We start from the raw sequence: 56405 nt of genomic DNA, 5'->3' as shown, positions 1-56405 counted from the left end.
TGTTCGGCAGCTGTCGAGAGCTCGATGTGAACGACAACCCGGCGGTCCTTCCGTGCGCGGCGCGGTGGTGGCGTGACGGACCCGGGCGTGGAGACCGGTGCCGTCCTCGTCGTGGTGTACGGGACCGTGCGGGCCGGTGTTCAATCGCCCGGGTCAGCATCTGCCCAAGTCCGTTCCCGCAGGTCACAGCAGTACCGGAGGGGCGCCTCAGCCCCGGCGGGCGCGTCCTGCGAACCGCGGCCGGGGCATCCGCGGACACCGCCGCCTCACCGCACCGGCAGGGTCACCGTCACGTCGAGACCCTCGCCGGGCGCCGTGCGCACGGCGACGCTGCCCCCGTGGGCCGTCACCACGCCCTGCACGATGGCCATGCCGAGCCCGCTGCCCGCGCCGCCGCCCGCCCGGAAGAAGCGGTCGAAGACCCGTGTCGCGTCCGCCTCGGCGAGCCCCGGACCCTTGTCCGCGACACACAGCCGTACGACACCGTCCGAGCGATCCAGCGCGATCCGCACCGGCACGTCGGCGGGTGTGTGGGTGCGGACGTTGCCCACGAGGTTGCCCAGCACCTGGCGCAGCCCGGACTCGTCGGCCTGGACGAGCAGGGTGCCGTCGGCGTCCACGGTCACCGGACGGCCGGGCTGCTGGGCGCGCAGGTCCTCGGCGGCGTCCCGCACCAGCCGGCTCAGGTCGACGCTCCGGAAGCGCAGTTCCGGCCGCTGGTCGAGCCGGGCCAGCGTGAGGAGTTCGTCGACGAGGCGGCTCATCCGGTCGGCCTCGCCGTTCATCCGGTCCCAGGCGCGTCTGCGCTCGACGGGGTCGGTGAGCATCCCCTTGTCGTACAGCTGGAGGTATCCGCGTATCGCCGCCAGCGGGGTGCGCAGTTCGTGCGAGGCGTCGCCGACGAAGCGGCGCAGCTGGGCGGTGCTGCGTTCGCGGGTCCGGTGCGCCGACTCGACCTGCTGGAGCATGGAGTTGAGGGCGAGCCGTAGCTGCTCGACCTCCTGGGTCGGACGGTGGCTGGAGGGCACCCGCCGGGTGAGGTCGCCGTCCGCGATGGCCGACGAGGTCTCCACCATGGCCTCCAGCGGCAGCATCCTGCGGCGCACACTGAACATGGTGAGGCAGGCGAGGAGGGCCAACAGCAGGGTGCCGACGGTCAGATCGAGCTTGAGTGCCTTCGCGATGCCCTTGTGCAGCCCGTCGGTCGAGGTGGCGAACAGGACGTACGTGCCGTCGGCGAGACGGGCCCCGGTCGCCCGGTAGTCGGCGCCGTGGACGGAGATGTCGTGCGGGTCGCCGTCGCGGGCGAGCGCTCCGGGTTCGTCCACGGCGGCGGCGAACGCGCGCTGCGTGCCGGTGGGTTCGAAGCCGGCCACCTCGACGGCCCGGCCCCGCCGGTCGACGGCGGCGAAGAGCGAGTCCGGTGTGGGCGAGTCGTCCACGGCGGGCCCGATCCGGTCCCGGACGAAGGCCAGGGCGGTCAGCGAGTCGATCTGGCTCATGGTGAGTCGGGAAACGCCCAGCGAGTCGCGGGTCTTGGCGAGCTGGGCGTCCACCTGGTCGAGCAGGTAGTGCCGCATGCCCATCAGGCTCACGGCGGTCGCCGTCACGATGCCGAGGGCGAGGAGCGCGACGTTCGCGAGGGTGAGCTGGCCGCGGAGCGAGTGGACGCCGTGCCGGCAGCGCGGGCGGGGGAGCGAGGGCAGGGCGGGCGGCCTCATGCGAGTCCGTATCCGACGCCCCGCCGGGTCTGGATCACCGGCGGCCCCAGCGGTTCGAGCTTGCGCCGCAGATAGCTGATGTACGTCTCCACGACGGTGGACTCGGCCGGGTGCTCGTACTGCCAGACGTGGCGCAGGAGTTGCTCCTTGGGCACGATCCGCCCCCCGTTGCGGACGAGGAAGCGCAGCAGGGCGTACTCCGTTGGGGTGAGTTCGACGGTGGTGCCCGCGCGGTGCACGCGGTACGTCGTCTCGTCCAGCTCCAGATCGCCGTACCGCAGGGGCGGGCGCTGCGGCAGGACGTCGTCGGGCCGCGTCCGGCGCAGGACGGCGGTGATGCGGGCGACGACCTCGTCGATGTTGAACGGCTTGGTGATGTAGTCGTCGCCGAACCCGAGCGCGCCGACGATCTCGGCGGGCGCGTCCCGCGCGGTGAGGAACACGATGGCCAGTCCGGGGCGGCGCGACCGCAGTTCACGGCCGAGGGCCCGGCCGTCGCCGTCCGGCAGCATGATGTCGAGCAGGGCCGCGTCGGGGCGGGTGCGCTCGGCGAGTTCGAGGGCCTCGCGGACGGTCCCGGCGGCCATCACCTCGAACCGGTGGTAGCGCAGCGCGATCGTGAGGACGTCGGCGATGCTCGGCTCGTCCTCGACGACGAGGACCGTGGATCCCTCGTGTGCGCTCATGCCCCCAGTATCGGCGGGGCCGCCGACAGCGGGGGCGGTTCCCCCTTTGGAGTTCCTTGAGAGTCATGGGCGCGTCGTGTCCCCGGGCGCGCGGCGCCGTCGATCCTGGTGCGCAGGACCTGGGGGACCGATCGATCGACCGACCGGATAAGGAGCGTTGAGCGTGGCGGCATTGGCACGTTGGTGCTATCGGCATCGGCTGGTGGTCCTGTTGCTGTGGGTGGGCGCACTGTTCGGTCTGGGCTTCGCGGCGACCACCGCGGGCACGGACTACGCGAACGTGTTCTCCCTCCCGAACACGGACTCCAAGCGCGCGTACGACCAGATGGAGAAGGCCTTCCCGGAGAGCGCGGGGGACACCGACACGGTGGTGTGGAAGGTCGACGAGGGGACGGTCAGGGACGCGTCCGTCCGTTCCCGGATCCAGCCCGCGCTGGACGAGATCGCCGGCATGAAGGGCGTCGGCGCGGTCGCGGGACCGTACGAGGGGGAGCGGGGCGCGGCGCAGATCAGCAGGGACGGCCACATCGCGTACGCCCAGGTCACCTTCACCGAGCAGGCGAACGCCGTACCCAAGGAACTCGTCCAGGACGTCCTCGACACCGCCCGGGACGCGGGACGGGACGGTCTGCGGGTCGAGTTGGGCGGTCAGGCGATCCAGCGGGTGCAGGAACCGCCCACCGGGCTCGCCGAGATGGTCGGCATCCTGGCCGCGGCGCTGGTCCTCTTCCTCGCGTTCGGCTCGCTCTTCGCGATGCTGCTGCCCATCGGCATCGCCGTCTTCGGTGTCGGTACGGGCCTGTTCTCCACGCAGTTGCTCAGCCACAGCACCGACATCCCGGACCTGGCACCGCTGTTGGCCACCCTGATCGGCCTCGGCGTGGGCATCGACTACGCGCTGTTCATCGTCACCCGGCACCGGCGGGGCATCCTGCGCGGCATGGAGCCGGAGGAGTCGGCGGTCGTCGCCCTCAACACCTCCGGCCGGGCGGTGCTGTTCGCGGGCGGCACGGTGTGCATCGCGCTCGCCGGCATGCTCGTGACGAACCTGCGCTTCCTGGACGGCGTGGTCATCGGGACGTCCCTCACCGTCGTGTTCAGCGTCCTCGCGGCCACCACGCTGCTGCCGGCGCTGCTGGGCCTGCTCGGCGTACGGGTGCTCAGCCGCCGCCAGCGGCGCCGGCTCGCCGAGCGGGGCCCCGAGCCGGAGCGGACGAGCGGCGCCGCGGCCCGCTGGTCCTCGACCGTGCAGCGCCGCCCCAGGACGATCGCCGCCGTCGCCGTGGCCGTCATGGCGATCCTCGCGATCCCCGTCCTGTCGCTGCGGCTCGGCGCCACCGACCAGGGCAACGACGACGCCACGACCACCACCAGGAAGGCCTACGACCTGCTCGCCGAGGGCTTCGGTCCCGGCTTCAACGGGCCGCTTCAGGTGGTGGTGACCGCGGGTGACACGGACGCCCTGGTGAAGGGCATCGACGGTACGTCCGGCGTGGCCCGGGTCGCCGCGCTGCCGCCCGCGCACGGTGTGACCGTCATCCAGGTCGTGCCGACGACGTCACCGCAGTCGCAGCGGACCGACGAGCTCATCGACACCCTGCGGGACCGGGTGATCCCGGACGCGGGCGCGACGGCGCACGTCGGCGGTGTGACCGCCGTGTCGAAGGACTTCGCCACGATCACCGGTGACCGGCTGCCGTACTTCGTCGCCACGATCATCGGCCTCGGCTTCCTGCTCCTGCTGGTCGCCTTCCGCTCACTGGTGGTCCCGCTGACGGCCGCGCTGATGAACCTGATCGCGGCCGCCGCGTCCTTCGGCGTCCTCACCGCGGTCTTCCAGTGGGGCTGGGGCCTGGAGCTCCTCGGCCTCGGCAAGGAGGGCCCGATCAACGCCTTCCTGCCCGTCATCATGCTCTCGCTCCTCTTCGGACTCTCCATGGACTACCAGGTGTTCCTGGTGAGCCGCATGCACGAGGAGTGGGTGCACACCAAGGACAACGCGCGGGCGGTGCGGGTCGGCCTGGCGGAGACCAGCCGGGTCATCAACTCGGCCGCGCTGATCATGGTCTGTGTCTTCCTGGCCTTTGTCCTGAGCGGCGACTCGGGAGCCGCGATGGCGGGTGTCGGGCTCGCCGCCGCCGTCGCGCTGGACGCCTTCATCCTGCGTACGGCGCTGGTGCCGGCCGCGATGCACCTGCTCGGCGACTCCAACTGGTGGCTCCCCGCGGGGCTGGAGAAGCGGCTGCCGCACCTGGCGGTCGAACCGGCCGAGGCGCCGCCCGCCGAGGAGCCGGCCCCCGCCGGGGGCGGCGCGAACGTCGTCCACGGTCTGGTCCGCGACGCGGGGGGAGTGCCGGTCGACGGCGCGGTCCTCACCCTGCTGTCCAAGGGCGGCCGTCAGCTCGACCGCGTGACCTCGCTGGCCGACGGCTCGTACATCGTCTCGGTCCCCTCGCCCGGCACGTATCTGCTCTCGGCGACCGCCCGTTCGTACGGGGCGCGGGCCCGGCACGTCGTGGTGGCCGACGAGCCGCTGGTGCACGACATCGAGCTGACGGCGGGGGAGGTGGACGCCGACGCGGTCAACTGAGGCCGCGGTCACCCGCGAACCGCGTGGGTAAGGGGTTCCCGTCATGGACGGGCGCCCCTTACGCCGTTCCCCGGCAGCCTTCGCGGCGCACCCTCCGACGGCCCCTCAGGTCTCCTTCTGGCCCTGCTTCTTCGCCGGGTCGGGCAGCGCCTTCGTCATCCCCGGCAGGAAGTCCGTGAACAGCTCGTGCACCTCGTGGACGAGGGGACGCAGCAGCCGGAACCGGGCCAGTGAGACACCGCGTGCGGTCAGCCGCGCACCGCGCTCGGCGAGCCGGTAACTGCGCTCGCGGCCCTCCGTACGGTCGAAGACCCAGTACAGGACGAGCCCCATCTGGGAGAGCCACATCAGCTCGGGGAGGATCTCGCGCAGTTCCTCGGGCACCTTCGTCTTCGCCCCGGCCAGCACCTCCTTGTGGACGCTGATGGCCTCCGCCCGCGCGTGCTCCGACTCGGGCGAGAAGGGGCTGAGCGGGCTGTCCGGGTCCGCTGCGTTCTTGAAGAACTGCACCGCGAACTCGTGGAACGGCGTGGCGATGTCCAGCCACACCTTCAGCACGCCGCCCAGCCGGGCCTCCAGGTCGGTCTCGCGGTCCAGCACCTCGCGGACGGCCGCCTGGTGCTCGCCCGCGATCCGGTCGTAGAAGCCCTGGATCAGGTGTTCCTTGCCGGCGAAGTAGTAGTACGCGTTCCCGACCGAGACCCCGGCCTCCTGGGCGATGGCCCGCATGGTCGTCTTGTCGTAGCCCCGCTCCTGGAACAGCCGCATCGCCGTCTCCAGGATCAGGGCGCGGGTCTGCTCGCTCTTGCCGGGGCTCCTGCCCGCGTCCTTGCCCGCCGGGGCAGGAGAGGCGGAGGGGGACTCGCCGGGAATGGGACTGTCTGTCGGTGCTGGCACGGGACGAGCCTAACGAGTGGGAGCGGGGGAACATCCGCCGCTGTCGCAGGGCGGCGCGTACGTCCAGCCCGCCGAGGGGTCGTAGCTCCATCCGTCGCCCCAGTGATAGGCCCCGCCGCCCCACCGCTCGGACCGCTGGGCCTCGCGCCACTTGGCGGCGGCGAGGACGGCGCCCCGGGCGAACTTCGCGCCGGTGGGAGTGCTCAGCCGGTGGGCCAGCGGCCGGTACTCCCGCAGCGCCCACAGGGTGACGATCCAGGCGGGCGCTCCCTGGTAGACCTGGCCGGCGTCCCCCACGACGGTGATCTCGCTCAGGGTGGAGCGGTGGTCGAGCCGGGGGAAGCGCCGCCGGGCCTCCTCCGAGGCGACCGGCACGAGCCGGAGGGGGACCAGCTGCGCCTGCCGGGCGAGCCAGTCCTTCAGGAAGGCGCACAGCGAGCAGCGCGGGTCGTAGAGGACGGTGAGCCCGCGGACCGGGACGCGCGCGGCGTCCCGGTCCGGGCCGGCCTGGGTGCCGGTCACCGCTGTCACACCCCGGCCGCGGGCGCGGCCCAGTCCGTCGGCCGCACCGGCGGGACCTGCTCCCGCTCCATGACACCCCGGCGGCGGATCCTGTTGAGCACGTACACGTTGCCCAGGTGCATGACGCCGAGCACCAGCAGGACGACGCCCAGCTTGGTCGAGAGGGCCTCGAAGATCTCGCGGGCGTTGGAGATCTCGTCGCTCTGGTGCAGATAGAGCGCGACGAAGCCCAGGTTGACCAGGTAGAAGCCCACCACCAGCAGGTGGTTGACGGCGTCGGCGAGCTTCTCGTTCCCGTGCAGGACGTCCGACAGGAAGATCCGCCCGTTCGTGCTCAGCGTGCGGGCCACCCAGACCGTGAGCGCGATGCTGACGAGCAGATAGATGACGTACGCGACGACTGTGAGATCCATATCCCCACCCCTTCTTGAACGCGTTCAAAACGCTGTCAGGGATGAATGTAGACCTGCTTTTGAACATGTTCAAGTCGGATCCGGGCGGACTTCCGCGCCGGAGCCGGGACGCGGACCACCGGCCCGACTCTCAGGACCTGCGCGCCAGTTCCGGGCGCTTGGCGTAGTCCGTCAGGCCGATGACGTTGCCCCAGGGGTCGGCGAACTCGACGGTCCAGCCGGTGGCGACGGAGAAGGGCTCGTCGAGCGGCGTGATGCCCGCGGCCGCCAGGGCGCGGGCCGAGGACCGGGCGTCCCGCACCTCCAGCCACACCCGCGGCGACGCCCACGCGGGCGGCCGGTGACTCAGCTCGTCGTCCAGGCGCAGCAGCACCCCCGGTGTCTCCTTGCCGACCTTCAGCAGGGCGATCCCGGCCTCGTCGAGCCGGAAGGCCACCGGGAAGCCGGCCCGCTCGTAGAAGCCGACCGCCTCGCCGAGGTTCCCGACGACCAGCAGCACGTTGTCGAGCCCGAGCAGCTCGTATGACACGTCATCTGACATGCCATCAGATTAGGCAGGGGCGGGGGCGGTCGCCGCGGGCCGGACCGCGGGCCGAACATGTGATCACCCGTTGAGGCGATACGCGCCGCCGGGCGAGGCGGGACGGCGGCCGAGGGGTGACGCCCGGTCCGATGCCGGGCCGCTTCCCGCACGTGAGGGACGAGCACCGGCCGTACGGGAACCATCCGGGCCCGGGCGGCATCCTGACGAGGGGCCGGAGCCCGTGGGGCGAACCCACTTCTCCGCCCCGGGCCTCCTCCTGCAAGATGGCCTGACCGATCTTCGCCCCTCGCACCCCAGTCCCGCGCCGTCCCGTGCGGGCACACCAGGAGTCAGCGCCTTGACCGACCAGCCGCAGCAGCCGCCGCAGCCCCCGAACCAGCCGCCCGGCTACGGCTACCCGAACGCCGGAGCGACCCCGCCCGGCGGCACCGGCCCCTACGGCGCCGGGCAGCCCGGCCCGTACGCCCAGCAGGGCCCGTACGACAACGCGGGCCAGTACGGATACCCCGGGCCCGGCGGCTACGCGGGACCGGGTGGTTACCCGGGGCCGGGCGGCTACCCGGGCGGTCCGGTCCCGCCCGGCACCTACACCGGCGACCCGAACGCCCCGTACGGCTACGACCCCTACGGGCGCCCGTACTCCGAGAAGTCGAAGATCGTCGCCGGCGTCCTCCAGCTCACCCTGGGCAGCCTCGGCATCGGACGCTTCTACATGGGCAACGTCGGCATCGGCATAGCCCAGCTCTTCACCTGCGGCGGCCTGGGAATCTGGGCCCTGATCGACGGCATCATGCTGCTCGTCGGCAACAGCGCCACCGACTCCGACGGCCGGGTCCTGCGTGGCTGACCCCGTCGCGGCGCGCAGGGTCGCGCCGCGGCACCCGGCGGCGGCACCTCTCACGGTGCTCGCCGCCGGGACGGCCGGGGCCGGCTATCTGTACGTCACCGATCCGCACGAGCCGGGCCATCTGCTGCCCACGTGCCCGTTCCGGTATCTCACCGGCCTGCTCTGCCCCGCCTGCGGCGGCACCCGCATGGTCTACGACCTGATGCACGGTCACTTCGCCGCCGCCTGGGACGACAACAGGATGCTGCTCCTCGCCGCGCCGTTCGCCCTCGCCCTGCTGGCGCGCTGGATGGTGCACGGCCTGCGCGGACGCCGCTGGCGTCCCGAACTGAAGCCGCGCACCCAGGCGTTGGTGCTCCTGACGGCGGTGGCCTGGGCGGTGCTCCGCAACGTCTTCTAGCCGGGGCGCGGTCCCCTCGCCCCGGCGGGCGGTGACGCCGCGCTGGGGACCATCCCTGGGGCGGGTGTCACGAGCGAGCGGAACATGATCACGGAATGGGCAAGATTGATCATTTTCTCTCCCATTAAACGCATGAATCTCCGTACGCTCCGACGGCACAGGGGGGACGACGTGCACGCCGTCCATGGGCGGTCTCCGCCATGGGAACCCTCCTGCGCGCTCACCGGAGCGAGCCGCTCCGGCCGCCTTACGTCATCCAGGAGCAGTACTCATGACCGTCCCCACCCCCGACGCGCCCTACGGCTACGACCCGCAGGGCCGTCCCTACTCCGACAAGTCCAAGGTGATCGCCGGAGTTCTCCAGCTGTTCCTGGGCGGATTGGGCGCGGGCCGCTTCTACGTCGGCTCCACCGGTGTCGCCATCGCCCAGCTCTTCACCTGCGGCGGCCTCGGCATCTGGGCCCTGATCGACGCGATCCTGTTCTTCACGAGCAACGACCGCACCGACAAGCAGGGCCGCGTCCTGCGCGGCTGACGGCATGCGGAAGGGCCCCGCTCCCGAGAGGGGAGCGGGGCCCTTCCGCCATGCGTGGAGCGGTCAGAAGCGACGCGTGATCAGCGCGCGCTTGACCTCCTGGATCGCCTTCGTGACCTCGATGCCTCGGGGGCAGGCGTCCGTGCAGTTGAACGTCGTGCGGCAACGCCACACGCCGTCCTTGTCGTTGAGGATCTCCAGCCGCTGCTCGCCGGCCTCGTCACGCGAGTCGAAGATGAAGCGGTGGGCGTTCACGATGGCGGCCGGACCGAAGTACTGGCCGTCGTTCCAGAACACCGGGCAGGACGACGTGCACGCCGCGCACAGGATGCACTTGGTGGTGTCGTCGAACCGCTCGCGGTCCTCGGCCGACTGCAGACGCTCACGCGTCGGCTCGTTGGTGTCCTTCGTGATGAGGAACGGCATGACGTCGCGGTACGCCTGGAAGAACGGGTCCATGTCGACCACGAGGTCCTTCAGCACCGTCAGGCCCTTGATGGCCTCGACCGTGATCGGCTTCTCGGGGTTCAGGTCCTTGATCAGCGTCTTGCAGGCCAGGCGGTTCTTGCCGTTGATCCGCATGGCGTCCGAGCCGCAGATGCCGTGCGCGCAGGACCGGCGGAACGTGAGCGTGCCGTCCTGGTCCCACTTGATCTTGTGCAGCGCGTCGAGGACACGCTCCTTGGGGTCGATCTCCAGCTGGAAGTCTTCCCAGACCGCCTCCGCCGAGATCTCCGGGTTGTAGCGGCGGATGCGGAACGTGGCGGTGATGTACGGCGAGTCGCCGAAACCGGCCTCGGGCGCACCGGCGGCGTCCGCCTTGTCCAGGGTGGGAGTAGCCATCAGTACTTACGCTCCATCGGCTGGTAGCGGGTCTGGACGACCGGCTTGTAGTCGAGTCGGATGGACTCGGTGCCGTCGGCGCCGACCTCGCGGTACGCCATGGTGTGGCGCATGAAGTTGACGTCGTCGCGGCTCGGGTAGTCCTCGCGGTAGTGACCGCCGCGGGACTCCTTGCGGGCGAGCGCGGACACGGCCATGACCTCGGCCAGGTCGAGCAGGTTGCCCAGCTCGATGGCTTCGAGGAGGTCGGTGTTGAAGCGCCGGCCCTTGTCCTGGATCGAGACGTTCAGGTAGCGCTCGCGCAGCTCCGCGATCTTCTCGACCGCCGTCTTGATCGTCTGCTCGGTGCGGAACACCATCACGTTGGCGTCCATGCACTCCTGGAGCTCCAGGCGGATCGCGGCGACCCGCTCGGTGCCCGTGGAGTTGCGCAGGCGCTCGACCTGGGCCACGACCTTCGAGGCCGGGGCCTCCGGCAGCTCGATGTGGGCGTCGACCTTCGCCGAGTACTCCGCGGCGGCGATACCGGCCCGCTTGCCGAACACGTTGATGTCCAGCAGCGAGTTCGTGCCGAGGCGGTTGGCGCCGTGCACGGAGACGCAGGCGACCTCGCCGGCCGCGTACAGACCCGGGACGACCGTGGTGTTGTCCGAGAGGACCTCACCCTGGACGTTCGTCGGGATGCCGCCCATGGCGTAGTGCGCGGTGGGCTGGATCGGGATCGGGTCCGTGTAGGGCTCGATGCCGAGGTAGGTGCGCGCGAACTCGGTGATGTCGGGCAGCTTGGCGTCGAGCTGCTCCGGCGGGAGGTGCGTGAGGTCGAGGTAGACGTGGTCGCCCTCGGGACCGCAGCCGCGGCCCTCACGGATCTCCGTGTAGATGGAGCGGGACACGACGTCACGGGACGCGAGGTCCTTCATGACCGGCGCGTACTTCTCCATGAAGCGCTCGCCGTCCTTGTTGCGGAGGATGCCGCCCTCACCGCGGGCGCCCTCCGTCAGCAGGATGCCCATGCGCCAGATGCCGGTCGGGTGGAACTGGAAGAACTCCATGTCCTCCAGCGGCAGCCCGCGACGGTAGACGGCGGCCTGGCCGTCACCGGTCAGCGTGTGCGCGTTGGAGGTCACCTTGAAGAACTTGCCGGTGCCGCCGGAGGCGTAGATCACGGCCTTCGCCTGGAAGACGTGGATCTCGCCGGTCGCGAGCTCGTAGGCGACGACGCCCGCCGAGTGCTTGACGCCGTCGATCTCGACGATCAGCTGGTCGAGGACGTAGAACTCGTTGAAGAACTCCACGCCCTCCTTGACGCAGTTCTGGTACAGCGTCTGGAGGATCATGTGCCCGGTGCGGTCCGCGGCGTAGCAGGACCGGCGGACCGGGGCCTCGCCGTGGTTGCGGGAGTGACCGCCGAAGCGGCGCTGGTCGATCGTCCCGTCGGGCGTCCGGTTGAACGGCAGGCCCATCTTCTCCAGGTCGAGGACCGAGTCGATGGCCTCCTTCGCCAGGATCTCGGCGGCGTCCTGGTCGACCAGGTAGTCACCGCCCTTGACCGTGTCGAAGGTGTGCCACTCCCAGTTGTCCTCTTCCACGTTGGCGAGCGCGGCGGCCATGCCGCCCTGCGCGGCGCCTGTGTGGGAGCGGGTGGGGTAGAGCTTCGTCAGCACGGCGGTGCGGCTGCGCTTCGTCGACTCGATGGCGGCGCGCATGCCGGCGCCGCCGGCGCCGACGATGACGGTGTCGTACTTGTGGATCTTCATGAGTGGTTGCCTCAGCCCCGTGCCTAGCGGATGTTCGGGTCGAAGGTGAAGATCACCAGCGTGCCCAGCAGGATCGTGAACACCGTGGCGGTGTAGAGCAGGCCCTTCAGCCACAGGCGCGTGTTGGCGCGCTCCGCGTAGTCGTTGATGACGGTACGCAGGCCGTTGGCGCCGTGCAGCATGGCGAGCCACAGCATGGCCAGGTCCCAGACCTGCCACCAGGGGTTCGCCCACCGGCCGGCCACGAAGGCGAAGCCGATCTTGGAGACGCCGCCGTCCAGGACGAGCTGGATGAGCAGGTGGCCGATGACCAGGACGACCAGGACGATGCCGGACAGGCGCATGAAGAGCCAGCCGTACATCTCGAAGTTGCCACGGGTGGACTTCGGGGTCTTCTTGGTGCGCTTGCGGGGGGCCTCGATGAACGGGGCCGGGTTGTCGACGCTGTACGCCGAGAACTCTCCGGCACCCTCGACGGGGCCGATGCCGGAAGCGGCGGTGTCAGTAGTGGACATCTGCGTCAGCTCCCGAAGACTTCGCGGAATGCGTGCCCGAGCACGGGGTAGAGCGCCCCGGCCATCAGCACGACCCAGATACCGACGACGGACCAGAGCATCTGCTTCTGGTAGCGCGGTCCCTTCGACCAGAAGTCGACGGCGATGACGCGCAGGCCGTTCAGCGCGTGGAAGAGGATGGCGGCCACGAGGCCGTACTCCAGCAGCGCGACGATCGGGGTCTTGTACGTGGACACGACCTTGTCGTAGTCCTCGGGGGAGACACGGACGAGAGCAGTGTCCAGGACGTGTACGAACAGGAAGAAGAAGATGAGGACGCCGGTGACTCGATGAGCCACCCAGGACCACATTCCTTCCCGGCCGCGGTACAGCGTTCCAGCCGGCACGGAAGAACCCTCCGGGAGCGGGGATTGGGGCCGCGCCGGCTTCTCTGTCGGACGGGCCCGGCCGGGTACGGTCCACCGGCCCCGGCCATCGTAGCGACGTGTTGTCGGAACGCTTACAGCGGCCCTATCAATGTGATCAAACTGGCAATCAATCAGCCACGTTCGGGCTATTGCGGGCGCCCGGGGTCGGCGTGGCCCGGCCGTGCGCCGTCTGGGGCGGCGAACTGGAGGGTGAGGCGGGAGAGCCGGCCGCGGGCCAGTCGCCGCAGCTCCTCGGCGGTGGTGACCCGCTCCTCCTCGGGGTCGTTCGTCAGCCGTGACCGGATGCCCGCGAGCACCTGGTCGAGCGCCTCGCCCGGGGCGCAGCCGTCCAGGCAGATGACGAACACATGTCCGAATCGGCTCTCGTAGGCGGCGTGCGCGGCGCTCAGCGCCGTGTGGGCCGCGGAGTACGCGCCGTCCGGGAGCAGCGTCAGCGACTCGCCGGCCAGGGCTTCCGCCAGGTCGGCCGGGGTCAGGTCGTACGCCGCCTCGTCGGACGCGGCGAGCAGCGCGGCGAGATCCGGGTACGGCCGGTGGGCGGCGAGCCGGTGTGCCCAGCGCAGGCTGCGGCAGCAGGTGAGCAGGGCCCGGGTGACCGCTTCGGCCGGCGCGGAGTTGAACCCGTCGAGGCGGGCCGGGGACGGCGCCGCGCTCTTCTGTTCGGGCAGGGCGACCTGGCCGGGGAGGTGTGGGAGACGGTGCGACGTCAGCGTGGATCCTCGGCGGTGGATGGAGAGAGGCGACGTCCCGTGAGCGTGACGTGCGCGCGATACGTGTGTTTCGGCAGGGGGAGGAGTGAAACCTGTAGTGCTCACGCTATCGAGGTGTGGCAAGAGCTGTCCGACGGATGCCCGAATTTCACCCGGACGGGAGAGTTTCGGAGCGGCCGGTGGACGGTACCGGTGGTGGCCGGGGCACAGTTCGCGGTGGAGTGGAGAGGTGGACGCCCCGATGGAGGAGTACACCTGGGCGGAGGAGTGGATCTCTCGGGGGAGGGGCCCGGCTGACGAAACGAGGATGGCGGCGTGACGGGTGGCAGGCGGCGTGCGCCGCGGCGGCAGGCATGGTGGCAGGGCCGTGCCCCGATCGTTGCGGGCGGTCTCGCGGTCGCCGGTGTCGTCGCGGTGGCCGTGCTGGTCTGGCCGGGCGGCGGCAGTGGGGAGCCGGCCGGGTCGGGGGACGCCTCCAAGGCCGCGACGGCCGGCGTGTCGCCCAGCGCCAGCCCTTCGCCGAGCAGGAGCTACCCCCTCTCGAAGGCTCCTCGCACCATTCCCGCGGTACGGGAGCACACGGCGGCCCACGGCCCGGGCTGGCGTCCTGCCTCCGGTGGCCGGGTCGTCGTGGACGACGCCGGTCTCGCCGACGAGGGCAAGCTGCTCGCGGGGGAGCTCAAGCTGACGTACGCGGGGCGGGACGACCCCCGGGACGGCGACGTCGAGCTGGGCCTGAACGACGGCGCCGCGGGCCCCGAGTCCTACACCCTGACCGTCAGGAACCACCGGGTCACGATCAAGGGCCCCGCCGAGGCAGGCGTCTTCTACGGCACGCGCACCCTCAAGCAGGAGGTGCACGGCGGCGGCACCGCTCCGGAGGGCGTGGTGAACGACCGGCCGGCGAAGCCGCAGCGCGGGTTCATGCTCGACATCGCCCGCAAGCACTTCACGGCGGGCTGGATCGAGGACCGGGTGCGCGAGCTCGGCGACCTGAAGTTCAACCAGCTCGGCCTGCACTTCTCCGACGACCAGGGCTTCCGTATCCAGTCCGACACGCACCCCGAGATCGTGTCGAAGGAACACCTGAGCAAGGCCGAGGTCCGCCGGATCATCGCCCTGGCCGCGAGCCGGCACATCACCGTCGTCCCCGAGATCGACTCGCCCGGACACCTCGGCGCGGTCATCGCCGCGCACCCCGACCTCCAACTGCGCAACGTGTCCGGGGCCGCCACGCGCGGCGCCGTCGACATCTCCAAGCCGGCCGCGGCGGACATCGTCGACGACCTGCTCAACGAGTACGCGGACCTCTTTCCCGGCGCCTACTGGCACCTCGGCGGCGACGAGTACCAGGCCCTGACGGTGTCGAACCCGGCCGCCTCCTTCCCGCAGCTCGCCACCGCCGCGCGGAACAAGTACGGCGCGGGCGCGAGCGTCGCCGACCTCGCGACGGGCTGGCTGAACGACCGCGCCGCCGTGGTCCAGGGGCACGACCGGACGGCGCGCGCCTGGAACGACGGCTTCTTCCGCGGCGGCACTGTCCAGGCGGACGGCGACCTCCAGGTGGCGTACTGGACCGGCAAGGAGATCGGGGCCCGGCCCCCCGTCGAGTACCTGGCCGCCGGCCGCAAGGCCGTCAACTACAACGACGAGTTCCTCTACTACGTCCTCGGCGAGCCCCAGACCTTCGTCTACCCGACCGGACAGCGCATTTACGAGCAGTGGACGCCGCTCGTCCTGCGCGGCACGGCGGCGGTCCCCGCGAAGTACGACTCGCAGATCCTCGGCGGATCCTTCGCCGTCTGGTGCGACCTCGCGAACTCGCAGACCCAGGACCGGATCGCGGCCGGCATCCGCATGCCGCTGCGCGCCACGGTCCAGAAGCTGTGGGACCCGGGCAGGCCCGAGCTGTCGTGGACGGAGTTCTCGGCGCTCGCGAAGCGGCTGGGCTGAGCGGCCGGCCCCCCGGCCCGGCAGGGACGCGCGCGACGGCCGGTGACGGGGGTGCGGCCCGCCGAAAGCGCTGATCGGGCGGGCCGGCGGCACTTCGCCGGCGGATCGCAACGGGCTGGACGCCCAGGTCTGCAGAACCGTATCTTCCGGATACGTATTCGTGTGCCGGGCGTGACCCTGGGGAGGGGCGCGCCCGGCTTGTCGTGTCGGCACCGCGCTGTGCCGTGCACCTGGGGGGTTCTCATGACCATGCCGCCGTCGCACGCCGTGCCACAGGGGCCCGTCTCACCGATGCCCGCGCCGCGGCCGCTCCCGCCGCTGCCGCCTCTCCCGCCCCCGAACGGCCCGGCGGTGCTGCGCTCACCGGTCGGCCTCGGCAGAGCGGCCGTCGCGCTGCTCGCTCTGGTGATCGCCGCCGACCTCTTCGCGGTCTGGGCGGACTGGACGATGTACGACGTGTCCGGGGCCCTGGCGGGCGGCGACTTCGGCGACAACGTCCAGCAGCGGGCCACGGACGCGGACACGCTGGTCAACAGGTCCGGGTACGCCCAGTCGGCCGCGATGGTGGGCTCCGTCATCGTCTTCCTGATCTGGTTCCTGCGGGTCCGGGTCAACGCCGAGGTGTTCAACCCGTTCGGGCACGGCAAGTCCCGGACGTGGGCCGGCTGGGGATGGTTCGTCCCCGTGGCGAACCTGTGGTTCCCCCGCCGGGTGACGCTGGACATCTGGGACGCGAGCGTCCCTGCCGGGTCCCGCCGCGGCCACGCCCTCGTCAACCTCTGGTGGACCTTCTGGGTCCTCCTCCTGCTGACGGACCGGTTGTCCGGCAGCGCGTACAGCAAGGCCGGCACCGCCGACGAGATCCACGACGCCGCCGCGCAGGTCATGTTCAGCGACGTCGTCGACATCGTGGCCGCCGCCCTCGCGATCCTCGTCGTGCTGAGACTGACCCGCATGCAGCACCTCAAGGCGCTCCAGGGTCCCGCCGCGTACGCCGGCTGACGCGCGTCCGACGGGCACCGGTTCGTCCCTTTCTCTGGTCAACCCCGGCACCCCTGTGGTGTATTCGGCCCCAGCCGCCGAACCGAGACACCCGGGGGGAACCGGTATGGGGTATTGGGGCTATTTCGTCGTGGGCAGAAGCGAGCGGCCGCTCGCCCGGACCGAGGCGCTGGCCGGGGTGCCGGGCCTGCTGTCCCGGACGGCGGCGCCCGGCGGCTGGCAGGTCTGGGAGTACCCGGGCGCGAGACCGGGGATCGGGAGCATGCGGGTGCTCGCCCGCGAGACCGGCGCGCCCGCGCTCTTCGGGTACGTGATGGACGGCGCCTGCGTGGCGGTCGAGGCGGCGGCGCCGTCCGGCGACGCGTGGAGCACCTGCCTGGTCCGGAACGTCATGGCCGGCCATCTCGCCGGCGGCGACGGCGGACTGGGTGTCGACGACTACTTCCTGGAGCCCGCCGACGCGGCCGGACGGGCGGTCGCCTGGGCCGCCGAGGCGGGGCACGCGGTGACCGCCGGAGCCCTGCTCGCCGTCCTGGAGGCGGAGCCGGGGACCGGGCCGGACGGGCGGGTGACGGAGCCGGCGGAGATGGCCGAAAATCTGTTCTTCCAGCTCCTCGACCGGCTCGGTGTGGTGCCACTGTGACACTCCTGGACCGTTGCACGCAGTAAGGGGAAGTGCGGGCTCCGTAAAGCGAGGGCGCCCTGTTGAGGCATTTCGAGGGAGTCGTGATGAGTCTGGTGGAACTGATCGCTCAGGCCGACGAGAGAAGTCTGGCAGCGAGTGGTCTGGCTTGTTTGGATCGGTGCGTCCCGCTGCTCGGCGGTGACGACGATGTCCTGCGCCCCCTGTGGGCGTGCCTCGCGGAGGCGGACGCCTGGGGGGAGTGGGGCACGCGTCTGGAGCAGGCGCGCGCCAAGCTGGACGCGGGGGTGCCCGAGCCGCCCGTCACCGACGAGGACCACGCGGCCGTCCTCACCCGCCTGATGCTCGACGCCGTTCCCGCACAGCCCACGGAGGAGGAGCTTCGCGCCTGGGCGGACGCCTGCTCGCTGACGGCGCTGCGGGCGCATCGCCGTCTCGACCACGCGGACGACACCACATCCTGGCCGACGGTGCGCGAGGAGGGCCGCACCGAGGGGCTGTCCCCGCTCGTCGCCGCCGAACTGCGCCGTCAGACCGCGGTCCTGGAACTCCTCGCCGAACACGGCACGGGCGGACTGCGGTTCGTGCTGGACACGTCGGTCGAGGCCCGGCGCGTCCTGCGGGCGGTGGTCTCGCGCAGGGCACGGGGACGCGCGTAGGACGCCCGGCGGCGGGCGGGGGGCCCCGCACCGCCGGGCGGGGAGGAGAACCCCCGATTCGCGGTTCCGCGCCCGGGCCGGCGGTCCCGGAATCGCGCCGCCCGGACAGGCGCGGGTCCGGGGCCGCCGGGCCCGCGCGCCTCGCCACGGCCTCGGCGGGCGGGCGCCAAACCTGTGCGCCTGGGGGGTTCCTGTGACTGTCCTGGGGTGGAGATGGCGGTCCTGGGACGGTGTCGCGAACCCTCGCCGATCCGGGTGACGAATCCGGCCGCCGCCACGCTCTACCGAATGTGAACGCTACTCGGACAACCAGGCCTTCAGCTGCGACGAAGCCCGTTCGCTGGGCGGCCGACTCGGTCGCGACCATGCGGGAGGGCGCCCGACTGCGCCTCGACTACTCCGCGCAGAGTCTGTGGCGGGTCGACCGCATGATCGAGGAGATACACCGGGAGGGGGCGCCGTACGCCGCCGTCGAGAGCGTGCTGCGCGGGTTCGGCGCGTACGCCGGTGAGGTCGTCGCCCGCCGCACGGGCGCCGAGTGGTGGGAGACCGGCGGCGAGCACTGGCTGCGCACCCCCGACGGCCGCCTCTGGGACCCGATCGACGAGGCCCGCCGCGCCTACGCGGGCGACGGCTCGCTGCGCCTGCTGTGCCGGGAGGCCACGCGGTAGCCGACGGCCCGGCGCACCCGCCGCCGGGGGAGGAGCCCGGCAGCTGACGTGCTGTGACATTTCCGTGGGGACCGGCGCTGATGACCATGAGGGTGCCGGTGCGGTCGGCCGTGTCGGCAGAGCACACTCGGGCGAACTCGGCGTGAACGAGGACAGTGTTGGGCCAGGGAGGGGAACCCCGCCGCGCGCGGCCGTACGACGGAGAACTGGGCGTGGCCGTCGCGCGGGCGCAGGAGGGGGACGAGGCCGCCTTCGCCGTCGCGTACCGGATGGTGCAGCCCGGACTGCTCGGATACCTGCGCGGGATCGTCGGGGACGACGCGGAGGACGTGGCGTCCGAGGCCTGGCTGGAGATCGCCCGGGACCTGGGGCGGTTCCGCGGTGACGGCGCAGGGTTCCGCGGCTGGACCGCGACCATCGCCCGGCACCGGGCGCTGGACCATCTGCGGCGGCTGAAGGCGCGGCCCCGGGGCACGCCCATCGAGCAGGACGTGCTGGAACTGCCCGGCGCGAACAGCACTCCTGACGAGGCATTGGAGACGCTGTCCACGGAGTACGCGCTGGAACTCGTCGCGGGGCTGCCGCGCGACCAGGCCGAGGCGGTGCTGCTGCGGGTCGTCGTCGGCCTCGACGGACCGGCCGCGGCGCGGGTGCTCGGCAAACGGCCGGGCGCGGTGCGCACCTCGGCCCACCGCGGTCTGAAGCGGCTCGCGCGCCTGCTCGCGGAAGAGGGTGTGAGGGACGAGACGCCCCCGGCACCGGGGGATTCGGGATGAACCTCGGAGCGGCGGGCTGAGAGGGAACCGGCATGGGACCGGACGGAGTGCCTGGGGAACCCGGGGAAGCTGTGGACCCCGAGGGGCCCGGCAGGAGTGAACGGCACGGTGACGGCGGATCCCCCGGCCACCGGGGCGCCGGCGCGGCGGGCGGCGGAGGCGGCCGTGGTGCCGCCCTCGGCGTACGGGCCGCCGCCGGGTCGCTGCTCGCCGCGGTCATGCGCGGTCGATCGGACGACGGCGAGGCCGAGGCGCATGCCGTCGCGGCCTTCCGTGCCGCCCGCGACGGCGGCGCGCACACGGCACCCACCCGCCGGCGGGACGACTGGCGCCACCGGGGGAGTGCGGGCGCGGCCGGGAGCGGGGGAGACGGCGGACGGCCGAGGGACGGGGTGGCCGCGGCGGAGACGGCGGACGCGGCGGACTTCGGGGTGCCGGCCACCGAACCGGTCGCGGCACAGGCGGCGGTGGCGACGACGGAGGGAACCGGAGCGGCGGAGGCGGCCGGGGTTCAGCGGCGGGCCGGGCGCACGGATTGAGCCATGGGCGGGCCGGGCGGAGCCGGTGCATGTGCCGAGGGGTGGTGCCGATGGCAACGGCCGGAGCCGCCACCCCCCACAGGAGAGGCCCCGACCGTCGCGCGGCACGGGCCGCGCGGCGGCCCGTACTCAGTACAGCGCCGCGACTGCGTTTTGTGTCACACCTCGCTCTGTCACCAGGTAGTTGCACGTTGTACGAACATGGACGGGGAGCTGTTTCAGGCCGTAACGTTCCATTCGCGCCGGGTGCGGAGGACCGACGGAACCGTGACCACGAGGACCGGAGACCACGGGCCGCGTGGGACCTGTGACCAGAACCACGGGGAACCCGGGACCGCAACCATTCATCGAGGAACCACGACGGCGAGGAACCGGTCCGCGAGAGCGGCACCGGACGGGGCGCAAAGAGGGGCGCGGGGGTGCTGGGGGACGACGCGGAGCTGACCGCCGCGGTGCGTGCTGCGCAGGACGGGGACGAGACCGCGTTCCGGACTGTGTACCGCGCCGTGCACCCACGGCTGCTCGGCTACGTACGGACGCTGGTCGGGGAGCCGGACGCGGAGGACGTCACGTCCGAGGCCTGGCTCCAGATAGCCCGTGACCTGGAGCGGTTCAGCGGGGACGCGGACCGGTTCCGCGGCTGGGCGGCGCGCATAGCCCGCAACCGGGCCCTGGACCACATACGCATGCGCGGACGCCGTCCCGCGTCGGCCGGCGACGAGACCGAACTGACCGGCCGCCCCGCCGAGTCCGACACGGCGAACGAGGCCATCGAGTCGCTGGCCACCGACAGCACGCTCTCGCTCATCGCCCAGCTCCCCCAGGACCAGGCGGAAGCCGTCGTCCTGCGGGTCGTGGTGGGCCTCGACGCCAAGACCGCGGCCGAGACGCTGGGCAAGCGCCCGGGCGCCGTCCGCACGGCGGCGCACCGCGGTCTGAAGCGGCTCGCGGAGCTGATCGGCGCGGATGCGGAATCGTCCGGCGCGCTCGACGCCGTTCCCCAGCAAAGAGGATCGCGCACCCGCGCGGTGACGTCCGCCGGTGTGACGCATACGCGTTCGCGGACGCAGAAGGACATGTGATGGCCGACGAGCAGTACAGGTGGCTGGACGCCGACGCCGCGGAGCGTCTGCTGCGCGCAGAGCCGCTGGAAGCCGTCGACGCGGGCGCGCGCGAGCAGGCTGAGCGGCTGGCCGGGGTGCTCGACGCGCTGATCGCCGAACCCGCACCGAACTGCGACGAACTCCCCGGCGAGGCAGCCGCGTTGGCCGCCTTCCGCAAGGTGCGCGAGAGTGGTGAGGGGGCCGCCGCGCCGCTCGGCCGCCGCGATCTCACGTGCTCCGGAGCCCATGCGGCCGACGCCGGCCTCGTCCGGATCGGGCGCGCGGCCGCGCGCGGACGGCGTACGCGATGGGGGCGGCCCACCCGGATCGGGCTCGCCGCCGTGCTGGCCGCCACGATGGTCGGAGGGGTCGCCGTCGCGGCCACAACCGGAGCGCTGCCGACGCCGTTCACCCGCAGGCACCCGGACCCCGCCGCCTCGGTCACGGCGATCCGGACTCCCGACCGGCCGCTCGGATCACCGGGGCCCACCGTCTCCGGAGGCGTCGGTTCCGTGATGCCGACACCCGGCGGCCCCTCGGACGGGCCGTCCGGCGACTCCCCGACGACCGCGCGGCCGGACACCGGCGACGCGTCCGGTCGTTCCGGCGACGACGCCACCGAGAGCACCGCCCCCACCCCCGCGTGGCTGAACCGCGCGCGGACGTACTGCCGTGACGTCCTCGACGGCAAGGACCTCGACGGGGGACGCCGGCAGCTCCTGGAGCACGCGGCGGGCGGCGGCCAGCGGATCAAGCTGTACTGCGCGGGGCTGCTCGGCCGCCGGGCCGGCTCCGGTGACGGCAAGAGCACCGGGGACGACGGCAAGCAGGGTTCCGGCCAGGGCGGCCGCGACGACCGCGGGGATCAGGGCGACCAGGGCGGTGACGACGACGGCCACCACATAGGGCGCGGCAACGACCCCCGGGGAAACGGCGGTGTCGTGGCCCCCGTGCTGCCCGCGCACCCCGGTCCGGTGCCCCGGCTGCCGGTCCGGCCGGCGAAGTCACCGGCCCCCCGGCCTGCGCCGACGCCGCAGCCCGCCACATCTCCCTGAGCCGCGGAGCCCGTCCCGCGTGCCGACCGGAGCACCTCCGCGGAGTCCGGCGTCCGTCCGACCGGGCGGTACGTCGCTGACCTGCAGTTTCGTTTTTCCTTGAACTTTTTCTCCGGCCGGGTGTGACGTTTTCGGCCGCCGTGACGCAGTAATGGGTGAGCCGACTGGTCATCGGCCGTCGCACGGAGCCGGGGTTCCCCCCGTACCCACGGCTCCGTGCACCTGGCGCGGGCGGGACACGTTCCCCCGGTCCCGCCCGCGCCCCATACGTTTCCCCGCCCCACCCCCGCAGCGCTCCGTCACCAGTAGACGACGACCTTGTCGCCCGTCCGGACCTGCGCGAACAGGGCCGACACCTTGCTCTCGTCACGGACGTTGACGCAGCCGTGCGAGGCGCCGTAGTAGCCGCGCGCTGCGAAGTCCGAGGAGTAGTGCACGGCCTGGCCGCCGCTGAAGAACATCGCGTACGGCATGGACGTGTGGTAGAGCGTCGACACGTGGTGGCGTGACTTGAAGTAGACGGTGAACACGCCCTCGCGGGTCGGCGTGTACTGCGAGCCGAACCGCACCTCCATCTCCGAGACGGTCCTGCCGTCGACCATCCAGCGCAGGGTGCGGCTGGTCTTGCTGACGCACAGCACCCGGCCCGTCAGACAGCGCGGATCGGGCTTCGCGGCCGGCTGCCCGCCGTACGGATACAGCTCCCAGTCGGCCGGATCGTGCGTCATCCCCTTCAGCCGCTGCCAGGTGACGGCGTCCAGCTGCCCGGTGCTCGGCAGCCCCCGCTTGGTCTGGAACCCCTTCACCGCCGCGACCGTACGGGCGTCGTACGTTCCCGTCGGCGGGGTGATCAGCCAGGCGACCTGGTGCAGCCGGGCCTGCGCCGAGCGGATGTCGTCACCGCGGTCGCCGCTCGACCAGAGGACCTTGGCGGGGACTCCCTTCGGGGCGGCGGGTGTGCCGGCCCTGCCCTTGGCCCCGGTCGTCGGCTTGTCGTCGTCACCCTTCCCGGGGGCGAGCGAACCGTCGATCCGTACGGGCGCCGTGGTCTTCCCCGACGCGTCCACGCCCTGCGCCGTGCAGCCGCTCAGCGCGGCCAGCGCCACGAGCGCGGCCAGCGATCTCTTCATCCCTGCGGTACGCATCCGGACCCCTGTTCCACCCGTCCTGTCCTGCACATCAGGCCCCCTCTCGCCCAGCGCCCCCTGAGATGCTCCCCGCGGGCGACCGGCCACGAACCAGGCGGCATGGGGGCAGCGAACACGAGAACCCCCCGCCCCCACGGACGCACATGCGGTCCAAGGCGTTCCGACCTGGGCGATTCCTCCCTATGGGTGAGCAGGAGCGGACTCCGCGACTCCCGGCCGCGGCGCAACCGTGAGACAGGGCGGTGGGGTGTCGTGGGCGCGTGCGACACTCGCTGTCATGCTTGGTGTCATCGATCTCCCCACCTATCTGGCGGGGCTTGTGCTGATTGTCCTGTTGCCGGGACCGAACTCGCTGTACGTGCTGTCGGTCGCCGCCCGGAAGGGTGTCCGCACCGGGTACAAGGCCGCAGCGGGTGTGTGGTGCGGGGACACCGTGCTGATGACGCTGTCGGCGGCGGGTGTCGCGTCGCTGCTGCAGGCGAACGAGCTGCTGTTCGGGATCGTGAAGTACGCGGGCGCCGGCTATCTGACCTGGCTGGCGTTCGGGATGCTGCGGGCCGCGTGGGCGATGTGGCAGGCCCGTCGGGAGCCCGCCGTGCAGAGCGCGGAGACCGAACCGGTGGCCGGGGAGCGGCCGTTCCGGCGAGCGGTCGTGATCAGCCTCTTCAACCCGAAGGCGATCCTCTTCTTCGTCGCCTTCTTCGTGCAGTTCGTCGACCCCGGCTACGCCTATCCGGCGCTCTCCTTCGTCGTGCTCGGCGCCTTCGCCCAGCTCGCGAGCTTCCTCTACCTGACCGCGCTGATCTTCAGCGGTACACGGCTCGCGGCGGCCTTCCGTCGCCGCAGGCGCCTCTCCGCCGGAGCCACCACCGCGGCCGGCGCCCTCTTCCTCGGCTTCGCCGTCAAGCTCACGCTCGCCAGCGCCTGAGGCCCGGCGTTCAGCCGGAGGTCAGGCCCACCGCTGCCGCGTACTCCGGCAGGGTCTTCGTCGTGCTGCCGGCCCAGCCGACGTAGCCGTCGGGGCGGACGAGGAAGACACCGGTGCCGTACCTCTCGTACGCGTCGACGCGTGCCGTACGGACCCCCGCGGGCGCCTGCGGTTCCTCGTCGGTGCCGACCGCCAGCAGTGTCCAGTGCGGTCCCCTGAACACGTCGAAGAGGCGGACGCCGCCTACCGTCGCGTCGGGGGCGCGGTCACCGGCGCGCAGCGCGTCGTCGGGCAGCTCCCCGCGGGTCTCCACTGCGAGGGAGGAGCCCCGGTAGCCCAGGCCGAGCTGACGGGTCGCCGCCCCGCGCCGGGTCTCGCCGCGGTGCACCCGGGTCGACAGGCCGAGCATCTCGGCGGCGACGGGCCGCCGTTCCGCCTCGTAGGTGTCGAGGAGGGCGGCCGGTGCCGTGCCGCCCAGTACCGCGCCCAGCTTCCAGCCGAGGTTGTAGGCGTCCTGGACGCTGGTGTTGAGCCCCTGCCCGCCGGCCGGCGAGTGGACGTGGGCCGCGTCCCCGGCGAGGAAGACCCGGCCCGCACGGAAGCGGTCGGCGAGTGCGGCGCGCGGCCGGAAGTCCGAGGCCCAGCGCACCTCGGTCACGTCCTCGGGTGCGAGGTGGGAGCGCGCGGCGACGGTCCATCGGACTCCGTCGAGGGAGAGGTCGACGTCCGTGCCCTCCGGGAACTGCGCCACGACCTGGAAGTCCTCCGTACCGGCGAGCGGGCAGATCGCCAGGAAGCCGCCGGTGTCCGCGCTCGGCGGGAAGACGTGCCAGTTGTCGCGGTCGAGGCCGCTGATCCGGACGTCCGCGACGAGCATGGGGTGCGGGTCGACGGTCTCCCCGGTCATCGCGATCCCGAGCGCGCGCCGTACGACGGAGCGGCCCCCGTCCGCGGCCACGACGTATCGGGCGCGGACCGGCGCCCCGGAGGTGAACTCCACGGTCACGCCCGGACCGGCCTCCTCGACCCCGACGACCTCGCGGCCGAAGGCGACCCGCCCGCCGAGCTCCTCCAGGCGCGCGAAGAGGATCTCCTGCGTACGCCACTGCGGCACCATCCACGGTGTCGAGTACGGCGAGTCGTCCGTCGTGTCGGCGGGGTCGAACATCCGGTGCTCGCCGGTGCGCCGGCCGTCCTGCCAGATCATCCCCACCGGGTACTCGCCGCCCGCCGCGCGGATCGCGTCGAGCACGCCGAGGTCGTCGAAGACCTCCATGGTGCGCGGCTGGATGCCCTTGCCGCGTGAACCGGGGAACAGCGAGCCGGCCCGCTCGACGACGAGGGCGTCCACCCCGCGCCGGGCAAGATCCGCGCCGAGCGCGAGACCGGTCGGGCCCGCGCCGATGACGAGTACGTCCACGGTGTCCATCTCCACCATCTCCTTAACGCCGTTAAGTTCCATGCTCCGGAGCATGACCTTAACGGCGTTAAACTGTCAAGCGTGGCCACTCAGAGAACCGGGAAGACCCAGCGCACCCCCAAGCTGGACCAGAGGCAGGTCGTGGAGACAGCGCTGCGGCTGCTCAACACGACGGGCCTCGACGGCCTGACCCTGCGGGCGATCGCCAAGGAGCTGGACGTGCAGGCGCCCGCGCTCTACTGGCACTTCAAGAACAAGCAGGAACTGCTCGACGAGATGGCCACGGAGATGTACCGCCGGATGGTCGCGGACGTGGGGGAGGGCCCGGAGGGCGGCTGGCGGGAGCGGCTGCTCGCCGCCAACCGCGGACTGCGCGCGGCCCTGCTGAGCTACCGCGACGGCGCGAAGGTCTTCAGCGGATCACGGTTCAACGGCACGGTGCACGCGGTCGAGATGGAGCGCACCCTGGGGCTGTTCACCGACGCGGGCTTCACCCTCGACCAGGCGGTCCGCGCGACCACCACCGCCTACCTCTACACGCTGGGCTACGTCACCGAGGAGCAGGGCGTCCAGCCCGTACCGGGTGAGCGGCGCGAGGGCTACGACGTGGAGGAACGCGCCCGCCGCATGGCCGAGTTCCCTCTGTCGGCGGCGGCGGGCGCGGAGATCTTCGAGAACTACGAACGGCACTTCGAGGAGGGCCTGCGGCTCGTCGTGGCGGGCATCGACGCGCTCTACGGGATCGCCTGAGCCCGGGGTGGCGCCGGCGGGCAGGCCGACGCCGGCCCGCCCGCTACATCCGTGGTTTCGCCAGGGCGGAGCGCAGCTTCGGGGTGAGCCGGTTCTCGACGAAGCGGTTCAGCAGCCAGGCCAGGAGCAGCATCGTGGTGACCGTGGCCAGGAAGGTGGCGTAGGACGGCAGGTGCAGGGTGCGGTGGTAGGCCTCGATGGCGACCCAGCCCAGGTGCTCGTGCACGAGGTAGAACGGGTACGTCAGCGCGCCCGCGACCGTCAGCCAGCGCCAGTTGGCCCAGTTCAGCCAGCCGAGCGCGATCGCGGCCACGGCGACATAGCCGAAGGTGACCACGAAGATGATGCCGAGGGCCGAACGGTCCGAGAAGAACTGCGGGTTCGGGGCGTGCCAGAGCCGCTGCACGGCGTAGTGCTGGCCGATCAGCCAGCTCACCCCGACGATGCCCCAGGCGTACGCGTCGCGGCGGTCGCGGTGGACGAGGTAGAGGCCGACGCCGCCGATGAAGTACGGGGCGTACTCCGGCATCAGGACCATGTTGAGGAGCGGTTCGTTCACGCCCTGCGCGACGGCCGCCGCCAGGGTCCAGCCCGCGCAGAACAGGATCACGCGCTGCCGGTTCGCCCCGGGCAGGACGATGCACAGCGCGAAGAGGGCGTAGAAGCGGACCTCCGCCCACAGCGTCCAGCAGACGCCGAGGACCCGGTCGACGCCCAGCGGCTGCTGGAGCATCGTCAGGTTGAGCAGCGCGTCGCTCGGTGAGACCGCCTTGTACGCGACGGCGGGCAGGGCGAACACCGCGGTCACGATGATGATGGCCGCCCAGTAGGCGGGTAGCAGCCGGGAGGCGCGGGAGGCGAAGAAGGACCGCAGGGGGCGCCCCCAGCCGCTCATGCAGATGACGAAGCCGCTGATCACGAAGAAGACCTGCACGCCGAGGCAGCCGTAGGCGAACAGCTGGTGCAGGGTGGGGAACTGGTGCTTCGGCGAGGTGCCCCAGGCCTGCGTGACCTCGCCGTCCCGGCCGCCGTAGTGATAGCACGCCACCATCAGGGCCGCGATCAGCCTCAGCCCGTCCAGGGCGCGCAGCCGGTTCTCCCGGCGGGCCGCGGGCTTGGGCGCGGGAGACGTCTCGGCAGGAGGCAGCACCGTGCGGACCGCGGTGCCGGTTGACGTCCCGCGGGCCTCCTCGGGCGTGTCGATCACAAGGTTCCCCTCGATGGGACTCAGCTGGCCCACAGCACGTTAGTCCGATAGTCGGGGATGCTTGCGCCGTGGCGAGGCCGGTTCGTCGTCCCGCCCACAGGCGTTCATCTGTGCGATACCCCGGCGTTGACAACTCTTCCGAATCGTCACAAATCATCCCCCTCGCGCAAGGGTGACGCCGAACACGTGTCGGGGGGCGGAGTGGTGACCCGGAGCGCGGAAAAGGGGAGCGGGGCCCGGTCGCGTCCGACCGCTCCCTCGCTCCCCGCTCCTGCTCCGCCGGCCCGCGACGCCTTCCCGGGCACTGCCGGCCCGCCACGGGCCTCCGCGACGGCGTCGCGCTCCCTGGTGCCGGGCGCGTGCTCCCGAGGCCCAGCGGCCCGCCTCAGCGTCCTACGGCCCGCTTCAGCGAGCGCGCCCGCCGTGCCACCCGGCGGACCGTCGCGTTGCGCGGGATGAACGCGAGCTGCGCCGGGACCGCGCCCGGCAGGGCCAGCGACGTGAGGCGCTTGCGCTTGAAGTAGCGCCAGGTGTGCTGGTCCAGATGCCGTGTCAGGTAACTCTCGGCCGCCGGACGCAGATCGGGGTAGATCTTGGGCTGCATGGCGAAGCCCACGGCCCGCAGGAGCCTCGTCAGGTCCGCGACGTCCATGCCGGGGCGCTGCCCCGTCACGGCCTCCCGGTCCGACAGTTCGGGCAGCAGCGCGTCGACGATCGTCACGGGAACCCGGTTGCTGTTCTCGTACGGGGTGAGCCGGTCCAGCAGCGAGCCGGTGCCCACCCGGGCGACCGGCAGGCCGTACAGCGCGGACGCCGTGAGCAGCGCCGTCGAGAAGCAGCCGACGACGAGGGCGGGCCGCATGCGCTGGTAGAGGACCTCGGCGAGGACCGGGGTGTCGACCACCGTGAGGTCCGCCCCGAGCCGCTCCGCCTCGCGCTCCAAGAGGCGCGACCAGCGGGCCGGCGCCGTCGGGTGCGGCTTGAACACCACGCGGGTGTGGCCGAGGGCGATCGCGCCCTTCAGCATCTGTACGTGGAGGTCCTCCTCCTCCTCGGCGGTGAGGATGCCGAGCGCGGAGAGGTACTGGCCGAGCAGCAGCGCCGGTTCGTCCAGCGCGGGCAGCTCGTCGCCGGTGTCCACGAGCTGGGCGAGCACCTTCACGAACGCGTCCGTGGGCACGATCTCCGGCTCGACGCCGAACTCGGTGAGCAGCAGCGGTGTGAGGCCCGGGACCAGATCCAGGTGGAGCAGCCGGGTCACCCGGGTGCCGACCAGCGGGTCGATCTTGTTGCGGGTGGGTCCGTAGCTCATCAGACCGTCGGCGTAGACGGTGACGGGCGCCCCCATGAAGATCTGGGAGATGCCCAGCGCGGGGTTGACCTGGATCGACTCCACGGCCAGCTCGACGTCGTCGTCGCCGAGGTTCCAGGCGAGCCGCAGGTGCCGTTCCCACAGGGGTACGTCGTCCGGGCGCGGGGCCCAGCCGCCGGGGTGGAACGGGGAGATGGTCTCGTTCCAGGAGATGACGTCGTCGAAGCGGCCGCGCAGCTGCTCGAAGCCGGGCATCTCGTCCACGCCGGGTGTCGTCTCGGGTGTCGCCGCGTTGTTCGAGACGAGCAGGATGCGCCGGTCGGCGGGCCCGAAGCCGTCGGTGTCGAGGGCCGCGGCGAGCGTGGCCGTTCCGTACAGCGTGGACGCCATGAAGATCTGGGTGGTCACGCGGCCACCCCCGCGGCGGGCGCGGGCCGCCGGCGCAGCCGGCGCAGTCGCGTGGCGCGCTGGACGTCCATGGAGTCGAGAGCCTCGTCGAGCACGTCCTGAGGCATACGCCGCAGCGCGACGGCACTCATGGACTTCAATTTCCGGGCCACCGCTGGCTCGAACCTTTCGATGGATCCCAGGTGATGGGAAATGATCGCGCAATAGGTGCGCACGGCTTTCGGCAGGAGTTTGTCGGCGTCGCGGTCCTCGGCGGTTTCGGCCACCACTTGGTCGAACGCGCGAATGAAATCGAGTTGGCGGACATCACCGATCTGGGTGAGGGAGGAGGCGACACCACGCCGGTAGAACACGCCCAACAGCCCGACGGTGGCGAAGGATTCGGCCTCCCGGTGCAGCTTCCAGATCCACGGCCGGTCCTCGGCCGTGCGCAGCCCGTCGGTGAAGTGGAGCAGTCCGCGGTCCACGAGCCGGCGGTGGTAGATGCCCGCCCAGGCGTAGGCGTAGTCGACGGAGGTGGACCGGTCGGCGGGGAGGATGGCGTCGCGCGGGTTCAGGACGACTCCGCGGCGGCCGTGCGGGACACGGTGGACCGTACGGGCCCGCGCCGTGCACTGGACATGGTCCGTCCGCACGAAGTCGCAGCCCAGGTCCTCGATGGAGGACAGGAGTTGTTCGTAGTAACCGGGGGCGATCCAGTCGTCCCCGTCGAGGAACGTGAGGTACTCGCCCCGCGCTCTGTCGATCCCTGTGTTGCGCGCGGTGGCCAGTCCTCCGTTCTTCTCGTGTCTGACATACACCGCGCCCGGGAGCTCGCGCTCCGCGCGCGCGAGAATGTCCGGTGTCTCGTCGCGCGAGCAGTCGTCGACGAGAATGAATTCGAAGTCCTGTCGTGCGTTCGCACGCAGGCTCTTCAGAGTGTCTGGCGCGTATTGCTGCACGTTGTAGAACGGCACGATGACGGAGAGCTTGACCACCCCTGTGACGTTAGGGGGCGGTCCGGCATTCGTCTTGACCGTTGGTGAGATACGAGGTGAACGACGCGTGGCGGAACCGTGAACCACGTCGTTTTCCGGGTCGTTCGCGGGCTGATTCGCCATTCGTCGGTGTGCTGTTAACCGTTTGTTGCATTCTGGTTGGGCCGCTCCTCGAAATGGCTTCCTAACGTCTAGGACGTGCCAGCAAGTACCACGAAGTCCCTGCGGGTGGCCGTCCTCGCGGATTCCGACACCCGGTGGAAATGGGGTTCGCTCACCGCGACCCGCATCGCCCCGGCCGAGTCGGACGTCCGCCTCGACGGATTCCTCCTGCGCGGCCGTGCCACCCCGACCGCCCGCCAGCTCGAAGAAGTCGGCGTCCGCGCGGACTCCCTCCGCGAGGTCACCGCCGTCGAGTTCCTGCGGGAGCTGGGCAAGGAGGACCACACCTACGACGTGGTCGTCCTCGCCCTCGTCGGCGGTGCCGTCCAGGCGGTGCTGCACGGCCTGGCCCGCGCGTGGCACGGACGGACGAAGCGGCCGGCGGTCGTCACCGGCTACGTCGGCGTCGTCTACGAGAAGCTCGCCGACGGACTGCTGCTGCGGCACGGCGCCGACCTGGTCCTCGCCAACTCCCGCCAGGACGCGGACCGTTTCCGGGACGTGTACGAGGGTGTCGGCGCCGACGCCGGGTCGGTGACCGAGGTCGCGCTGCCCTTCCTCGGCGGGGCCGACTACGCGGAGAACGACCCGTACACGGTCGTCTTCGCCGCCCAGCCCTCCGTACCGGAGAACCGCAGGGACCGTACGTACCTGCTCGACCGGCTGATCGGGCACGCACGGCTCCACCCGGACCGCGAGGTCCTGCTCAAGCTGCGCTCCAAGCCGGGCGAACACACCACCCACATCGAGGAACTGCCCTACCAGAAGCTGGTGCAGAAGGCGGACCCGCCGGCCAACTTCCGCCTGGTGTACGGGCACATGGGCGAGGTCCTCGACCGCACCGACCTGCTGGTCACCATCAGCTCGACGGCCGCCCTGGAGTCCCTGCACCGCCGTATCCCCACCGTCGTCCTCAGCGACCTCGGGGTGCGCGAGGCGCTCGGCAACCACCACTTCGTGGGATCCGGCTGCCTCGCCTCCTGGGACCAGCTCGACGAGGGGCACCGCCCGGTGCCCGACGCCACCTGGGTCGCCCGGCAGGGCGTCGCGGCCGAGGGCTCGTACGAGACCGCCTTCGACGCCGCCCGGACGCGCATCACCGAGCTGGTGGAGGCGGACAAGCTGCCGCCGCTCGCCCCCTACTACACGCCCGTCACCGCGCCCGGCTACCTGCCCGGCATCCTCGCCCGCCACCACCTCGGCCCGGACGGCAGCCCGCTGCCCGGCGCCCCCGCGGCGGACCGGGAGCCCAGCCCCGTACGGCAGATCGTGCGCCGGGCCGCCCGCGGCGCCTACCGCCACGGCGTCCAGCGCGTCGCCCCGGTGATCCGGCGGATGGGCGACCTGTGACCGCCCCGGAACCGGGCGGCGCCCGGCGCCCCGCCCCTCACGCCTCTCTCGCCTCCCCCGTCAAGGAGAACAGCGCATGACCAACTCGGAAGCGGGCCGGCCCGCGCCGGTGCGCCGCGTGCTCGCGGTGATCCCCGCGCGCGGCGGCTCCAAGGGCGTGCCCGCGAAGAACCTCCTCCCCGTCGGCGGTGTCCCGCTGGTGGCCCGCGCGGTGCGCGAGTGCCGCTCCGCCCGCCTCGTGACGGACGTCGTGGTCTCCACCGACGACCAGGCCATCGCCGCCGCCGCCCGGCAGGCCGGCGCCGAGGTCGTGCTGCGGCCCGCCGCCATCGCCGGCGACACCGCCACCTCCGAGGCCGCCGTCCTGCACGCCATGGACGCCCACGAGGCGCTGCACGGCTCCCCGGTCGACGTGGTGCTGCTCGTCCAGTGCACCAGCCCGTTCATCATCCGCGAGGACGTGGACGGTGTCGTCGACGCGATCCTCGCGGGCGGCGCCGACACCGCCCTGACCGTGGCGCCCTTCCACGGCTTCGTGTGGCGGGACGCCGACGACGAGCCCGCGGCCCCGGTGACCGCCGACAGCGGCCGCACGGCGGTCGGGGGCGGCGCGGACACCCTCGTCGCCGACACGGTCACCAGCGGCGGCTACGGCATCAACCACGACAAGTCCTTCCGGCCGCGCCGCCAGGACCGTCCCCAGGACCTGCTGGAGACCGGTGCCGTCTACGCCATGGAGGCCACCGGCTTCCGCGTGGCCAGGCACCGCTTCTTCGGCCGCACCGAACTCGTGCGCACCGACCCGGCCCGCGTGCTGGAGATCGACGACCCGCACGACCTCGCCCGCGCCCGGGCCCTCGCGCCGCTCTTCGACGCGAACCGGCCCGGTTCGCTCCCGACCGCCGCCGACATCGACGCGGTGGTCCTCGACTTCGACGGCACCCAGACCGACGACAGGGTGCTGATCGACTCCGACGGACGGGAGTTCGTCTCCGTGCACCGCGGGGACGGACTCGGTATCGCGGCCCTCCGCAAGAGCGGGCTGACGATGCTGATCCTGTCCACGGAACAGAACCCGGTCGTCGCCGCCCGGGCCCGGAAGCTCAAGATCCCGGTCCTGCACGGCATCGACCGGAAAGACCTCGCACTGAAGCAGTGGTGCGAGGAGCAGGGCATCGCGCCCGAGCGCGTGCTCTATGTCGGCAACGACGTCAACGACCTCCCCTGCTTCGCCCTCGTGGGCTGGCCGGTGGCGGTCGCGAGCGCCCACGACGTCGTGCGCGGCGCCGCACGCGCGGTCACCACCGTCCCTGGTGGCGACGGCGCGATCCGAGAGATCGCCAGCTGGATCCTCGGCCCTTCTCTCGACTCCCTCGACAAGTAAGGAACGTTTCACCATGAGCAACTCCCGTCTGCGCAACTTCGGTTCGAAGACCGCCGGCCCGGGCCACCCCGTCTACGTCGTGGGTGAGATCGGCATCAACCACAACGGTGAGCTGGAGAACGCCTTCAAGCTCATCGACGCGGCCGCCGAGGCCGGCTGCGACGCCGTCAAGTTCCAGAAGCGCACCCCGGAGATCTGCACCCCGCGCGACCAGTGGGACATCGAGCGCGACACCCCCTGGGGCCGCATGACCTACATCGACTACCGCCACCGCGTGGAGTTCGGTGAGGACGAGTACCGCCAGATCGACGAGTACGCCAAGAGCAAGAACATCGACTGGTTCGCCTCCCCGTGGGACACCGAGGCCGTCGCCTTCCTGGAGAAGTTCGACGTCCCGGCCCACAAGGTCGCCTCCGCCTCGCTGACCGACGACGAGCTGCTCCGCGCCCTGCGCGGCACCGGCCGCACGGTCATCCTCTCCACCGGCATGTCGACGCCGAAGCAGATCCGTCACGCGGTCGAGGTCCTCGGCAGCGACAACATCCTGATGTGCCACGCCACGTCGACCTACCCGGCGCAGGCCGAGGAGCTCAACCTCCGGGTCATCAACACCCTCCAGGCCGAGTTCCCGAACGTCCCGATCGGCTACTCCGGTCACGAGACGGGCCTGCAGACCACGCTCGCCGCGGTCGCCCTCGGCGCCACCTTCGTCGAGCGTCACATCACCCTCGACCGCGCGATGTGGGGCTCCGACCAGGCCGCCTCCGTCGAGCCGCAGGGCCTCACCCGCCTCGTCCGCGACATCCGCACCATCGAGGCCTCCCTCGGTGACGGAGTCAAGAAGGTCTACGAGTCGGAGCTCGGCCCGATGAAGAAGCTGCGCCGTGTCCCGGGCGTCGTCGCCGAGGCCGAGATCGCCGCGGCCGCGGGCGAGCCCGTCTCGGTCTGAACGCCCTGAACTCCTTACGACGGGACGGTCGTACGACGATGAGCCCCCGCGCCGGATCCATCGGCTCCCACACTCTCGCCTTCGTCGAGAGCCCGGTACAGCTCCTGAACGTGCTGGAGTGGGCCCACACCCAGGCCCACGACGCCGCGGCGCCCGGCGCGGGGTTCACCCTCGTCGTCCTCTCTCCCAACGACCCGATGACCCGCGGTCAGCTCCGCCGGATGGCGGAGCTGGCCCGCGACGAGGGTCACACGGTCCGCTGGGAGGAGGCGCGCGGCGGCACCACGGCGCCCTTCCACACCATCGGGGGACTGGCGCCCATGCTGCGCCGGGCCCGGCGGATCGTCATGGGAGACCCGTTCTCCCGGTATGTGCAGCTGCTGCTGACCATCACCAGGGCACAGGACCTGGTCGTGGTCGACGACGGCACGGCGACGATGGAGTTCGTCGCCCAACTCGCGGGCGGGGAAAGGCTGGTGCGCTGGCACCGGCGCGGTGGCCGGCCCGGACCGCGGGACGTGCTCTTCGCCCCCGTGTCCGGAGCGGCCCGCCGGAAGCTCACGCCGAACGGCCGGCGCAGTGTCGAGGTCTTCTCCTCGATGCCGATCACCTCCGTACCGGACGGCGTGCGGATCACCGCCAACGACTTCTCCTGGACCCGGTCCCGGTTCGGGCCGCCGCGCATCACCAAGGGCGCGGACCTCGTGGGCACCTCGCTCGTCGAGACGGGTGTCGTCGACCCGGACCGCTACCTGGACGCGGTCCGCGGGCTCGCCAAGGCGCACGGCGCCACCCGCTACTTCGCGCACCGCCGCGAGAGCGCCGACAAACTGCACCGGCTGGCGGTGGAGACGGGCCTGGAGATCGTCCGTCCCGACCTGCCGCTGGAACTCATCGCCCGCCGCGGTCCCATAGGGCGGACCATCCTGAGCTTCCCCTCGACGGTCGTGCACACGCTGCCGCTGGCCCTGGTCGGCACCGACGTGCGGGTCGCGGTCTGCGACATCGACCCGAGCTGGCTCACGGAGAACGCCTCGCCCCGCGCCCAGGGCTTCCTCTCGGGGGTCACGGGAACGGCCCGCGACGTCCACCGCCTCTCGGCGGTGTCCGCCGTGTAGCCCCCCGGAGCGGGGCCCGGTCCCGCACCGCACGTCACGTCACGTCACCGGCACGTCACCACGAGCCCGGCGCCCTGCGCGCCGGGCTCGACGCGTTCGTCACCCGTCCTCACGGGCGAGGTGACACAGGGTGACGGCGCGACCGTGCCTCGACCACGCCTCCGGAAATCGATCGCGCGCGTGTGAGACCGTGGAGAACAGGTACGGGAGGGACCCGGGCGCGCCGGGTGCTCTCCGTACGGATCGGCGGGCGACCCCCGGCCGAGTCGGATCACAGCCGGTCACCAGCCCCGTCCAAGATCCAAACGTCCGAAAAGCCGGGCGAGTTTACCCATCCCCGAAGACAGCCATGCGCCGCGCGGCCAGTTTTTCTTCCCCTAACGGGCTGAACTTTTGTTGATCGTGGGTTAGTTGGCCGCCCGATCGCCCTACCCTTCAAAGGGTGAACCAACTGATGTCCCGAGAGTCCGAGGCCGATCTCCCCGGGGAACCGTTGCTCCCCGGCGCGCTGCCCGAGGCACTGCGCGCCGAACTCGTGGCGTTCCGACGCGACTTGCACATGCACCCCGAGCTCGGCAACCAGGAGTTCCGCACCACCGCCGCGATCAAGGCGCGCCTGGAGCAGGCGGGCCTCGCGCCGCGCGTCCTCGCCATCGGGACCGGCCTCATCTGTGACATCGGGGACCCGGACGACGTACGTCCCCGGCTGGCGCTGCGCGCCGACATCGACGCGCTCCCCATCCCGGACACGAAGAGTGACTGCGCGTACCGCTCCACGGTCCCCGACCGCGCCCACGCCTGCGGTCACGACGTCCACACCACGGTCGTGCTCGGCGCCGGCCTCGTCCTCGCCGACCTGCACGCCCAGGGCCTGCTGCCCCGTCCCGTGCGGCTGATCTTCCAGCCCGCCGAGGAGGTGCTGCCCGGCGGCGCCCCGGACGCGATCGACTCGGGGGTCCTCGACAGCGTCGGCCGGATCGTCGGCGTGCACTGCGACCCGAAGGTCGACGCGGGGCGCATCGGACTGCGGCACGGCGCCATCACCTCGGCGTGCGACCGGCTGGAAGTGTCCCTGGACGGCGCGGGCGGCCACACCGCACGCCCCCACCTGACCACCGACCTCGTCACCGCCGCCGCGCGCGTGATCACCGATGTGCCGGCGCTCGTCGGCAAGCGCGTGGACGCCCGCAGCGGGCTCGCGGTGACCTGGGGACGCATCGAGTCGGGCCACGCCTGCAACGTGATCCCGCAGCACGCCGAGCTGTCCGGAACCGTGCGCTGCCTGGATCTGGACGCCTGGCGCGCCGCGCCCGACCTCGTGCACGCGGCCATCGACGAGATCGCCAACCTCTACCGGGCCAAATCCGAGATCAACTACATCCGGGGCGTCCCGCCGGTGGTCAACGACCCGGCCGTCACCGACCTGCTCCGTGACGCGATGACCGCCCGGCGCGGCGCGCAGTCCATCGAGGACACCGAGCAGAGCCTCGGCGGCGAGGACTTCTCCTGGTACCTGGAGCACGTGCCGGGCGCGATGGCCCGCCTCGGGGTCCGCACGCCGGGCGACCGCACCACCCGCGACCTGCACCGGGGCGACTTCGACGCGGACGAGCACGCGATCACGGTCGGCGTGGAGATGTTCACCGCGGCGGCCCTCCTGGACGAGCTGATCTGAGGCCGGCGGGCGCGTCCGACGGCTCCGGTCGCGCCCTTCGACTCCCCGGCGTAGCGTGTTGTCACGCCACGTGACAGCGCGTGGCTTTCAGTCACATGTCAGCGGTCACGTCGTGGAGCGGAACCCCTCGCTCCGTCACGCGGGCTCTCCTCTCCGGGTGCGCCGCGTGACGGTCCTGGTGGGCGCTGCATCCCCAAACGCACCTTTCGGTCCCGTGGTTCACAAGGACGTAACCGGCCATCGGCACGAATGGATAACGGCCACGCGGAACCCCGTTCCCTGGATGGTCTACGCGCGTTAATGTGCGCCGAACTCAGCACCCACTGCGGGGCTTTGGAGAATGGGGAGCTTCAGATGCGTCGGATAGCCAGCCTGACCCGCGTCGCGGTGGGGGTCGCGTCGCTCGCACTCGCCGCCACGGCCTGCGGCGGCACCAGCAACGACAGCGGCAGCAGCAGCGACAGCAGCAAGGACGCCAAGGGCCTCGCCATCGCGTACGACGTCGGCGGCAAGGGCGACCAGTCCTTCAACGACGCCGCGTTCTCCGGTCTGGAGAAGGCGAAGAAGGAGTTCGGCTACAAGACGGCCGACATCGAGCCCACCGACGGCGAGACGGACGCCGACAAGGAGCAGCGCCTGTCGTCGCTCGCCAAGCAGGGCTACAACCCGGTCGTCGGCATCGGCTTCGCCTACGGTCCCGCGCTGGAGGCCGTCGCCAAGAAGTACCCGAAGACCACCTTCGGCATCGTCGACTCGGTCGTGGCGGGCAAGAACGTCGCCTCCCTGGTCTTCTCCGAGCAGGAGGCCTCCTACCTCGCCGGTGTCGCGGCGGCCAAGGCCACCAAGAGCAACACGGTGGGCTTCGTGGGCGGCGTGGACGTTCCCCTCATCCACAAGTTCGAGGCCGGCTACACGCAGGGCGTCAAGGACACCAAGCCCAGCGTGAAGGTCCTCTCGCAGTACCTGACCCAGACCGCCGAGGAGGGTGGCTTCTCCAGCCCCGACAAGGGCAAGGCCGCCGCCGAGGGCCAGCTGGAGAAGGGCGCCGACGTGATCTACGCCGCCGCCGGCCTGTCCGGTCAGGGTGTCATCGAGGCCGCGTCGAAGGCCGGCAAGTACGCCATCGGCGTCGACTCCGACCAGTACAAGCAGGGGGCGCTCGCCAAGTACAAGGACGCCATCCTGACCTCCGCGCTCAAGGACGTCGGCGGCGCCGTGTACACGCTGGCCAAGTCGGTCCACGACGGCAAGCCGCTGACCGGTACGCAGACCTTCGACCTCAAGGTGAACGGTGTCGGCCTCGCCGACAGCAACCCGAAGATGGCGGAGATCGCCGGTCTCACCGACGCCGTGGCCAAGGCCAAGGCGGCCATCGTCGACGGCACCATCAAGGTCAAGACCGAGTAGCCGACCGGGCGTCGGACGTGTCGCGGCGGGCCGGACCCGCCGCCCTCGCCCGGCACCCGGAAGCGGACGACGTCACGGAGCGGGCGGGCACCCCAGGTGCCCGCCCGCTCCGTCGTGCTCTCCCGGGGTCACCCATAGCCACCGTGTCTTTGCGGTCGGCAAGCCCCGGGTCCGTCGGCGGGTGTCGTCGGGCACAGCCGCATAACAAGGTGGACAGAAGGGGTTTTCTAGTTGGTCTACGCGCGTTAATCTGCGGCGAAGCCAGCGCCGAAGCTGAACCGTCAGGCGCTTGTACGACAGGAGCACAACGAATGCGCCGGGTTACCCGCATCGCGCTCGCAGGTACTGCGACCGCCTCTCTCGCCCTCGCCCTCTCCGCCTGTGGCGGCACCTCGACCTCCAGCTCGTCCTCGGACAGCAAGGGCGACAAGGGTCTCGCCATCGCGTACGACGTCGGTGGCAAGGGCGACCAGTCCTTCAACGACGCCGCGTTCGAGGGTCTGAAGCAGGCCAAGGCCGAGTTCAAGTACGAGACCGCCGACGTCGAGCCCACGGACGGCGAGACGGACGCGGACAAGGAGCAGCGTCTCGTCTCGCTGGCCAAGCAGGGCTACAACCCGGTCGTCGGCATCGGCTACGCCTACGGCCCGGCCGTCAAGGCCGCCGCCGCGAAGTACCCGAAGACCACCTTCGGCATCGTCGACGACTCCACCGTCACGGCGAAGAACGTCGCGGACCTGGTCTTCTCCGAGCAGGAGGCCTCCTACCTCGCCGGTGTCGCGGCCGCCAAGGCCACCAAGACCGACACCGTGGGCTTCGTGGGCGGGGTGGACGTTCCCCTCATCCACAAGTTCGAGGCCGGCTTCGAGCAGGGCGTCAAGGACACCAAGCCCGGCGTGAAGGTCCTCTCCCAGTACCTGACCCAGACGGCCCAGGAGGGTGGCTTCTCCAGCCCCGACAAGGGCAAGACGGCCGCCGAGGGCCAGATAGAGAAGAAGGCCGACGTCGTCTACGCGGCGGCCGGTCTGTCCGGTCAGGGTGTCATCGAGGCGGCGTCCGCCCACAAGGTCTGGGCGATCGGCGTCGACTCCGACCAGTACAAGCAGGGCGCGCTCGCCAAGTACAAGGACTCGATCCTGACCTCGGCCACCAAGGACGTCGCCAAGGCGGTCTACAGCGTGGCTAAGTCGGTCAAGGACGGTAAGCCGGAGAGCGGTATCGTTCGTGGCGATCTGAAGTCGGGTGAGGTCGGTCTGGCCGACTCCAACCCGGAGTTCAAGAGCAACACCGCGATCCAGGACGCCGTCAAGGCGGCCCAGGAGAAGATCATCAGCGGCGAGATCAAGGTCAAGTCCAGCTGACGAGCAAGACCTCAGGAGCAGCCAATGCGGTTCCGGGAAGGTGTGGGTCCGCCTCCGTGTCGTCAGGCACGCGATGCGGCCCGTACCGCCCCGGACCCGCTTGGTAACCGTGGGGTTACGTCCGCTCAACGGGATACGAGGAGTCTGGCTCCCCGTATCCCGTTCTCGCGGCGCGTGGCCCCTTTCGTTGCCGTAGGGGCGCTACGCGCGTAGACGACCCCCTTTCCCTCAGGAGAGTGCGCCATCAACGCGTCCAGCAGCCCTCCGGCCGACGCGGTCGACGGTCAGGCGACCGCCGTCGAACTCGCCGGGATCACCAAGCGGTTCCCGGGTGTCGTGGCCAACCACGACATCCACCTCAGCGTCCGCAAGGGCACCGTGCACGCCCTGGTCGGCGAGAACGGCGCCGGCAAGTCGACGCTGATGAAGATCCTCTACGGCATGCAGAAGCCGGACGAGGGGACCATCGCCGTCGACGGTGCGCAGGTCACCTTCTCCTCGCCCGCCGACGCCATCGTCCGCGGCATCGGCATGGTCCACCAGCACTTCATGCTGGCCGACAACCTCACGGTCCTCGAGAACGTCGTCCTCGGCAGCGAGAAGCTGTACGGCATCGGCGGCAAGGCCCGCCGCAAGATCGTGGAGCTCTCCGAGCGCTACGGCCTCGGTGTCCGCCCCGACGTCCTCGTCGAGGAACTCGGTGTCGCCGACCGCCAGCGTGTCGAGATCCTCAAGGTCCTCTACCGCGGTGCCCGCATCCTCATCCTGGACGAGCCGACCGCGGTCCTCGTGCCGCAGGAGGTCGACGCGCTCTTCGACAACCTCCGCGAGCTCAAGTCCGAGGGCCTCTCGGTCATCTTCATCTCGCACAAGCTCGGCGAGGTCCTCTCCGTCGCCGACGACATCACCGTCATCCGGCGCGGTACGACGGTCGGCACCGCCGTGCCCTCCGAGACGAGCCCCCGCCAGCTCGCCGAGCTGATGGTCGGCAGCGAACTGCCCACCCCCGAGACATCCGAGTCGACGGTCACCGACCAGGCCGTGATCGAGGTCGAGGACCTGACCGTGCTCGCCAAGGGCTCGGTGTCGCTCGGCAAGGGCTCGGCGAGCCTGCTGATGGACGAGGTGGAGCGCGGCACCGTCCGGCTCGTCCTCGACCACGTCTCCTTCACCATCCACGCCGGTGAGGTGATGGGCATCGCAGGTGTCGAGGGCAACGGCCAGACCGAGCTCATCGACGCGCTGATCGGCCTCAAGGCCGCCGACACCGGGGTCATCCGCTTCACGGGCGACGACATCACCTCCTGGTCGACGCGCAAGCGCCGCGAGGGCGGCATCGGCTACATCCCCGAGGACCGCCACCGCCACGGCCTCCTCCTGGAAGCGCCGCTGTGGGAGAACCGCATCCTCGGGCACGTCACCGAGAAGCCCAACGCCAAGGGCATCTGGCTCGACATCAAGGGCGCCCAGAACGACACCCGCCGCATCGTCGAGCAGTACGACGTGCGCACGCCCGGCATCGACGTCACGGCGGCCTCGCTGTCCGGCGGCAACCAGCAGAAGCTGATCGTCGGCCGCGAGATGAGCCACAAGCCGAAGTTCCTGATCGCCGCCCACCCCACCCGCGGTGTGGACGTCGGCGCGCAGGCGCAGATCTGGGACCAGATCCGCGCGGCGCGCCGCGAGGGACTCGCCGTCCTGCTGATCTCCGCCGACCTGGACGAGCTGATCGGCCTGTCCGACACCCTCCGGGTGATCTACAACGGCAAGCTGGTCGCCGACGCAGACCCCGCGACCATCACCCCGGAGGAGCTCGGCTCGGCCATGACCGGCGCCGCCTCCGGCCATCTGGAGAACGAGGAGCTCGCCGAAGCGGCCGAGCTCGACGAGCACACCGACACTCCGGCAGACGCCCCGGAAGACGAGGCCCGCTGATGAAGAAGTTCGACAAGGAGCGCCTGCTCCTCGGGGTGGCCGGACCGGTCATCGCGCTCGTCGTCGCCGTGGCGCTGACCTCGGTCGTGCTGCTCGCCTCGGGCAAGAGCCCGTTCGAGCCGTACTCGATCATGTTCCAGCAGGCGACGTTCTCCGACATCCAGGTCCTGATCATCAACCAGGCGTCGCTGTACTACATCGCGGCGCTGGCGGTGGCCATCGGCTTCCGGATGAACCTCTTCAACATCGGTGTCGACGGCCAGTACCAGCTCGCCGCCATGATGGCCGCGATCGTCGGCGCGCACGTCGCGCTGCCGGCCGTGCTCCAGGTGCCGCTGCTGATCCTGACCGCCGTCTGCACCGGCGCCTTCTGGGCCGGTATCGCCGGTGTCCTCAAGGTCACCCGCGGAGTCAGCGAGGTCGTCGCGACGATCATGCTCAACGCGATCGCGACCTCCGTCATCGCCTACCTGTGGCTGCCCGACGTCTTCGGCGTCAAGCTCGGCAACAACAACACCACCGGCGAGATGCACAAGTCCGGCTGGGTCCCCGGGTTCGACATGGGCGAGTCGGGCGAGATCTACGGCCTCGTCATCCTCGCCGCCGTCCTCGGCATCGGCTACTGGATCGTCCTCAACCGCACCCGCTTCGGCTTCGACCTGCGCGCCTCCGGCGCCTCCGAGTCCGCCGCCGCGGCCAGCGGTGTCGACCCCAAGCGCATGGTGCTCACCGCCATGCTCGTCTCCGGCGGCATCGCCGGTCTCGCGGGCCTGCCGATCCTCCTCGGCGACACCCACACGTACAGCCTCAACTTCCCGACCGGTATCGGCTTCCTCGGCATCGGCATCGCGCTGCTCGGCCGCAACAGCCCCGTCGGGATCGCCTTCGCGGCGCTGCTGTGGGCCTGGCTCGACAAGGCGTCTCCCGAACTCGACTTCCACGGGTACGACAAGGAGATCGCGGTCATCATGCAGGGCCTGATCGTGATCGCCGTCGTCGTCTCCTACGAGTCCGTGCGCGAGTGGGGTCTGCGCCGCCAGCAGCGCCGCGTCGGCGCGGAACTCGCCGCGGGCAACGCCCTCGCCACCGACAACACCCAGAAGGAGGTGGCTGGCCGATGACCACCGCAACCGACGTCAACCAGCCCACGCTGCAGCCCGCGGCTCCCACCGGCCGCCGGATGTCGCTTCCCGTCCTCCTGCTGGTGATCGCGGGCGGCCTGGCGCTGACCTCGATCGTCCGCATCATCACCGGCGCCGACGGCATCACCAACGTCAGCCAGATGTCGACCGCACTGCAGCTGGCCGTCCCGATCGGCCTCGCCGGTCTCGGCGGTCTGTGGGCCGAGCGCTCCGGCGTGGTCAACATCGGCCTCGAGGGCATGATGATCCTCGGCACCTGGTTCGGCGCCTGGGCCGGCTACCAGTGGGGCCCCTGGACCGGTGTCCTGGTCGGCATCATCGGCGGCTGCATCGGCGGCCTGCTGCACGCGATCATCACGGTCACCTTCAATGTCAACCACATCGTCTCCGGTGTGGCCATCAACATCCTGGCGCTCGGCGCCACCCGCTACCTCTCCCCGCTCGCCTTCGAGGGCGTCCAGGGCGGTTCGGCCAAGCAGTCCCCGCCGGTCGACTCCCTCGGCCACTTCACGGTGCCAGGGCTCTCCGACTGGCTGACCACCCTGAACTCCAAGGGCTGGTTCTTCATCTCGGACATCGCGGGCCTGCTCGGCGGCCTCGTCACCAACGTGTCCTGGCTGACCCTGATCGCCATCGCGCTGATCCCCGGCACCTGGTGGATCCTGTGGCGCACCTCGTTCGGCCTGCGCCTGCGGTCCTGCGGTGAGAACCCGGTCGCGGCCGAGTCGCTCGGTGTGAACGTCTACAAGTACAAGTACCTCGCCGTGATCATCTCCGGCGGTCTGGCCGGCCTCGGCGGCGTCTTCCTCTCCATCGTGGCCAACCCCTTCTACCTGGAGGGCCAGACCAGCGGACGCGGCTACATCGGTCTCGCCGCGATGATCTTCGGCAACTGGATGCCGGGCGGCCTCGCCCTCGGCGCGGGCCTGTTCGGCTACACCGACAGCCTCAACCTGCGCGGCGGCTCGGAGAACGTCCACGCCCTGCTGCTGCTCGGCGCGATCCTGCTCCTCATCGGCGCGATCTGGCTGACCGTGAAGAAGAAGTACGTCTCCGCGGTCATCACCCTGGTCGTCGGCGTGCTCGTGTTCCTCTGGTACTCCCTGACCAACGAGGTGCCGAACCAGATCGTCTCCGCCACGCCGTACGTCATCACCCTGCTCGTCCTGTCGCTCTCGGCCCAGCGCCTGCGCATGCCGAAGGCGGACGGCCTGCCGTACCGCAAGGGGCAGGGCAAGTGACCACCGCCGGAGCGGACTCCGCGCACGTCGACTGGGAGCAGCTGCGGGAGGTGGCACGCGCGGCGATGAACCGCGCGTACGCCCCCTACTCGGGCTACCCGGTCGGCGCCGCCGCCCGCGTCGACGACGGCCGCACCGTCTCCGGCTGCAACGTCGAGAACGCCTCCTACGGCCTCTCGCTGTGTGCCGAGTGCGGTCTGGTCTCCGAGCTGCGCAACACCGGCGGCGGCCGGCTGACGCACTTCACGTGTGTCGACGGGCGGGGCGAGATCCTCGTCCCGTGCGGACGCTGCCGCCAGCTGCTGTTCGAGTTCGGCGGCCCCGATCTCGTGCTGGAGACACCGGCCGGTCTCCTGCCCCTCTCCGAGATGCTGCCGCAGGCCTTCGGCCCCGCGCATCTCCGCCAGTAACGCCGTGCGGCCCCGCCCCGATCGCGACCGACCGGTCACGGGGCGGGGCCGCTCATCTTTCGGAAGGAAAGTCATGTCCGCCATGTCTGCCATGTCCATGGATGCCGTCTCCGTCATCCGTACCAAGCGGGACCGTGCCGAACTCAGCGACGGGCAGATCGACTGGGTCATCGACGCCTACACCCGGGGCGAGGTCGCCGACTACCAGATGGCCGCCCTCAACATGGCGATCCTGCTCAACGGCATGAACCGCCGTGAGATCGCCCGCTGGACGGCCGCGATGATCGCCTCGGGCGAGCGCATGGACTTCTCGTCCCTGTCCCGCCCGACCGCCGACAAGCACTCCACGGGCGGCGTCGGCGACAAGATCACCCTCCCGCTGGCCCCGCTCGTCGCCGCGTGCGGCGCGGCGGTGCCGCAGCTGTCCGGGCGCGGCCTCGGCCACACCGGCGGCACCCTGGACAAGCTGGAGTCGATCCCGGGCTGGCGCGCCCTGCTCTCCAACGAGGAGATGCTGCACGTCCTCGACACCACCGGCGCGGTCATCTGCGCCGCCGGCGACGGGCTCGCCCCGGCCGACAAGAAGCTCTACGCACTGCGTGACGTGACCGGCACCGTCGAGGCGATCCCGCTGATCGCGTCCTCGATCATGTCCAAGAAGATCGCCGAGGGCACCGGCTCGCTCGTCCTCGACGTGAAGGTCGGCTCCGGCGCCTTCATGAAGACCATCGAGGACGCCCGCGAACTCGCCTCCACGATGGTCGGCCTCGGCACCGACCACGGGGTGCGGACCGTCGCGCTCCTCACCGACATGTCCACGCCGCTCGGCCTCACCGCGGGCAACGCGCTGGAGGTCCGCGAGTCGGTCGAGGTCCTCGCCGGCGGCGGCCCGGCCGACGTCGTCGAGCTCACCATCGCCCTCGCGCGCGAGATGCTCGACGCGGCCGGTGTGAAGGACGCCGACCCGGCGAAGGCGCTCGCCGACGGCTCCGCGATGGACGTGTGGCGCCGCATGATCGCCGCGCAGGGCGGCGACCCGGACGCCGCGCTGCCCGTCGCCCGCGAGCAGCACGTCGTGACCGTCACGGCCTCCGGTGTGCTCACCCGCCTCGACGCGTACGACATCGGCATCGCCGCCTGGCGCCTCGGTGCCGGACGCGCCCGCAAGGAGGACCCGGTGCAGGCCGGCGCCGGCGTCGAGCTGCACGCCAAGCCGGGCGACACGGTGACCGCGGGCCAGCCGCTGTTCACCCTGCACACGGACACCCCGGACCGTTTCGACTACGCGCTCCAGGCGACCGAGGGCTCCTACGACATCGCCCCGGCGGGCACGGAGTTCAAGGCGTCCCCCGTCGTGCTGGAACGTATCGCCTGACCTGCGGTTTCCTCATGCGGGTGAACGGGACCGGTGAACCTCCACCGGTCCCGTTCGGCACCCAGAGCTGAGCCGACCGCGAGGGCACCGGGCCGGCGCCCCGTCTCACCCCAGCAACGCCGCCACCACCACGAGCACCGGTACGGCCGCGACCGTCGAGAGCAGGACCGACTCGCGGGCCAGTGTCTCGCCGACCCGGTAGCGCGAGGCGTACGTGAACAGGTTCTGCGCGGCGGGAAGTGCCGAGGTGACCACCACGTCGAGCAGCGGGGCGCCGTGCAGTCCGAACACGCCGACGGCCAGCGCCCAGGCGGCCAGCGGCTGGCCCACCGCCTTCAGCGCCACGGACAGCAGGACCGGGGCCCGGTCGGCGCCACGGCCCGGCAGGCTGCTGCCGCACAGCGAGATCCCGAACGCCAGCAGCACGGCGGGCACCGACATCCCGCCGATCAGTTGCAGCGGATCGAGAACGGGCCCCGGCACCCGCAGACCGGTCGCCGACACCACGACACCGCTCAGTGAGCCGACCGCGATCGGGTTGCGCAGCGGAGTGATCAGCCGCCGCCACAACGGCCCCTTGTCGCCCTCCCCGGACAGGTCGAGCACGGTCAGCGCGATCGGCGTCACCATGATCTGCTGGAACAGCAGCACGGGCGCCACCAGCGAGGCATCGCCCAGCACGTACACGGCGATCGGGATGCCGAGGTTGCCGGAGTTGACGTAGCTGGAGCAGAGCGCGCCGATCGTCGTCCGGCCGAGGCCCCAGCGGCGTACGACCCCCACCGCGACGAACACCCCGGCCGCCGCGGCCGTGCTCATCGCCGTCACCAGCAGTCGGCCGGAGAAGACGACCGACAGGTCGGCCTGCGCGAGCGTCGTGAACAGCAGCGCGGGCGAGGCCACATGGAAGGCGAGCTTCGTCAGCACCTCCCGGCCGTTGTCCCCGAGGTGACCGCGCCGCCCGATCACATACCCGACGCCGATGACCACGGCGATCACGGCGAAGCCCGTCAGCACCCCCTGCACGGCGTCCCCTTCGCGGGCAGGAGGCCGTCGGGTATCGCGGGAGGCGCCGGTTCGTGGGACATACACCCAACCCAACGGGGAAGGCTGGGCGCAGGTCAATGTGATCTGCGCGGGGCGCACCGGCGCACGGTCGCCGCGGGGGGCCGGGACGGGCCGTCCCGCCCGCGATGAGTTCCGAGCCCCCGGACGGTCTACTGACTGTGGATTCCGCGACACCCGCCGTACTCGTGCTGCCAGGACTCGTCACCCGCGACGAGGTGCCCCGGCTCTGCGACGACGTCCGCGCACGGCTGGAGGCGGCCGGGGGCGGCGTCGTGGTCTGCGATGTCGCGGGCCTCGGGCCGCCGGGCCTCGCCGCCGTCGACGCGCTGGCCCGGCTGGAACTCACGGCCCGGCGGGCCGGGGGCCGGATACGGCTGAAGGACCCCGACCCCGCCCTGCGCGCCCTACTCGACCTGGTCGGCCTCCGCTTCGACACCTCCACCGGCGGCGCCCCGGACCGGGGAGGCCGAGAGTGCCGCGACCTCCTCGGGTCCCTCCAGGCGGAGGGGGAGCCCGAACAGCGGGAACCAGCGTGCGGTGTCGAGGAAGCAGTGGAACCCGGTGATGCGGCCCTTTGAGATCTCCAGCGCCTGCACCGCCCAGGGGACGTAGCCGCCGGCTTCCTCGTCCGGCTTGTAGTGGGCGAAGCCCGGCAGGCCGTTCACCTCGACCGGGATCAGCCGCGAGTTCGCGCAGGCGGCGCCGAGTGTCGTCATGAAGCCGGTGATGTCCGACGTGCCGCGCAGCCACAGGTCGAACGGCGGCATCGTCATGATCGCGTCCTCGTGGAGGAGCGCCGTCAGCGCCGTCATGTCATAGCCCTCGAAGGCCGCCACATAGCGCTCCAGGAGCTTCTGCTGCTCCTCGTCGAGCGGGTCCGAGGTGGCGGCGTCCGCGCCCTCCCCCTCGCTCTCCGCGAGGGTCGCGCGGGCGCGCTGGAGCGCGCTGTTGACCGACGCGACCGTCGTGCCGAGCAGCTCGGCGACCTCGCTCGCCCGCCACGCGAGGACCTCGCGCAGGATGAGCACGGCCCGCTGCTTGGGCGGGAGCTGCTGGAGGGCCGCCATGAAGGCGAGGCGCACCGACTCCTTGGCGACCGCGGCCTCCGCCGGGTCACCGGTCGTGGGCAGCACACGGGCGTCGGGCATCGGCTCCAGCCAGGTGTTGTCCGCGCGGGGGGTGAGCGCCGCCTGGGCGAGCGGTGACGGGGCCGTGAGATCCATCGGGCGCGCTCTGCGGTTGCCCGCGTTGAGCATGTCCAGGCAGACGTTCGTCGCGATGCGGTACAGCCAGGACCGCATCGAGGAGCGGCCCTCGAACTTGTCGTAACTGCGCCAGGCGCGGACCATCGTGTCCTGCACCGCGTCCTCGGCCTCGAAGGAGGAGCCGAGCATCCGGTAGCAGTACCCGGTCAGCTCGACCCGGTGCTTCTCCAGCCGGACGTCCAGGTCTGCCGTCGTCGCCGTGCCCTCGCTCATAGCCAACCCACCCCTGTGGCCTGTTTCCCGTCCCGCGCCTCGTTGCGCCGGCACTTCGGAAGCTACCGCAGCCCACTGACAATGGCGTGCGGAGCGGGGAAACCCGCAGCTCGAAGGGGTGGTGCCGGAGACCGATTTCCGGTGCCGGCGGGCGCGAACCGGCGCGCGGCGGGCTCTCGGCGCGCGAGAGCCGGCGCCCGGCGGGTCCTCAGTGCGCGAGAGCGGGGGCCCGGCGGGCCGCGGCGCGCGCTGCGTGCGAGCCGGCCACGGTGATCGAGACGACCCCGAGCACCGCGAGCAGTCCCATGACGACCGTGCCCGCCCAGCCGCCCGCGTGGAAGGCGACCGCGCCGAGCGTGCTGCCCGCGCTGGAGCCGATGTAGTACGCGGACTGGTAGAGGGCCGACGCCTGCGCCCGGCCGTGCTGCGCGGTGTGGCTCACCGACGAGGAGGCGACCGCGTGCCCCGCGAAGAAGCCCGCCGTGATCAGCACGAGGCCCAGCAGGACCAGGACCAGGGAGTCCCCGAGGGAGAGCAGCAGTCCGGCCGTCGTGGTCCCGCCCGCCAGGTACAGCGAGCCGCGGCGGCCGACCCTGCCGACCAGCCGGCCCGCCGTCGACGCGGACACCGTGCCGACCAGGTACACCAGGAAGATCGAACCGACGATGCCCTGGGGGAGCGAGAAGGGGGCCTCGGTCAGGCGGTAGCCGATGACCGTGTACACCCCGCCGAACACCATCATGAACAGCGCGCCGATCGCGTACAGCCGGCGCAGCAGCGGATTCGCGAGGTGGTCGCGCACCGTGCGGGCCAGCACCCGGGGCCGCAGCGAGCCCTGCGCGAAGTGCCGGGGCGCGGGCAGCAGCATGCGGAAGGCGACGGCGCAGGCCACGGCGATCAGTCCGATCACGGCGACGGCCACCCGCCAGCCCCACTCCTGGGCGACCCAGCCGGTGATCACCCGGCCGCTCATGCCGCCCACGCTGTTGCCCGCGACGAACAGGCCGATCGCGGTGATCAGCGCCTTGGGGCGGACCTCCTCCGCGAGATACGCCGTGGCCGACGCCGGGAGCCCCGCGAGGGCCGCGCCCTGCACGGCCCGCAGGGCGATCAGCGCGCCGATCGACGGCGCGAAGGGCACGAGGAGACCGACGGTCACCGCCACCGCCAGGGACGCCGTCATCACCGTACGTCGTCCGAAGCGCTCCGACAGGGCGCTCATCGGGAGGACGAACAGGGCCAGTCCGCCGGTCGCCGCCGAGACCGTCCAGCTCGCCCGGCTCGCGCTCACCGCGAAGTCCGCGGAGACGAGCGGGAGGAGGGCCTGCGTGGAGTAGAGGAGCGCGAAGGTCGCGACACCCGCGAGGAAGAGCGCGAAGCTCATCCGGCGGTAGCCGGGCCCGCCGGGGGCCAGACGGGAGTCGGTGGTGTCGGTGTTCGGGACTGACGGGGTGGCGGCCACCGTGGTGGACGCCCCGGTACTGGCGGAAGGCATGCTCCGAACCTAAGGACCCCGCCGTTCATCCGTCCAATGCATGGAATCGTCATAATCGTTCCCATGGCGCATCAGCAGAGGTCAGAGGCTCACCTGTCACCGTTCAGTGACACAGAAGACATCGGGAACATGGCCGCCGTGCTCGCCCCGCGGCTCGCGCACTTCGCCGGCGTCGCCCGCACCGAGCACGTCACCCGCGCCGCGCAGGAGATGCAGGTCCCCCAGTCCACGCTCTCCCGGTCGCTGGTCCGGCTCGAACAGGACCTGGGCGTCGACCTGTTCGCGCGCCGCGGCCGGACCCTGTCGCTGACGCCGGCGGGCCGCACCTTCCTGTCCTCCGTGGAGCGTGCCCTCGCGGAGATCGAGCGTGCCGCCGACGAGGTCCGCGCGGACGCCGACCCGGCCACCGGCAAGGTCGCCTTCGGCTTCCTGCACACGATGGGTTCCGAGACCGTGCCCGGCCTGATCCGGGCCTTCCGCGCCGACCATCCGCGGGTGCGCTTCAGCCTCGTGCAGAACTACGGGGAGGCGATGCTGGAGCGGCTGCGCTCCGGCGAACTGGACCTCTGCCTCACCTCGCCGGTGCCGGACGCGCCCGACCTGGTGGGCCGCCGTCTCGACGAGCAGAAGCTGCGGCTCGTCGTACCGGCCGACCATCCGCTCGCCGCCCGCAAGCGTGTCCGCCTCGCCGAGGCCGCCGAGGAGAGCTTCGTGACCCTGGAGCCCGGCTACGGGATGCGCCGGATCACCGACGACCTCTGCCAGGAGGCCGGGTTCCGGCCGCGCATCGCCTTCGAGGGGGAGGAGGCGGAGACGCTCCGCGGCCTGGTCGCCGCCGGCCTCGGTGTCGCCCTGCTGCCGCCACCGGCCGTCGCCCGACCGGGAGTTGTCGAACTGACGGTCACCGCCCCACGCGCCGTCCGCGAGATCGGCGTCGCCTGGCTCGACGGACACCCGGACACCCCGCCGGTGGCCGCGTTCAAGAAGTTCCTGCTGTCCCGCCGGGGCCGCCTGCTGCCCGACTGACCCGGCGCGCTCCGCGCACGGCCCCTACCGGCGCAGCGACTGTCCGAAGCCCGACGCGAGCGGCATCCGCAGGCCCAGCGGCGGCGGCGCGGCGAACGCGTCCTCGACGGGCCGGGAGAACGAGTGGCCGAACAGCGACCCCAGCACGAAGTCCTCGGCCAGGGAGAGGACTTCGTGCCGGTGCTGGTGCAGCGCGTGCCCGTCCGAGTGGACCTCGAAGCGGCAGATGTCGCGGTTGGCCTTCTTCGCGCGCGCCGCGAACCGGAAGGACAACTCCGGGTCGGTGCGCTCGTCGTTGGTGCCGTGCACGATCAGCACCCGGCGGCCGACCAGTTGTTTCACCGGTTCGGGTGGTGCGGCGACATCCTCCTCGGGCAGCCAGGGGGCCAGCGCCAGCACGGAGTTGACGGCGGTGTGCCCGCCCGCGCGCAGAGCGGCCCGGGCGCCCATGTCGATGCCGGCCAGGCACACGGGGACGTCCCCGTAGCGGCGTACGACCTCGTCCGCGGCCCAGGACGCGTCGCCCGCCAGATCGGCCTCGCTGCCGTTCCAGCCGCGAACCCGGTAGTGCACCACGTGCGTGACCAGGCCTTCCGTCCGTCCCGCGCGGGCCAGCCTGCGGCCCATCGCGCGGACGGAGGCGGCCGCCATCATGGGGGAGGGTCTGCGGGCCGAGGTCTCCTCGCCGCCCGGGAGCAGCAGAACCACTCCGCTGACCGACCTCGGCTCCGGGCCGAGCGCCCTCCCCAGCCGGGCCATCCGAACCGGCGTCGCTTGCTGTGCCATGACAGAACAGTGTCAGAAGCATCGGTGTACGCCACCCGTCCGCACGGTCACCGTTACGTATCGACGGATCCGCGCGACAGGAGTTCTACGCGCGTAGGGGCTACAGTGCGGAAATGACGAGCCAGATCCGGAACACCCCGAGCTCGGAACAGATCCGCCGGGCACCCAAGGTCCTGCTGCACGATCATCTCGACGGGGGCCTGCGCCCCGGGACGATCGTCGAACTCGCCCAGGAATCGGGCTACTCGAACCTCCCCGAGACCGATGCCGACAAGCTCGGCCTCTGGTTCCGCGAGGCCGCCGACTCCGGGTCGCTGGAGCGGTACCTGGAGACCTTCGCCCACACCTGCGCCGTCATGCAGACCCGCGACGCGCTGGTGCGCGTGGCCCGCGAGTGCGCCGAGGACCTCGCCGAGGACGGCGTCGTGTACGCCGAGGTGCGGTACGCGCCCGAGCAGCACCTCGAAGGCGGGCTCACCCTCGAAGAGGTCGTCGAGGCGGTCAACGAGGGCTTCCGGGAAGGGGAGCGGCTGGCCCGGGAGAACGGCCACCGCATCCGGGTCGGCGCCCTGCTCACCGCGATGCGGCACGCGGCCCGTGCCCTGGAGATCGCCGAACTCGCCAACCGCTACCGCGATCTGGGCGTCGTCGGCTTCGACATCGCCGGCGCCGAGGCCGGGTTCCCGCCCACCCGGCACCTCGACGCCTTCGAGTACCTCAAGCGCGAGAACAACCACTTCACGATCCACGCCGGTGAGGCGTTCGGGCTGCCGTCCATCTGGCAGGCCCTCCAGTGGTGCGGCGCCGACCGGCTCGGCCACGGCGTCCGCATCATCGACGACATCCAGGTGCGCGAGGACGGCTCGGTGGAACTCGGGCGTCTCGCCTCCTACGTCCGGGACAAGCGCATCCCGCTGGAGCTGTGCCCGAGCTCCAACCTCCAGACCGGCGCCGCCGACTCGTACGCCGAGCACCCGATCGGGCTGCTGCGACGGCTGCACTTCCGCGCCACGGTCAACACGGACAACAGGCTGATGTCGGGGACGAGCATGAGCCGGGAATTCGAGCATCTTGTCGAAGCGTTCGGTTATTCGCTCGACGACATGCAGTGGTTCTCTGTCAATGCTATGAAGTCAGCATTCATTCCTTTCGATGAACGACTCGCCATGATCAATGACGTGATCAAGCCCGGATATGCAGAACTCAAGTCCGAATGGCTGTTCCAGCAGACCGCCTCGACCAGCGGTTCTCTCGGAGATCAGGCCTGATCTGAGCGAATGGAAAGCGGCCGGGTCTTCACTTCTTCTCCATGACTCGGCCGCTTTTTGATGTTTGCGGACCGCGGGTTTGCGTGTTTACGGTTCTGGACCGCTCACATCCCCGTCTCCAAGGACGCATTCAAAATGAAGCAGTCTGCTGCCAAGACCCTCGGTGTCGCCGCTCTCGGCGCCGCATTCGCCGCCGCCGGCGCGGGCGCCGCGAACGCCGCCCCGGCCGTGCCGGACGCCTCCTCGGCGCTGGACACCGTCACCCGGACGCTGCCCGCCGAGAACGTCGCCAAGGCGCTGCCCGGCGCCGGTGAGGCGCTCACCCAGGGTCAGAACGCGCTCGGCGCGGGTGTCGCCGCCGCGCAGCCCGCCGCCGCCCGACTGCTCGCCGACGGGCCCGCCGCGCCCGTTGCCGGACTGCTCGGTGGCCTGCCCGTCCAGGGCCTGCCCACGCACGGCCTGCCGGTGAACGGGATTCCGCTGGGCTGACCCCCCCCGGCAGATCCGGCCCCCTTCCCCGCCTGTCCGGGGTCTTTCTGCTGCGCGAACGCCGGTGGGGCGCACCCGACGAGGGTGCGCCCCACCGGCGTTCGCCGTCCGCGGGCCGGGTGCCGGCCGGGTCACCAGGCGGTGCGGGAGGCCTTGTCCTCGGAGGGGAAGAGGATCCACAGCACGATGTAGAGCAGGAACTGCGGGCCGGGGAGCAGGCAGGACACCACGAAGATGACGCGCATCGTGGTCGCGGAGGTGCCGAAGCGCCGTGCCAGCGCAGCACAGACTCCGCCGATCATGCGGCCGTTCGTGGGGCGGGCGAGGGCGGTCATGGTGGCTCCTTCGCGAACCGTCGTGGAGTCCGGGCGGGCCGGGCTCCGTCGTCATCGGCGCGTTCACCGATGCCTTCCACGGTACGGGGACGAAGGAGGGCGAAGCGTCGCTCTACGGAGCGATGCCGACCCTGGGAATCGTCGGGGTCAGACCCTGAGCGGGGTCCTCCCGGAGGACGGTCGAACGGTGCCGTGTCTCCGCCCGGCGACGGATCCCGGCGCGCACGGCGGGTACGACCGCGAGATGCGCGAGGGCCACGCCGAGGGTGTTCAGCAGGATCGAGTCGATGTCGACGACCTGGCCGGGAACCCCGGTCTGCAGCAGCTCTATGCCCAGTGACAGCAAGGTGCCCGCGGCGATCGTCCGCAGCAGCGAACCCAGCCTGGAGACCGCGAGCCTGCCGCCCGTCAGCGGAAGCAGCACCCCCAGCGGGGCGAGCAGCCCGAGCCCCGCGGCGAGCCGGCGGACCGCCGTCTCCGGGCCCAGCGCCAGGTCGGCTCTGATGCCGGCGAACGGCCGCAGATTGGCGGCACTCACCCAGGGGACGTCCAGCGGGCGCAGAGTGATCCAGGCGACGAGGGCGAGGTGTGCGACGAGGAGGACACCTCCTGCCACACGGACGCGGGTGACGGCACTTCCGCCGTCTGAACCAAGACGCTGCACGCCCCCCAAGACGCGGGGTCCGGCACGATCGGTTCCGGGGCCGGGATTTTCACCCCGGGCCGCCTCACGAGCCCTCGACCGCCGTCGACCCCGGGGACGCGCTCCCCGGCGAGGAACGCACCTCGGGCGTGCAGGTGTACGTGCGCAGCGCGCCGGGTGCCGGACCGCCGAGGACGACGGTGCCGTCGTCCCGCGCCGCGGCCGAGTCGGAGAACGTGCAGACGATCTGCGCGAGGGCCGTCGGGGTGAGGTCCGCGGGCGAGGTGCTCAGCCGCAGTGTGTCCTCGGGATCCCGGCCGCGCGGCCCGCCGACCGTCATGCCGCCGCGTACGTCCGTCGAGTACCGCGCCTGCTGTTCCGGCGTCGACGGTGTCTCGGCGAGTTCGTCGAGCAGGCCCTGGGCCACCAGGACGCGCCGCGCCGCCTCCGCCGTGCCGTCGGGGATGCGCACCGACCGGTCCACGGTGACCAGCTGCGCCGAACAGATCAGGAAGACCTGGACGGGCACCCCGTCCGAGGACTGGCCGGCCGTGTCCTGGCCGGACAGCGCGCAGGGGACGCGGGAGGGAGCGGGTCCGAAGTCGGTGGGGACCTGCGTGGACCGGATTCCGCACCCCGTGAGCAGCGCGGCCAGCAGCGGCAGCGCCAGCCAGGGCCGCACCCGCGCCGACAGCGCCCGCCGTGCGGGGTGCGGGAGCGGCGGAGCGCCCGTGGCCGACGCGCGGACCGCGGGGCGCGGAGCGTGGCCGCCGGGGGATGCCGAGGCGGGGGCGGGGGTCATCCGGAGGTGCCTTCCGTGCCGTTGCCGAGCGCGGGGTCCTTGGACTCGCCCGGGCCGTCGTCGAGGAGCTCCGACGCGTCGTGCGGCAGCCGCAGGGTGAACACGGCACCGCCCTCGGGCGAGTTCGCCGCGGTGATCCCGCCGCCGTGGATGTGCGCGTTCTCCAGCGCGATGGACAGACCCAGGCCGCTGCCCTCGGAACGCGGGCGGGACGCGCTGGCCTTGTAGAACCGGTCGAAGACATGCGGCAGGACGTCCTCGGGGATGCCCGGGCCGTGGTCCCGCACCGCGATGACCAGGTGCTCGCCCTCCACCCGTACCGCCACCCTGACCGGCGAGCCGCCGTGCTTGAGCGCGTTGCCGATCAGGTTCGCGAGGATCACGTCGAGGCGGCGCGGGTCGACCCGCGCCATGGTGCCGCGCTCGGCGTCCAGTTCGACGGCGTCCAGCCAGGCCCGCGCGTCGATGCAGGCGGTGATCTGGTCGGCGATGTCCACGTAGTCCAGGACGAGCCGGGCGGTGCCCGCGTCGAAGCGGGTCACCTCCATGAGGTTCTCCACGAGGTCGCCGAGGCGCCGGGTCTCGCTGACGACCAGCCGGACGGCCGGTTCGATCATCGGGTCCACGCTGCCGGTCTCCGCGTCCAGCTCCTCTTCGAGGATCTCCGTCACCGCGGTGATCGCCGTGAGCGGGGTCCGCAGTTCGTGGGACATGTCGGCCACGAAGCGCCGGGACGCCTCGTCGCGCGCGCTCATGTCGGCCACGCGTTTCTCCAGCGCCTCCGCGGTGTGGTTGAACGTCCGTGACAGATCGGCGAGTTCGTCCGTGCCGGAGACCCGCAGCCGGGTGTCCAGCTTGCCCTCGCCGAGCCGGCGGGCCGCGATGCCCAGCCGGTGCACCGGCTTGAGGACCGTGGTCGCGGCGGCCTGGGCGAGCAGCGCCGAGCCGATGAGGGCCAGCCCCGTCGCGATCCCCAGCGACCAGGCCAGCGAGTTGAGGTCCTTCGCCTCCGGCTCCAGCGACTTGAGCATGTAGCCGGTCGTGGTGCCGCCGATCACCCGCGCGCCGCCCACCAGGTACGGCTTGTCGTGGTCGGTGATCCGCTGCCAGTACAGGTGGTAGGCCGACGTGTTGTTCGAGGAGAGCGACTGCTTCTTGGCCACCGCCTTCTGGAGGGACGCGGGCACGTCCTCCAGGGTGAAGGTGTCCAGCTCGGAGTTGCCGACGACCGTCTTCCCGGTCTCGTCCTCGGCGACCAGCAGCACACTGAACCGCTGGCTGCTGTTCGCCATCTGCACGGCCGTGCGCTGGAGTTCGTCCTGCGCGGGGTGCACGGGGAGCATGCTCGCGTGGTTGCGCATCTCCTGCTGGAAGTCGCGCAGCACGGCGTCCTGCGTACGCGTCAGCACGGCCTCGCGGTTCAGCCAGTACGCGATGCCCGACGCCGAGACCGCGGCGGTGAGCGCCACGAGCCCGAACACCACGACCAGGCGCAGCCGCAGACTGGTGAAGCGCAGGCCGGACAGGAGTGCCCTGCGTGCCGCGGC

54 protein-coding genes and 1 pseudogene are annotated in these 56405 nt (G+C 71.5%); 31 read left to right on the top strand and 24 right to left on the bottom strand.

All coding sequences use genetic code 11. The features are described from left to right. Positions 1–266 precede the first annotated feature (266 nt). Both ABZT74_RS18540 and ABZT74_RS18535 read right to left on the bottom strand, forming a co-directional pair. Positions 267–1721, bottom strand: a complete 1455-nt coding sequence (locus ABZT74_RS18540; protein WP_356436176.1) for a HAMP domain-containing sensor histidine kinase — start codon at positions 1719–1721, stop codon at positions 267–269. Next, the gene (locus ABZT74_RS18535) at positions 1718–2407 is read right to left on the bottom strand and encodes a response regulator transcription factor (protein ID WP_356436173.1); all 690 of its coding nucleotides are present in this window, start codon (positions 2405–2407) and stop codon (positions 1718–1720) included. The genes ABZT74_RS18540 and ABZT74_RS18535 overlap by 4 nt, the downstream gene beginning before the upstream one ends. A gap of 172 nt (positions 2408–2579) precedes the next feature. Between ABZT74_RS18535 and ABZT74_RS18530 the strand changes: the two genes are divergently transcribed. Then, positions 2580–4997 (top strand): MMPL family transporter, encoded by a 2418-nt coding sequence (locus ABZT74_RS18530; protein WP_356171258.1) that lies wholly within the window; start codon positions 2580–2582, stop codon positions 4995–4997. Between the two features lie 105 nt (positions 4998–5102). On the opposite strand, the gene ABZT74_RS18525 is transcribed toward ABZT74_RS18530, so the two are convergent. The 4 genes from ABZT74_RS18525 to ABZT74_RS18510 form a co-directional block, all read right to left on the bottom strand. Next, a complete protein-coding gene (locus tag ABZT74_RS18525) occupies positions 5103–5894 on the bottom strand; it encodes a TetR family transcriptional regulator (RefSeq protein ID WP_356436171.1) in 792 nt (263 codons plus the stop codon). 9 nt (positions 5895–5903) lie between these two features. Further along, on the bottom strand, positions 5904–6416 hold the full coding sequence (locus ABZT74_RS18520) for a DCC1-like thiol-disulfide oxidoreductase family protein (RefSeq protein ID WP_355880532.1): 513 nt from the start codon (positions 6414–6416) through the stop codon (positions 5904–5906). A gap of 5 nt (positions 6417–6421) precedes the next feature. Beyond that, positions 6422–6829 carry a hypothetical protein gene (locus ABZT74_RS18515; protein WP_356436169.1) on the bottom strand — a complete coding sequence of 136 codons (408 nt, stop codon included), beginning with the start codon at positions 6827–6829 and terminating at the stop codon, positions 6422–6424. Between the two features lie 130 nt (positions 6830–6959). Beyond that, positions 6960–7370 carry a VOC family protein gene (locus ABZT74_RS18510; protein ID WP_356436167.1) on the bottom strand — a complete coding sequence of 137 codons (411 nt, stop codon included), beginning with the start codon at positions 7368–7370 and terminating at the stop codon, positions 6960–6962. A 340-nt stretch (positions 7371–7710) separates the two neighbouring features. Here ABZT74_RS18510 and ABZT74_RS18505 point away from each other — a divergent pair, with 340 nt between their 5' ends. The 3 genes from ABZT74_RS18505 to ABZT74_RS18495 all read left to right on the top strand — a co-directional run bounded on the left by ABZT74_RS18505 (position 7711) and on the right by ABZT74_RS18495 (position 9155). Continuing rightward, positions 7711–8220, top strand: coding sequence for a TM2 domain-containing protein (locus tag ABZT74_RS18505; protein ID WP_356171018.1), 510 nt, complete (start codon positions 7711–7713; stop codon positions 8218–8220). Continuing rightward, the gene (locus ABZT74_RS18500; RefSeq protein ID WP_356436165.1) at positions 8213–8620 is read left to right on the top strand and encodes a DUF2752 domain-containing protein; all 408 of its coding nucleotides are present in this window, start codon (positions 8213–8215) and stop codon (positions 8618–8620) included. The genes ABZT74_RS18505 and ABZT74_RS18500 overlap by 8 nt, the downstream gene beginning before the upstream one ends. A 271-nt stretch (positions 8621–8891) precedes the next feature. Beyond that, the gene (locus ABZT74_RS18495) at positions 8892–9155 is read left to right on the top strand and encodes a TM2 domain-containing protein (RefSeq protein WP_356171013.1); all 264 of its coding nucleotides are present in this window, start codon (positions 8892–8894) and stop codon (positions 9153–9155) included. A 63-nt stretch (positions 9156–9218) separates the two neighbouring features. Here the strand turns inward: ABZT74_RS18495 and ABZT74_RS18490 are convergent, their stop codons facing one another. The 5 genes from ABZT74_RS18490 to ABZT74_RS18470 all read right to left on the bottom strand — a co-directional run bounded on the left by ABZT74_RS18490 (position 9219) and on the right by ABZT74_RS18470 (position 13366). Then, positions 9219–9998, bottom strand: coding sequence for a succinate dehydrogenase iron-sulfur subunit (locus ABZT74_RS18490; RefSeq protein ID WP_355880515.1), 780 nt, complete (start codon positions 9996–9998; stop codon positions 9219–9221). Beyond that, a complete protein-coding gene (gene sdhA, locus ABZT74_RS18485; protein ID WP_355880512.1) occupies positions 9998–11755 on the bottom strand; it encodes a succinate dehydrogenase flavoprotein subunit in 1758 nt (585 codons plus the stop codon). The genes ABZT74_RS18490 and sdhA overlap by 1 nt, the downstream gene beginning before the upstream one ends. Before the next feature lie 23 nt (positions 11756–11778). Further along, positions 11779–12270, bottom strand: coding sequence for a succinate dehydrogenase hydrophobic membrane anchor subunit (locus tag ABZT74_RS18480; RefSeq protein ID WP_081219015.1), 492 nt, complete (start codon positions 12268–12270; stop codon positions 11779–11781). Positions 12271–12275: 5 nt separating this feature from the next. Continuing rightward, positions 12276–12656 (bottom strand): succinate dehydrogenase, cytochrome b556 subunit, encoded by a 381-nt coding sequence (gene sdhC / locus ABZT74_RS18475; protein ID WP_121405616.1) that lies wholly within the window; start codon positions 12654–12656, stop codon positions 12276–12278. A gap of 167 nt (positions 12657–12823) precedes the next feature. After that, the gene (locus tag ABZT74_RS18470) at positions 12824–13366 is read right to left on the bottom strand and encodes a 2-oxo-4-hydroxy-4-carboxy-5-ureidoimidazoline decarboxylase (RefSeq protein WP_356436348.1); all 543 of its coding nucleotides are present in this window, start codon (positions 13364–13366) and stop codon (positions 12824–12826) included. A 456-nt stretch (positions 13367–13822) separates the two neighbouring features. On the opposite strand from ABZT74_RS18470, the gene ABZT74_RS18465 reads away from it, so the two are divergent. From ABZT74_RS18465 to ABZT74_RS18425, 9 genes are all read left to right on the top strand, one after another. Then, positions 13823–15361, top strand: a complete 1539-nt coding sequence (locus tag ABZT74_RS18465) for a glycoside hydrolase family 20 protein (RefSeq protein ID WP_356436345.1) — start codon at positions 13823–13825, stop codon at positions 15359–15361. Positions 15362–15604: 243 nt separating this feature from the next. Next, positions 15605–16363: a DUF4328 domain-containing protein gene (locus ABZT74_RS18460; protein WP_356436162.1), complete on the top strand. Its 759-nt coding sequence runs from the start codon at positions 15605–15607 to the stop codon at positions 16361–16363. A gap of 106 nt (positions 16364–16469) precedes the next feature. After that, positions 16470–17006: a hypothetical protein gene (locus ABZT74_RS18455; RefSeq protein WP_356436160.1), complete on the top strand. Its 537-nt coding sequence runs from the start codon at positions 16470–16472 to the stop codon at positions 17004–17006. Positions 17007–17092: 86 nt separating this feature from the next. Further along, positions 17093–17665 (top strand): hypothetical protein, encoded by a 573-nt coding sequence (locus tag ABZT74_RS18450; RefSeq protein WP_356436158.1) that lies wholly within the window; start codon positions 17093–17095, stop codon positions 17663–17665. 290 nt (positions 17666–17955) lie between these two features. Then, positions 17956–18336 carry a hypothetical protein gene (locus ABZT74_RS18445; protein ID WP_355880499.1) on the top strand — a complete coding sequence of 127 codons (381 nt, stop codon included), beginning with the start codon at positions 17956–17958 and terminating at the stop codon, positions 18334–18336. A 158-nt stretch (positions 18337–18494) separates the two neighbouring features. Next, a complete protein-coding gene (locus ABZT74_RS18440; protein WP_356171002.1) occupies positions 18495–19112 on the top strand; it encodes an RNA polymerase sigma factor in 618 nt (205 codons plus the stop codon). Positions 19113–19183: 71 nt separating this feature from the next. Beyond that, positions 19184–19651, top strand: coding sequence for a hypothetical protein (locus ABZT74_RS18435; RefSeq protein ID WP_356436156.1), 468 nt, complete (start codon positions 19184–19186; stop codon positions 19649–19651). A gap of 419 nt (positions 19652–20070) precedes the next feature. Continuing rightward, the gene (locus tag ABZT74_RS18430) at positions 20071–20733 is read left to right on the top strand and encodes an RNA polymerase sigma factor (protein WP_355880490.1); all 663 of its coding nucleotides are present in this window, start codon (positions 20071–20073) and stop codon (positions 20731–20733) included. Continuing rightward, on the top strand, positions 20733–21809 hold the full coding sequence (locus ABZT74_RS18425) for a hypothetical protein (protein ID WP_356436153.1): 1077 nt from the start codon (positions 20733–20735) through the stop codon (positions 21807–21809). Before ABZT74_RS18430 ends, ABZT74_RS18425 begins: the two co-directional genes overlap by 1 nt. A 299-nt stretch (positions 21810–22108) precedes the next feature. Here ABZT74_RS18425 and ABZT74_RS18420 read toward each other — a convergent pair whose 3' ends face one another. Next, positions 22109–22954: a L,D-transpeptidase family protein gene (locus ABZT74_RS18420; protein ID WP_355880484.1), complete on the bottom strand. Its 846-nt coding sequence runs from the start codon at positions 22952–22954 to the stop codon at positions 22109–22111. Positions 22955–23234: 280 nt separating this feature from the next. Here ABZT74_RS18420 and leuE point away from each other — a divergent pair, with 280 nt between their 5' ends. Beyond that, the gene (gene leuE / locus ABZT74_RS18415) at positions 23235–23885 is read left to right on the top strand and encodes a leucine efflux protein LeuE (protein ID WP_356170993.1); all 651 of its coding nucleotides are present in this window, start codon (positions 23235–23237) and stop codon (positions 23883–23885) included. A 10-nt stretch (positions 23886–23895) separates the two neighbouring features. Here the strand turns inward: leuE and ABZT74_RS18410 are convergent, their stop codons facing one another. Then, a complete protein-coding gene (locus tag ABZT74_RS18410; protein ID WP_356171249.1) occupies positions 23896–25314 on the bottom strand; it encodes an FAD-dependent oxidoreductase in 1419 nt (472 codons plus the stop codon). Between the two features lie 72 nt (positions 25315–25386). Here ABZT74_RS18410 and ABZT74_RS18405 point away from each other — a divergent pair, with 72 nt between their 5' ends. Further along, positions 25387–26055, top strand: a complete 669-nt coding sequence (locus ABZT74_RS18405; protein WP_356436149.1) for a TetR/AcrR family transcriptional regulator — start codon at positions 25387–25389, stop codon at positions 26053–26055. A gap of 43 nt (positions 26056–26098) precedes the next feature. Here ABZT74_RS18405 and ABZT74_RS18400 read toward each other — a convergent pair whose 3' ends face one another. The 3 genes from ABZT74_RS18400 to ABZT74_RS18390 form a co-directional block, all read right to left on the bottom strand. Beyond that, positions 26099–27262 (bottom strand): acyltransferase, encoded by a 1164-nt coding sequence (locus ABZT74_RS18400; protein WP_356436147.1) that lies wholly within the window; start codon positions 27260–27262, stop codon positions 26099–26101. A gap of 385 nt (positions 27263–27647) precedes the next feature. Beyond that, positions 27648–28982, bottom strand: coding sequence for an alpha-2,8-polysialyltransferase family protein (locus tag ABZT74_RS18395; RefSeq protein ID WP_356170985.1), 1335 nt, complete (start codon positions 28980–28982; stop codon positions 27648–27650). Next, complete coding sequence (locus ABZT74_RS18390) at positions 28979–29959, bottom strand: glycosyltransferase family 2 protein (protein ID WP_356170982.1); 981 nt, start codon at positions 29957–29959, stop codon at positions 28979–28981. Before ABZT74_RS18390 ends, ABZT74_RS18395 begins: the two co-directional genes overlap by 4 nt. A 198-nt stretch (positions 29960–30157) precedes the next feature. Here ABZT74_RS18390 and ABZT74_RS18385 point away from each other — a divergent pair, with 198 nt between their 5' ends. The 12 genes from ABZT74_RS18385 to ABZT74_RS18330 all read left to right on the top strand — a co-directional run bounded on the left by ABZT74_RS18385 (position 30158) and on the right by ABZT74_RS18330 (position 45468). After that, the gene (locus tag ABZT74_RS18385) at positions 30158–31471 is read left to right on the top strand and encodes a DUF6716 putative glycosyltransferase (RefSeq protein WP_356436145.1); all 1314 of its coding nucleotides are present in this window, start codon (positions 30158–30160) and stop codon (positions 31469–31471) included. 76 nt (positions 31472–31547) lie between these two features. Then, positions 31548–32855 (top strand): N-acylneuraminate cytidylyltransferase, encoded by a 1308-nt coding sequence (locus tag ABZT74_RS18380; protein ID WP_356170976.1) that lies wholly within the window; start codon positions 31548–31550, stop codon positions 32853–32855. A gap of 13 nt (positions 32856–32868) precedes the next feature. Beyond that, complete coding sequence (locus tag ABZT74_RS18375; RefSeq protein WP_355880460.1) at positions 32869–33804, top strand: N-acetylneuraminate synthase family protein; 936 nt, start codon at positions 32869–32871, stop codon at positions 33802–33804. A gap of 38 nt (positions 33805–33842) precedes the next feature. Continuing rightward, the gene (locus ABZT74_RS18370) at positions 33843–34922 is read left to right on the top strand and encodes a hypothetical protein (protein WP_356436143.1); all 1080 of its coding nucleotides are present in this window, start codon (positions 33843–33845) and stop codon (positions 34920–34922) included. A 454-nt stretch (positions 34923–35376) separates the two neighbouring features. Then, positions 35377–36597 (top strand): M20 family metallopeptidase, encoded by a 1221-nt coding sequence (locus tag ABZT74_RS18365; protein WP_356171246.1) that lies wholly within the window; start codon positions 35377–35379, stop codon positions 36595–36597. A 354-nt stretch (positions 36598–36951) separates the two neighbouring features. Then, complete coding sequence (locus tag ABZT74_RS18360) at positions 36952–38004, top strand: BMP family ABC transporter substrate-binding protein (protein ID WP_356170971.1); 1053 nt, start codon at positions 36952–36954, stop codon at positions 38002–38004. A 311-nt stretch (positions 38005–38315) separates the two neighbouring features. Continuing rightward, positions 38316–39365 (top strand): BMP family ABC transporter substrate-binding protein, encoded by a 1050-nt coding sequence (locus ABZT74_RS18355; RefSeq protein ID WP_356170968.1) that lies wholly within the window; start codon positions 38316–38318, stop codon positions 39363–39365. A 243-nt stretch (positions 39366–39608) separates the two neighbouring features. Continuing rightward, a complete protein-coding gene (locus ABZT74_RS18350; protein ID WP_355880557.1) occupies positions 39609–41300 on the top strand; it encodes an ABC transporter ATP-binding protein in 1692 nt (563 codons plus the stop codon). Then, a complete protein-coding gene (locus tag ABZT74_RS18345; protein ID WP_355880448.1) occupies positions 41300–42421 on the top strand; it encodes an ABC transporter permease in 1122 nt (373 codons plus the stop codon). The genes ABZT74_RS18350 and ABZT74_RS18345 overlap by 1 nt, the downstream gene beginning before the upstream one ends. Continuing rightward, positions 42418–43683, top strand: coding sequence for an ABC transporter permease (locus ABZT74_RS18340; protein WP_356170965.1), 1266 nt, complete (start codon positions 42418–42420; stop codon positions 43681–43683). Before ABZT74_RS18345 ends, ABZT74_RS18340 begins: the two co-directional genes overlap by 4 nt. Next, the gene (locus tag ABZT74_RS18335; RefSeq protein WP_356170962.1) at positions 43680–44093 is read left to right on the top strand and encodes a cytidine deaminase; all 414 of its coding nucleotides are present in this window, start codon (positions 43680–43682) and stop codon (positions 44091–44093) included. The genes ABZT74_RS18340 and ABZT74_RS18335 overlap by 4 nt, the downstream gene beginning before the upstream one ends. Before the next feature lie 91 nt (positions 44094–44184). Next, positions 44185–45468, top strand: a complete 1284-nt coding sequence (locus ABZT74_RS18330) for a thymidine phosphorylase (RefSeq protein ID WP_356171244.1) — start codon at positions 44185–44187, stop codon at positions 45466–45468. Between the two features lie 105 nt (positions 45469–45573). On the opposite strand, the gene ABZT74_RS18325 is transcribed toward ABZT74_RS18330, so the two are convergent. After that, positions 45574–46494, bottom strand: coding sequence for an AEC family transporter (locus tag ABZT74_RS18325; protein ID WP_355880439.1), 921 nt, complete (start codon positions 46492–46494; stop codon positions 45574–45576). 167 nt (positions 46495–46661) lie between these two features. Here ABZT74_RS18325 and ABZT74_RS18320 point away from each other — a divergent pair. Further along, positions 46662–46901, top strand: a pseudogene (locus ABZT74_RS18320) (STAS domain-containing protein); the annotation flags it as partial. Between the two features lie 39 nt (positions 46902–46940). Here ABZT74_RS18320 and ABZT74_RS18315 read toward each other — a convergent pair. Together ABZT74_RS18315 and ABZT74_RS18310 are read right to left on the bottom strand one after the other, a co-directional pair. Continuing rightward, positions 46941–48014 carry a sigma-70 family RNA polymerase sigma factor gene (locus ABZT74_RS18315; RefSeq protein WP_356170959.1) on the bottom strand — a complete coding sequence of 358 codons (1074 nt, stop codon included), beginning with the start codon at positions 48012–48014 and terminating at the stop codon, positions 46941–46943. A 208-nt stretch (positions 48015–48222) separates the two neighbouring features. Then, complete coding sequence (locus ABZT74_RS18310) at positions 48223–49509, bottom strand: MFS transporter (RefSeq protein ID WP_356170956.1); 1287 nt, start codon at positions 49507–49509, stop codon at positions 48223–48225. Positions 49510–49572: 63 nt separating this feature from the next. Between ABZT74_RS18310 and ABZT74_RS18305 the strand changes: the two genes are divergently transcribed. Beyond that, entirely contained in the window at positions 49573–50535 is a 963-nt protein-coding gene (locus ABZT74_RS18305; RefSeq protein WP_356170954.1) for a LysR substrate-binding domain-containing protein, read from the top strand. A gap of 24 nt (positions 50536–50559) precedes the next feature. Here ABZT74_RS18305 and ABZT74_RS18300 read toward each other — a convergent pair whose 3' ends face one another. Next, positions 50560–51321 (bottom strand): alpha/beta hydrolase, encoded by a 762-nt coding sequence (locus ABZT74_RS18300; protein ID WP_356170951.1) that lies wholly within the window; start codon positions 51319–51321, stop codon positions 50560–50562. 113 nt (positions 51322–51434) lie between these two features. On the opposite strand from ABZT74_RS18300, the gene ABZT74_RS18295 reads away from it, so the two are divergent. Together ABZT74_RS18295 and ABZT74_RS18290 are read left to right on the top strand one after the other, a co-directional pair. After that, a complete protein-coding gene (locus ABZT74_RS18295; RefSeq protein WP_356170949.1) occupies positions 51435–52589 on the top strand; it encodes an adenosine deaminase in 1155 nt (384 codons plus the stop codon). 135 nt (positions 52590–52724) lie between these two features. Beyond that, positions 52725–53078, top strand: coding sequence for an ATP-binding protein (locus ABZT74_RS18290; RefSeq protein WP_355880421.1), 354 nt, complete (start codon positions 52725–52727; stop codon positions 53076–53078). A gap of 131 nt (positions 53079–53209) precedes the next feature. On the opposite strand, the gene ABZT74_RS18285 is transcribed toward ABZT74_RS18290, so the two are convergent. From ABZT74_RS18285 to ABZT74_RS18270, 4 genes are all read right to left on the bottom strand, one after another. Beyond that, entirely contained in the window at positions 53210–53413 is a 204-nt protein-coding gene (locus ABZT74_RS18285; RefSeq protein WP_355880418.1) for a PspC domain-containing protein, read from the bottom strand. Between the two features lie 112 nt (positions 53414–53525). Continuing rightward, complete coding sequence (locus ABZT74_RS18280; RefSeq protein ID WP_356436140.1) at positions 53526–54077, bottom strand: VanZ family protein; 552 nt, start codon at positions 54075–54077, stop codon at positions 53526–53528. Positions 54078–54141: 64 nt separating this feature from the next. After that, positions 54142–54858, bottom strand: a complete 717-nt coding sequence (locus ABZT74_RS18275) for a hypothetical protein (protein ID WP_356436138.1) — start codon at positions 54856–54858, stop codon at positions 54142–54144. Further along, on the bottom strand, positions 54855–56405 hold a 1551-nt coding region (locus ABZT74_RS18270; protein WP_356436136.1), incomplete at its 5' end, for a HAMP domain-containing sensor histidine kinase. The genes ABZT74_RS18270 and ABZT74_RS18275, both read right to left, overlap by 4 nt.

Source organism: Streptomyces sp. NPDC005302, assembly GCF_040607345.1.
GTDB lineage: Bacteria > Actinomycetota > Actinomycetes > Streptomycetales > Streptomycetaceae > Streptomyces.
The sequence above is the reverse complement of the archived record's forward strand: the minus strand, read 5'-3'. Positions and strand labels throughout refer to the sequence as shown.

Coding starts and splice junctions, on each gene's coding strand:
- ABZT74_RS18315 (WP_356170959.1), bottom strand. CDS start 48,014: ATGAGCGAGGGCACGGCGACGACGGCAGACCTGGACGTCCGGCTGGAG.
- ABZT74_RS18285 (WP_355880418.1), bottom strand. CDS start 53,413: ATGACCGCCCTCGCCCGCCCCACGAACGGCCGCATGATCGGCGGAGTC.
- ABZT74_RS18480 (WP_081219015.1), bottom strand. CDS start 12,270: ATGTCCACTACTGACACCGCCGCTTCCGGCATCGGCCCCGTCGAGGGT.
- ABZT74_RS18370 (WP_356436143.1), top strand. CDS start 33,843: ATGAGCCCCCGCGCCGGATCCATCGGCTCCCACACTCTCGCCTTCGTC.
- ABZT74_RS18295 (WP_356170949.1), top strand. CDS start 51,435: ATGACGAGCCAGATCCGGAACACCCCGAGCTCGGAACAGATCCGCCGG.
- ABZT74_RS18330 (WP_356171244.1), top strand. CDS start 44,185: ATGTCCATGGATGCCGTCTCCGTCATCCGTACCAAGCGGGACCGTGCC.
- ABZT74_RS18515 (WP_356436169.1), bottom strand. CDS start 6,829: ATGGATCTCACAGTCGTCGCGTACGTCATCTATCTGCTCGTCAGCATC.
- ABZT74_RS18510 (WP_356436167.1), bottom strand. CDS start 7,370: ATGTCAGATGACGTGTCATACGAGCTGCTCGGGCTCGACAACGTGCTG.
- ABZT74_RS18450 (WP_356436158.1), top strand. CDS start 17,093: ATGAGTCTGGTGGAACTGATCGCTCAGGCCGACGAGAGAAGTCTGGCA.
- ABZT74_RS18540 (WP_356436176.1), bottom strand. CDS start 1,721: ATGAGGCCGCCCGCCCTGCCCTCGCTCCCCCGCCCGCGCTGCCGGCAC.
- ABZT74_RS18410 (WP_356171249.1), bottom strand. CDS start 25,314: ATGGACACCGTGGACGTACTCGTCATCGGCGCGGGCCCGACCGGTCTC.
- ABZT74_RS18490 (WP_355880515.1), bottom strand. CDS start 9,998: ATGGCTACTCCCACCCTGGACAAGGCGGACGCCGCCGGTGCGCCCGAG.
- ABZT74_RS18365 (WP_356171246.1), top strand. CDS start 35,377: ATGTCCCGAGAGTCCGAGGCCGATCTCCCCGGGGAACCGTTGCTCCCC.
- ABZT74_RS18290 (WP_355880421.1), top strand. CDS start 52,725: ATGAAGCAGTCTGCTGCCAAGACCCTCGGTGTCGCCGCTCTCGGCGCC.
- ABZT74_RS18305 (WP_356170954.1), top strand. CDS start 49,573: ATGGCGCATCAGCAGAGGTCAGAGGCTCACCTGTCACCGTTCAGTGAC.
- ABZT74_RS18275 (WP_356436138.1), bottom strand. CDS start 54,858: ATGACCCCCGCCCCCGCCTCGGCATCCCCCGGCGGCCACGCTCCGCGC.
- ABZT74_RS18425 (WP_356436153.1), top strand. CDS start 20,733: ATGGCCGACGAGCAGTACAGGTGGCTGGACGCCGACGCCGCGGAGCGT.
- ABZT74_RS18375 (WP_355880460.1), top strand. CDS start 32,869: ATGAGCAACTCCCGTCTGCGCAACTTCGGTTCGAAGACCGCCGGCCCG.
- leuE (WP_356170993.1), top strand. CDS start 23,235: ATGCTTGGTGTCATCGATCTCCCCACCTATCTGGCGGGGCTTGTGCTG.
- ABZT74_RS18345 (WP_355880448.1), top strand. CDS start 41,300: ATGAAGAAGTTCGACAAGGAGCGCCTGCTCCTCGGGGTGGCCGGACCG.
- ABZT74_RS18355 (WP_356170968.1), top strand. CDS start 38,316: ATGCGCCGGGTTACCCGCATCGCGCTCGCAGGTACTGCGACCGCCTCT.
- ABZT74_RS18380 (WP_356170976.1), top strand. CDS start 31,548: ATGACCAACTCGGAAGCGGGCCGGCCCGCGCCGGTGCGCCGCGTGCTC.
- ABZT74_RS18310 (WP_356170956.1), bottom strand. CDS start 49,509: ATGCCTTCCGCCAGTACCGGGGCGTCCACCACGGTGGCCGCCACCCCG.
- sdhA (WP_355880512.1), bottom strand. CDS start 11,755: ATGAAGATCCACAAGTACGACACCGTCATCGTCGGCGCCGGCGGCGCC.
- ABZT74_RS18420 (WP_355880484.1), bottom strand. CDS start 22,954: ATGCGTACCGCAGGGATGAAGAGATCGCTGGCCGCGCTCGTGGCGCTG.
- ABZT74_RS18535 (WP_356436173.1), bottom strand. CDS start 2,407: ATGAGCGCACACGAGGGATCCACGGTCCTCGTCGTCGAGGACGAGCCG.
- ABZT74_RS18300 (WP_356170951.1), bottom strand. CDS start 51,321: ATGGCACAGCAAGCGACGCCGGTTCGGATGGCCCGGCTGGGGAGGGCG.
- ABZT74_RS18340 (WP_356170965.1), top strand. CDS start 42,418: ATGACCACCGCAACCGACGTCAACCAGCCCACGCTGCAGCCCGCGGCT.
- ABZT74_RS18455 (WP_356436160.1), top strand. CDS start 16,470: ATGGGGTATTGGGGCTATTTCGTCGTGGGCAGAAGCGAGCGGCCGCTC.
- ABZT74_RS18460 (WP_356436162.1), top strand. CDS start 15,605: ATGACCATGCCGCCGTCGCACGCCGTGCCACAGGGGCCCGTCTCACCG.
- ABZT74_RS18360 (WP_356170971.1), top strand. CDS start 36,952: ATGCGTCGGATAGCCAGCCTGACCCGCGTCGCGGTGGGGGTCGCGTCG.
- ABZT74_RS18495 (WP_356171013.1), top strand. CDS start 8,892: ATGACCGTCCCCACCCCCGACGCGCCCTACGGCTACGACCCGCAGGGC.